The sequence below is a fragment of the Pseudoduganella violaceinigra DSM 15887 genome (genome assembly GCF_000425385.1).
Classification (GTDB): domain Bacteria; phylum Pseudomonadota; class Gammaproteobacteria; order Burkholderiales; family Burkholderiaceae_D; genus Rugamonas; species Rugamonas violaceinigra.
Map to the genome: position 1 here is coordinate 223,074 of NZ_AUDI01000015.1, position 54,370 is coordinate 277,443.

Genomic DNA, 54,370 nt, shown 5'->3' on the forward strand with positions numbered 1-54,370 from the left:
TTCTTCCAGCCCACCGTGCTGGCCGATGTCGATGCCGGCATGCTGGTGGCGCGCGAAGAGACCTTCGGCCCACTGGCACCGCTATTCCGCTTCAAGACCGACGATGAAGTGCTGGCGCTGGCCAACGATACCGAGTTTGGCTTGGCCGCCTATTTCTTCTCGCGCGATATCGGCCGCATCTGGCGCGTCGCGGAAGGGTTGGAAAGCGGCATGGTGGGCGTCAACACCGGCCTGATTTCAACCGAGATTGCACCGTTCGGAGGAGTCAAGCAATCGGGCCTTGGCCGCGAAGGATCAACTCACGGAATGGACGACTACCTGGTCATCAAATACATCTGCATGGGCGGGATTTAGATCGATGCAGGAACCCAAGGGCTCCTGCAATTTTCTCCATAAGTTTTCGCCAGGCCTCAGACCGATTCCACCAGCAGCATCTCGTTCAACAACTTCTTCAATTCGGGCACGCAGGAGCCGCAATTGCCGCCCGCATTCACGCAGGCGGTGACTTGCGCCGGCGTGGTGAGATTCTGTTCGCGGATCGCTTTGCAGATCGTATTGCGGCCGACTCCGAAGCAGGAACAAACGGTGGGTCCAGCATCTGCGCCGGCGGCGAGCGGACGGCCAGCCAGCAACGCGGCGCGATCAGCAATGTCGAGCTGCGGCTTGTCAAACAGGCTTGCCAGCCATTGACGCGCCGGCAGGTCGGGACGAGCCGAGATGAAAATGCATTGCGCGATGCGGTCGTCGATAACGTGCACGGCGCGGAATACACCGGAGCTGCTGTCAGCATATTCCAGCCAATCGGCCTCATCATCCTGGATGCCAAGCAGGCGGCGCGCCCATGTTCCAAAATCGTCGATCGTATTACGGCCTGCCAGCTCGTAGCGCATGAAATCCTTCCCTTGCACCTTGGTCCAATAGGCCAGTTCATCCAACTGCGGCACATCGCGGCTCAGGATGAAACCATGCCATTTGATCGGGAAGCGGTCGACCATCACGGGGGTGTGCTTGAATTCTGGCTCGCCCGATACCGGATCGACAACCGGGTTCACTACGGCGCCGATGCGGGCGTCGGAGGCCGTCTGGTTATTCCAGTGAATCGGTACAAAGACACTGCCTCGTGCAATGCCGCCGCCATGCTGAACGCGTGCAATCATACTGCCCCAGTGGCTGCTGACGCGAGCCAGCTCGCCTTCCTTCACGCCGCACAGCAAGGCATCCTGCGGGTGCATATCGATGAAGGATTCCGGGATATGGCCAGCGAGCTTGGGAGCGCGGCCTGTGCGCGTCATGGTGTGCCAGTGGTCGCGCACACGGCCGGTGTTAAGGGTGATCGGATATTCCCCATCCGGCAGATTGACCGGGGCGCGCGGCACGGTCGCGACGAAACGCGCACGGCCATCGGCGTGCGAGTAGCATCCATCGGCAAAGGGGTGCCCCGTTAAGGGCCATTGCGTAGGCTGCAAAGCGTCGTAGGCGGATTCGCCGAGCATGCCCAGGGCGCCGATATCAAATGCGCGCGGCAGCTCGCCGGGGTTGTTGCGCCAGGCGCTTAAGCGCGCGTGTTCGGTGAAAATTTCGGCTGCGCTGGCATAACAGAAACCATCGTACCCCATGCGTAGTGCGAATTGCGACAGAATCAGCCAGTCCGCCCTCGCCTCTCCCGGCGCAGGCAGAAAGGCGCGCTGGCGCGAGATGCGGCGCTCGGAATTGGTGACGGTTCCATCCTTTTCGCCCCATGCCAACGCGGGCAAAAGGACGTCGGCGTAGGCGTTGGTGTCGGTGTCGCGCACCACGTCAGAAACGACAACCAGGTCGCAGCGTTCCAGCGCGCGGCGTACCTGGTCTGCATTGGGCAGGCTGACGACCGGATTGGTGGCAATCACCCATACCGCCTTCACACGGCCGTCTTCAATGGCCTCGAACAAATCGACCGCCTTCAGGCCTGGGCGAGATGCCATGCGCGGCGATTCCCAGAATGTTTGCACGGCGTCGCGGTGTGCCGCCTTATCGATGTTCAGATGCGCGGCAAGCATGTTTGCCAAGCCGCCCACTTCGCGTCCTCCCATCGCATTGGGTTGGCCGGTGATGGAGAACGGGCCCATGCCCTGCTTGCCGATGCGCCCGCCGATCAGGTGGCAGTTAATGATGCTGTTCACCTTATCGGTGCCGGCGCTAGACTGGTTGACGCCCATCGAAAAGGCGGTGATGACCTTCGCATTGGCGGCGAAGGCTTCGTAGAATTCGATCAGCTCTTGCAGGTTGAGGCGGCAGACGCGCGCTACCTCTTCCGGTCCAAGCGTGGCGGCGGCCAGCGCTTCTTCCAGGCCGCTGGTATGGGCTGCGACGAAGGCCGGGTCGACAGCACCAATGCGGGAGAGATAGCAGAGCAGACCATTGAACAGCCACACGTCGGTGCCGGGCTTGATCGGCAGATGCAGGTCCGCCAGTTCGCAGGTGGCGGTACGGCGCGGATCGATCACCACGATCTTCATTCCTGGCCGCGCTTCCTTGGCGCGCGCCAGGCGCTGGAACAGGATCGGATGGCACCAGGAAAGGTTGGAGCCAACCAGCACCACCATGTCGGCATGGTCGATATCGTCATAATTTACCGGTACCACGTCTTCGCCGAAGGCCCGTTGATGTCCCGCCACGGCGGAAGACATGCACAGGCGCGAGTTGGTGTCGATGTTGGCGCTGCCGATATAGCCTTTCATCAGCTTATTGGCAACGTAATAGTCTTCGGTCAGGAGCTGGCCCGAGACGTAGAAGGCCACCGCGTCCGGGCCGTGTTCGTCGATGATGGATCGCCATCTTCCGGCCACATGGTCCAACGCCTCGCCCCATGCCACGCGCCGCAGCGATCCGTCTTCACGGTCGCGCATCATTGGATGCAGCAAACGCCCTTCCAGCCCGATTGTTTCACCCAGCGCGGAACCTTTCACGCACAAACGCCCCTGGTTGGCTGGATGCGCCGTATCCCCGGCAATATCGAACCCGCCATCCAGGCGCGGCGTCGCGGTCACACCGCAGCCCACACCGCAATATGCGCACGTCGTCTTAATCATGATTCACGCAGCCTGCGCACATAGCGCCTGCCCAAACAAAAGTTGGTTGCGCATCGACGAAATGTCGGTGCGGTTCTGGATCAGGCCGAAGTACCACGGGCCATCCTGCACGTCCCCGTATAGAACGGCGCCGGTGATGCGACCGCCGTCCAGCACCAGGCGTTTATAGACGCCCCGGCGCGGATCGCGCAGGATCAGGTCTTCGCTGCCTTCGCCGCCGACAAAATCGCCCACCGAATACAATTCCACGCCGGTGACTTTCAGGCGGGTAGGCGCCACCTGTTGCACATAGCGGCGATGGCCGGCACCTGCCAGGTGAGCCGCGCATACCCGCGCCTGCTCCCAGATTGGCGCAACCAGGCCGAAAGTGGTTCGGCGATGCTGCACGCATTCGCCAACAGCATAGATACGCGGGTCAAAGCTTTGCAGAGTATCGTCGACCACGATGGCGCGCTCGCAGTGCAGGCCGCAGCGCTTGGCCAGTTCGATATTCGGGCGAACGCCGGCGGTCATGACCACCAGGTCGGCGGGAATTTCGCTGCCATCGGCGAAGCGCACCGCGGTCACGCGATCGGATCCTACGATCTCGCTGGTCTGCGCTTCCATGCGGAAGACCAGGCCCTTCGCTTCCAGCGCTTTCTGCAGCAACTGCCCCGCAGGCTTGTCCAGCTGCTGGTTCATCAGGCTGTCGGTGACGTGCACCACCGTGACCTGCATGCCCTGGCGCTGCAGGCCGTTAGCCGCTTCGAGGCCGAGCAGGCCACCGCCGATGACAACCGCGTGGCGATGGCTGCGCGCAGCCTCCAGCATGGATTCCACGTCCTGGATGTCGCGGAATGCCAGCACGCCCGGCAGCGCGTGGCCCGGCACAGGAATGATGAAAGGACGCGAACCGGTTGCCAGCAGCAGGCGGTCGTAGCGCACCTCCAGGCCGGATCGGGAGCGCACCAGGCGGCGCTTGCGGTCGATATGGTCGACCGGGTCGCACGCATACAGGGTAATGCGGTTCTGCGCATACCACTCGCGGGTATTCAGCATGATGTCGTCTACCGTCTTTTCGCCTGCCAGCACCGGCGACAACAGGATGCGGTTGTAGTTGCCATGCGGCTCGGCGCCAAAGACGGTGATGTCGTACATATTCGGCGCGAGCTTGAGCAGCTCCTCGACCGTGCGCATGCCGGCCATGCCGTTGCCGACGACGACCAGCGAGGGCTTCATGCGCCGACCCAGACCTTTCCACCTTCGATACGCGCGGGCCAGGTCGGCACGGAATGCTCGGGAGCTTCCAGGCATTCGCCGGTCTGCAGGTCGAAGTGGTGTTTGTAGATCGGGGAAGCGACGACGATGCGCTCGCCCAGGTTGCCGACCAGACCGCGCGAGAGCACGGACGCTTCGGAGTTGGGGTCGTAGTTGCCGATGGCGAAGACGCGGCTTTCACTGCCATCGTTCATGCGAAAGACGGCAACCTGCTGGCCTTGCAGCAGCGCGCAGACGCCGGTGTTCGGGACGATTTCGTCAACGCCGCAGACGGCCGTCCAGGCGGAGGCTTGGATATCACGGTGCATGGTCTATCTCCTCAGGCGATGGCTTTAATGGGAATCAGCTTGCGTTCTTCGACCGTCGCGGGGCGGATCTGGCCGCGTTCCTCCATGAAGACCACATTGCTGTCAGCTTCGGAGCTGTTGACGAAGTGGCGGAAGCGCGCGCGCGTTTCCGGGTCGTTCACGGCTTCCTTCCATTCGCAGGCGTAGGTATCGACTACGCGCTGCATGTCTTCTTCCATCTCGGCGTTGATGCCCAGCTTGTCGTTGATGACTACCGCTTTCAAGTAATCCAGGCCACCTTCCAGGTTTTCACGCCAGGTGCTGGTGCGTTGCAAGCGGTCGGCGGTGCGGCTGTAGAACATCAGGAAGCGGTCGATGTAGTCAACCAGGGTCGCCTTGTCCAGGCCGGAAGCCAGCAGCTCAGCGTGACGCGGCTTCATGCCGCCGTTGCCGCATACGTAGAGGTTCCAGCCCTTGTCGGTCGCGATGATGCCGACATCCTTGCCCTGCGCTTCGGCACACTCGCGGGTGCAGCCAGATACGCCGAACTTGATTTTGTGCGGCGTACGCAGCCCCTTGTAGCGGTTTTCCAGCTCGATGGCGAGGCCCACGGAGTCGTCGACGCCGTAGCGGCACCAGGTGGACCCGACGCAGGACTTCACGGTGCGCAGCGATTTTCCGTACGCGTGGCCGGTTTCGAAGCCAGCCGCGATCAGCTCTTCCCAGATCAGCGGCAGCTGCTCGACACGGGCACCGAACAGGTCGACCCGCTGGCCGCCCGTGATCTTGGTGTACAGGCCGTATTTTTTTGCGACCTGGCCAACCGCGATCAAGCCTTCCGGCGTCACTTCGCCGCCCGGCATGCGTGGCACTACCGAGTAGGTGCCGTCTTTCTGGATATTGCCAAGGAAGTAGTCGTTCGAGTCCTGCAGGCTGGCGTGCTCCTTCTTCAGCACAAAGTCGTTCCAGCAAGTGGCGAAGATGCTGGCCGCCAGCGGTTTGCAGATATCGCAGCCCATACCCTTGCCGTGACGCCCCAGCAAGTCCTCGAAGGATTTGATCTCGCCTACCCGGATCAGGTGGAACAACTCCTGGCGCGAATGCGGGAAGTGCTCGCAGACGTGATTGTTCACGTCCATGCCCAGTTTTTTCATTTCCGCCTTCATGATCTGGGTCACCAGCGGCACGCAGCCGCCGCAGGAGGTGCCTGCCCCGCAGCACTTCTTGAGGGCACCGATACTGCTAGCACCGCCGGCGACAGCGTCGCAGATAGCGCCTTTCGACACGTCGTTGCAAGAGCAGATCTGCGCCCCGGCAGGCAGGGCATCCACACCCAGTCCTGGTTTGGCTGCGCCGCCGGATTGCGGCAGGATCAGGAATTCCGGCGCCTCCGGCAATTCGATCTTGTTCAGCATCATTTGCAGCAAGGTGCCGTATTCGCCGGCATCGCCTACCATCACGCCGCCCAGCAGATACTTGCCGCAATCGGACACCACGATCTTCTTGTACACCTGCTTGCGCTCGTCGGTGAATTGGTAGCTGCGCGCGCCCTCTTCCTTGGCATGCGGATCGCCGATGCTGGCCACGTCCACACCCATCAGCTTCAGTTTGGTGCTCATATCCGCACCACCGAATTCCGCGGCTGTGTCGCCGCTGATGTGGCGCGCCGTCACGCGGGCCATGTCGTAGCCCGGCGCCACCAGGCCGAATACCTGGCCGTTCCACAGTGCACATTCGCCTATCGCGTAAATGTCCGGATCGCTGGTCTGGCAATGGTTGTTGATGGCGATGCCGCCGCGCGCACCGACTTCGAGGCCGCACTCACGCGCCAGGGCGTCGCGCGGGCGGATGCCGGCGGAGAACACGATCATGTCGGTATCCAACGAGGTGGCGTCGGAAAACTGCATGCGGTGGGTACCGGTTTCGCCCGCCACGATGGCCGTGGTGTTCTTCCCGGTATGGACGGTCACGCCCAGCTCTTCGATCTTCTTGCGCAGCATGCGGCCGCCGCCCTCATCGACCTGCACGGCCATCAGGCGCGGCGCGAATTCAACGACGTGGGTCTCCAGACCAAGGTCTTTCAGCGCCTTGGCGCATTCCAGTCCGAGCAAGCCGCCGCCGATGACAACGCCGCTCCTGGAACGGGCGCCGCATTCCTGCATCGCTTCCAGGTCTTCGATGGTGCGGTAGACAAAGCAGTCCTTGCGGTCCTTTCCTTCAATCTGCGGCACGAAGGGAAAAGAGCCGGTAGCGATCACCAGTTTGTCGTAAGCCAGCACTTCGCCGCTGTTGGTGGTGACGGTATGCGCGGCGCGGTCGATGGCCACGGCACGTCCGTTTAGCTTGAGCACCATGTCGTCGCGCTCGAAGAAGCCCGGCGCCACCAGCGACAGTTCATCGGCGCTCTTGCCGCTGAAGAATTCAGACAGGTGCACCCGGTCGTACGCGGGGCGCGGCTCCTCGCACAGGACGGTGACCTGGGCGCTGCCAACAGGCAGGGACTTCAGGAACTGGTGGCCCACCATGCCATGGCCGATGACGACGATTTTCATGCTGCCGCTCCTGCAATGGCGTTTTCTTTGACTGTGGACTCGCTGAAGCGCGCAGCCAGCGCACACAGGGCGGAAATGGCGACCAGCACACCGAGTATCCATAAGGTTTGCTGGGTATTGCCGACGCCTTTCAGCAGGAAGCCCGCCGCCACCGCGCCCACATTGCCTCCGGCGCCGATAATTCCAGCAACCCCGCCCAGCGCGCGCTTGTCGATGAAAGGCACGAGCGCATAGGTGGCGCCGCAGGCCATATGGGTGAACAGGCCGAATACCAGCATCGAGATGACAGCCAGGCTCACGCTGTCGGCCCTGGAAAAGAACAACAGCCCGATGCCTTCACCCAGCATCACGACGAAGAGCAGGGTGACGCGGCTATTCAGGCTGCCGCGGTAAGCAGCCTTGTCGGACAACCAGCCTCCTAGCGCACGGGCGAACAGCGCCAGCAGGCCGAAGCTGCCCGCCGCCAGGCCGGCCTGTGCCAGCGACAGCTTGTAGGTGTCAACGTAATAAGTGGCGGCGATGTTGTGGATGAAGATCTCCGCGCCGAAGCAGGCCCCGTAGGTCACAAACAGCATCCAGACGCGATAGTTTTTCGCCGCCAGTTTGAAGCTCTCCCAGCCGCCTTTCCTGCCCCCTTCCAGCGCGATGCCGGCGGCGCGCAAGTCGGCGTAGTTGCCGTCCGGGCAGTCCTGGGTGAAGCGGTAGTAGACAAAGGCCATGACCAGCATCAGCACGCCCGGCACCACCAGGGCGGCGCGCCAGCCCATGGTCTCGCCGACGCCCAGCATGATCATGGCGGCCATGATCATCGGCATGGTGGACTGCACCACGCCGCCGCCCGCATTGCCCCAACCGGCAGCCGCCGCATTGGCGGTACCCACCACGTTTGGCGCGAACATGACGGAGGTGTGGTACTGGGTGATCACGAAACTGGCACCGACCGCGCCAATCAGAAGGCGGAAAAACAGGAAGCTCTCATAGGTTTGCGCTGCGGCGACGCCCAGCACCGGAATGGCGCCCAGGAGGAGCAGGCCAGTGTAAGCCTTGCGCGGGCCGATGCGGTCACACAGCGGGCCGATGACCAGGCGCACGATGATCGTGATCGCCACGGCGGCGATATTGATATTGGCCACTTGCGCCGCGGTCAGGCCGAATTCGCCTTTGATCACGGGCATCAGAGGCGCACAGGCGAACCATGCGAAGAAACAGATGAAGAAGGCCATCCAGGTAAGGTGGAAGGCGCGCATCTGCGGCGTGGAGAACGAAAACAGTTTGATGCTGGTCGCTTTACTGGCCATGATGTAGTCCCTGAAAACAAAAAGGCGTCCGCGCAGCCGCCGCCATCGATGGCAGTGCTGTGCGGACGCCGTTGTCCGGTTAGCCGGTCCTCCGTTAGACCGGCGCTTTAACGATGCTTTGCAAGACCCGTGCCAGCCATCCCAAGGGGGAAGAGCCCCTTGCGCGCGCCCTGGCGCCGCGAATTTCGCCATTTGACGGTGCGTTGCGCCCAAAATTGGTGCACCGCAATAGCGCACGCGCTACATCCTGATGTCGAACGACGCCGCATAGCGTTCAGGATCGCGGCCATCCCAGGTGGCGCCGTCCATGAACACGGAACTGCGCAGGGCGCTGTCGGGAATCTCCGTCCCGGTCATCTCCGCCGCCTCCTTGTACAGGGCGACCTGCTGCACCTTGAGCGCGGTGCCCAGGTAGTCCGGCGCGGCCTGCAGCAGGCCCCAGCGCCGCTGCTGCGTCATGAACCACATGCCGTCCGATAGATAGGGGAAGTTGGCCGCGCCCTCCAGGTGGAAGCGCATGCTGTGCGCATCCACCCAGCTGTGCCCCATGCCGTCTTCATAGTGGCCGAGAATGCGCTGCCAGATCACGTCCTTGCCCGTGTTGACGTATTGGACGGCGGAGATGATCTCGGCCATCGCCATGCGGTTGGCGTCGCTGGCGTCGATCCAGCGCCCCGCTTCCAGCACAGCGGCGATCAGCGCTCGGGCAGTGCTGGGATGGCTCCGGGTGAAATCGGCGGTGGCGGCCAGCACCTTTTCCGGATGGTCGGGCCAGATCTGCTGGCTGGTGGCGATGGTGACGCCGACGCCGTCCATCAGCGCGCGATGATTCCACGGCTCGCCGACGCAAAAGCCATCGATATGGCCGCCCGCCAGGCTGGCCGCCATCTGCGAAGGCGGCACGGTGATCACGCGCGCTTCGCGCAAGGGATGCACGCCATGCGCGGCCAGCCAGTAATACAGCCACATGGCGTGCGTTCCGGTCGGGAAGGTATGCGCCCAGCGCAGCTCGCGCCGGTGCGACAGCGCGGCAACGGCGGGGCCATCGCACGCGCCCTCGTCCGCCAAACGGCGCGCGAGGGTGATGGCCTGTCCATTGCGGTTCAGGTTCATCAGAACAGCCATATCGCGCCGGGCCGACCCCACCCCAAGATGGGTTGCATAAACAAGCCCGTACAGTGCATGGGCAGCATCGAGTTCGCCGGTCAGCAGCTTGTCTCGCACACCGGCCCAGGAAGTCTCCTTGCTCAAGACGATGCGGATGCCATGCTTGCGGTCCAGCCCCAGGACGGACGCCATTACCAGCGAGGCGCAGTCCGTGAGCGGATTGAAGCCCACTCTAACGATGTCTTTTTCAATCTGCATTCTTCACTCCTGCCCGGCTCGCACCACGACGGTGCGTCAGCCGAGCAAATCCTCCGCGTCCAGGATACGCTGGGCCAGCTCCCCCAGCTTCAGGTTCTTGTTCATGGCCATGCTACGCAATTTTTGGAATGCCTGCTCCTCGGTCAGTCCCTGGCGCGCCATGAAAATGCCCTTGGCGCGGTCGATCAGCTTGCGCTCGGCCAGCTTGAGGCGGGCGACTTCCAGTTCGTCCAGAAGCTTCTGTTCGCGCCTGAAGCGCGCCATGGCGACATTCAGCACGGGCTTGATGCGCTCCGGCTGCAAACCGGCCACCACATAGGCGGAAACCCCGGCCGCCATTGCGGCTTCCATGGAATCGGCCTTGTCGTCTTCTGTGAACATGACGATGGGGCGGCGTTCGTCGCGGGTGGCGATGACGATATGTTCGAGCACGTCACGCGCATCCGATTCGGCATCGACAATGATCATGTCGGGTTGCAGGCGAAGGATATGTTCCGCCAGGTGGAAGTCGGCCGCCAGCGAAGCCACCAGATCGTACCCGGCCTCCGCCAAACCGCTGCACAAGGCATGGGCACGCGCCTCACTTTCATGCGGCGGATGGATCAAAACGATGCGTAGATTGCGGCTCATGCCTCCCCTGCAGCAAGAACCGCGCCAGCTTCAGTCCACGGCAACCTGCATGAGGCTGTGCTGGTCCCAGAACAATAGATCATCCGGCAGCCAGGAATGGCGATACAGGTGCTGTGGGCGCGTGGCGTGGGCATGCAGTTCCTGCAGCAGCTCCTTGCTTTCGGCATCGCTTGCCCCCACCACGCGCGTGGCTGCCGGGTCAGGCACCACGAGGGCACGGCGGCCCGTTTCCGGGTACAGGCGCACCAGCGGCAGCGCTCCGGCGGCGCCTTCCTGCAACACCCGCGCGCTATGGACGAGGCGCCGCAAGCCAAGAGTCAGCGTGTCGTACGCCATCTGCAGGTTGGAGAACAAGGCGGCTTCACCGTGCGGCGCCAGCGATTGCGCGGCCAGGCGATGGCCGGCATCGCGCTGCAAGCGCGGCGTGACCTGCTGGCCGCGGAAGACCAGCAAATGGTGATCGAGCAAGGCCGATTGCAGGCGGTCGGTATTGTTGTCGTCCCGGTCGTGCGCCAAGCTGAAGCCGATGACTTCCGCGCCGAGGGGCGCGTCGAGAATGCGGATGTCGAAATGCGGCCAGTTCATCCGAGCAGTCTAGGCGCCGCCACCCGCGTTGGAAACGAATTGTTTTTGATATTAATATGCGCTTTTCGCACAGCATAGGATCGGCATGTACAACATCCCAAAGCTCCATCTCGCCCTGGCAGTCTTCGTCCTTGCCGCCCTGGCATGGTCCGGTATCGCGCCGTATGACCGCACCACCTGGTGGATGGAAGTCGCTCCGGTGCTGATTGCCCTACCACTGATGGCGGCGACCTATCGCAGCTTTCGCCTGACGGACCTGCTGTATGTGCTGATCGCCATGCATTGCGTAATCCTGATGGTAGGCGGCGCGTATACCTATGCGCGCGTTCCACTTGGTTTCGACCTGCAGCACTGGTTCGGTCTATCGCGCAACCCTTACGACAAGATCGGCCATTTTGCACAAGGATTTGTGCCGGCCATGGTGGCGCGCGAAGTCCTGCTGCGCAAGGGCTACCTCCCGCGCGGCAAGATGCTGGCCTTCATTGTGATTTGCATTGTGCTGGCGATCAGCGCGAGCTATGAGCTGATCGAATGGGGCGCCGCTGTGGCGATGGGCCAGGGGGCCGATGAATTCCTGGGGACCCAGGGTGACCCGTGGGATACCCAGTCGGACATGTTCATGGCCTTGATCGGCAGTGTGTGTGCCCTGCTATCGCTGACCGGCCTGCATGACCGGCAGTTGCATGCGCGCGGATAACTAATACTCAAGTGAACAGGGGCCAGCCAACACTGCCCCCTGTGACAACCGTTCCGATGCTTACAAGTGGAATGGATCGGCCGCGCTATAGCGGCATTCCTTCGGCAGGACTGACTGGCGAATCTCGCCATGCAGGCAGCGCCAGGAAATATTTCCATCCTTGTCGGCGCTTGGCGACAGGTAGAAGGCCTTGCCCTGGAGGCCGCCGCGGCCCATCGTGATCTCAAGCTGGGCGGTATCCTGGTTCAAAACGATATTGGCAATCGCTTCCGGAAACTGGTTCGACACGTCGGCAGCCGCCAGGTCGGCAGGCAGCGCGTGGTTTTCCTTGATGTAGTCGCCGACATTTGCCGCAACGCGTTGCGAGTACAGATACGCCTCATTGGTACGTCCACGCCCCACATAGTCCGAATATGCAGGTATGGCGATAGCAGCTACGATACCAAGCCCCCCGAATCCCAGGACCAGACAGGCGGCCCAGATACTCCAGAGCCGCTGCACGCGGTTGAAGTGCTCAATGCTGTCCCAGCGCTTGTTTTGCCACGCCCATTCACGCCCCTTTACGCCGAGCACGATCGCCATGATGAACCCCAGGTAGGGGAACAACGCCAGCAGCCCAATCCAGGTCCGATTGCCGATTGCCCAAATCCAGCTAAAGAAAAATGCTCCCCACGACCAGCCGGCCACCTCGGGCGGAGCTGGATAGAACTTGCCCATTCCCGATGTGTTTTCGCCATCTTCCACCTCATACGCCGCCAATGGCGCTGCGTAAAAGTTACCGGTCTCATTTCCCATGATGTTCCTGCGCAGTTAAAAATAGATCGCCACAATAGCAACCAATTGCCGCAAAAACAATCAATTAGAGGAAACGCTTGGCTTCCAGCAAGGCGTCGACAATGGCCTGGCGAGCCGCAGCTCGTGCTTCGCTGTCGGGTAGGCGCAGGGCGTATGCCGGGTGGTAGGTGGCGACTATCCAGCGGCCATTCCGTTCGACCGGCTGGTCCATGTAATCTTTCAATGCGGCGCTGCTGTTTTGCAGGACGGATTTCAAGGCCGTCGCGCCAAGGGCTACGACTACGACGGGCGCCACGCTCTCCAGCTCGGCCTCGAGCCAGTAATGGCAAGCCGCGACCTCCTTCTGTGCAGGAGTCTTGTGCATGCGCCGCTTGCCGCGCAGCTCCCATTTGAAATGCTTGACGGCGTTGGTGACGTAGACTTCGCGCCGATCGATACCGGCAGCTTCCAAGGCGTCGTCAAGCAGCGCGCCAGCTGGGCCGACGAAGGGTTTTCCGGCCAGATCTTCCTGGTCGCCGGGCTGCTCGCCCACCAGCATCAGCTTCACATGGCGCGCGCCTTGCCCGCCTACCGGCTGGGTGGCATTGCGCCACAAATCGCAGCGGCGGCACTCGTCCAGCGTGGCTGGGTGTTGCGCGTCCGGCTTTTCTTTCATCCGACCATTGTACGAAGCACCGGGCCAGGTGGCGCACGATGTGCAGGATGACTCCCCGCGCCGCCGTGCTACATTGCGGGATTCTGCATTCCTGGAGCATTCATGTTCAGCCTGAAGACGAGCGGAGAACTCCGCACAGCATTCTCGATTCCTTCATGGGTGGAAGAATCGGACACCATGCTTTTGCACGCTGGCGACCTTCATCTCGATGGCGACCTTGCACTGGACTGGAATGCCGGCTGGGACGATGGCGCCATCATCTCCCTACCAGCCGTAACAGCGACGGCAGGCGGTAAAAGTATCCGCGGTTTATGCATTGACGGAAGCTTGCACATCAGCGGCGCGCTGATCAACGCCGATGGCGATTCCGCCCCGCTGCTGCTGGTCTCCGGCGCATTACACGCGCGGCAGGCCAGTTGCGGCGGCGCCTACATCAGGGTGGGCGGCGACCTTGTGGTGGAAGAGGTGGTATATGCCCACTACAACCACGGTGAACTGATCGTCCATGGCGAGATCATTGCCCAGGCCTTGGTCAATGACGACCATGCCGTTGACCAGCGTGGGAAGCAGGGCCGCAGCAAGCATCTCTACATCGACATGTCCCAATGCCGCGATGCCGATGACGACAAGCGCCTGCCCGCCCCGCTCAAGAAACTGCTGAAGAATACGCCCTTGTCCCTGGACGTAGTGCTGGAGGGCTTGCGGCAGGGGCGCAAGCTATCCACCTTGGAGACACCGCAGACAAAGGAAGAATGGCGCGACGTAGTGTGGCGCGATTTCACCCGCGTCGCCAAACTGCCGAAGGAACTACGCAACGAAGACATGTACCTGATGCTGCTCGCACCGGAGTGTCCCCTGCAACGCGCCGAAGTGCATGAACTGCTGGCTAAAATCCCGGCCAGGCAACTGACCGCGCCGGTGCGCCTGGCTGCATTCAAGCTGTCTCCAAAGAGCCTGCTGCAATTGCCGATGCAGTTCGACTTGCAGCGGGAATACGAGGACTGCTTCCTCGCGCTGGACAAGCCGCAGCTTTTGGCTGCGGAGATACCGTCGCAGTTCATGAGCCCGGCCATGAGCCGGCACTTGTCCGCGCGCGACGCCACCACCTGACCGGCGCGGCATCAAGCCAGCTAATTTTCCTTCACCAGATTTTTCCAGACGCCCGGGTCGGCCAGGTCGCCGCCCGGACCGGCTTGCGCAAAGCGCCATCTCCAGCGCTGCAGCCCGGCGAGAACCTGTTGCAAACCATCGGTCGACGCTACCGACAGTCCTTCCAGGTGCACATCAAGCATACGGCTGAAATGCGCATATTTTTCAAGCCCCAGCTGCGACCAGTAGAAGGGCACTTCCTCGGCCTGACGCACGAGCAGCGGAGTATGCTGACAGATTGACCGATCATCTACATCATTCGAAATATGGCGCCACCATTCTTCGCCATGCGCTGCCATCGAAAGCCATGACATATTCGAGGCTTGCAATGGCAAGCAGCCCGTCGTGGGCATCCATATGCCCAGACATCGGCACGCGCTCGCCCTGGTGCGTCACAGGTTCCAGCTCGTTGCCGTTCCAGGTGCAGAATTGGTAGTCGGAGGCCAACCAGAGCCGATCCTGGAACCGTAGCACATCGTTCCACATGATGCTTGAGCCACCCTGATAGATGCGCGTCCAGGTCGATTTCCGCCCCACCCACAGGCTGCCGCCCTCGCCCGAGATGTACACGTTGCCGTCGCCCGCGCAGGTAACGGTGGCCAGCTGTACGTGGCTTGGGAAGCCCATTTGCCTCCACGATACGCCATCGAACTGCCAGACATCGCCATGGCCGCCGACCGCATACATGTCCGACTCGGAAAATGCGTCGATGTCGCAGAAGCCCTGCTTGTTGGTGGACTCCACTTTGGGCAAACCGCTTTGCATCGCCTGCCATTGGCCGACGCCCGTACGCTTGTAGATGGAGCGGCCGGCGCCGACGGCGTAGGTAAAGCCATTGATGCACTTCAGCTTCTCGGGGTGCGGCCATTTGCCGGGGGCGATATGCTCCATCGGCCCGTTGCCGCCGCCAAGCGGCCAGGCATCGCCGTCCATGTTCTTTGCCGCCACCAGGCCGCCCGGGCGAGGAAAGGGCGCGCGCGACACGCCCACCACCGGCAACGCCATGCCCGTCAACAGCTGCTCGCCGACATGCTGGCGAACGCCGTCGACCACGCGCGACGTTTCATCCAGATAGATCGCAACCAGCCTGGTAGGCCATGTCTCGCGGTCGATGAATACGTTTGTGATTAATGCTGCAGGCAACATCCCTCCCGCCCTCATGCCGCGCGCCGCGCGATGTAACTGCCAATATCAAAACGCCTGGTGAGATGGCGGTAATGGAAGGTGAAGCCCGGCCAGATCACCAGGTTGCGGCCGCGTGAGTCGAGGTACCAGCTGTTGCAGCCGGTGTGCCATACCGTACGTTTGAGTTTGCGCTGCAACTCCTGGTTGTAGGCCGCCTGCACCTGCGGCCGCACCTCGAGCGAATGCAGGCCGCCGCGCAGCACGCGACGCACACCGTCCACCGCGTATCGCACGCCGGATTCGATCATATAGATCATGGAATTGTGGCCCAACAGGGTGTTCGGTCCGGTAATCATGAAAAAGTTGGGAAAGCCTGCCACAGTGGCGCCCTTGTAGGCGCCGGCCCCCTCCTCCAGCGCTTGCGCAAAGCTGCAGCCGCCGCGCCCGCGCAGCTCGATCGGGCCGTAGGCATGTTCGACATCGAAACCGGTGGCGTAAATGATCACATCAACAGGACGCTCCTCGCCGCTGCCGGTGACGATACCGTGTTCGCATATTTCGCGGATGCCGTCCTTCAGTACCGCCACATTCGGCTGCGCCAGCGCAGGGTAGTAGTCATTCGTCAGCAGCACGCGCTTGCATCCCAGGGTGTAGTTGGGCGTCAGCTTGTCCCTTAGCTGCGGGTCGGCGACCTGCCGCTTCAAATGGCGCAGCGCCTGCCATTCCATGAACTTCGCGAGCATCGGCAGGAAAATGAACATCACCACGCGCGATTCGAACTGCACATAGTGCTTGGCCCGGAACAGGAGCTGCAAGGGGCGTACGCGTTGCAGCAGCCATTGCTCGATACGCGTCACGGCACGGTCCGGACGCGGCAGCACCCAATGCGCGGTGCGCTGGTAATGATCCAATTGCCGTACCAGCGGCTGGATCTCGGGGACGAACTGCACGGCGCTGGCGCCGCTGCCAACCACCGCCACGCGCTTGCCGCGCAGGTCAATGCTGTGGTCCCATTGCGCGGAGTGGAAGCTCTGGCCACGGAATCGCTCGGCACCTGCAAATTGCGGCGTACTGGGGCGGCCCAGCAGGCCGATGGCGAAGATCACCGTGCGCGCCGTCATTTCCCCCTTGCTGGTGGAGATGCGCCAGCGGCCGGCGGCCTCGTCGAACTGCGCTGAGCGCAGCGCTGTTCCAAGCCGCAGGTGCGGCTCAAGGCCGTAGTCGCGCACCACGCCCAGCGTATATTCAAGCAGCTCGTCCTGGCGTGGGAACAGGCGGCTCCAGCGCGCGTTCTGCGCAAAGGAAAATGAGTACAGGTGGCTGGGGATGTCGCATGCGGCACCGGGATAGGTGTTGACGCGCCAGGTGCCGCCGAACACTTCATCCTTTTCCAGAATGACGAAATTGTCGATACCGGCTTCCTTCAGCTTGATTGCGCTGCATAGGCCGCCGAAGCCGCTGCCCACGATCACCACATCGTATTCCATCGCCGCCCCCTGAATGTTCTGGCAGACTATAATTTTGCATTAATAACAAGTCAATACGGAGGCGGGATGTTCTTCTTGTATGCATTGGGTGGCGCGGTGCTGGCCCTGGCGGCGGCAGACCGGCTACTGCCAGCGCCACTGGCGCGCGCGGCATTGGCACTGGAGCGCAAGCGTTCCGGCCTGGTGGCAAAGCAGGGATCATTACCGTATCTCGAAGGCGGCTGCGGCAGCGAAGTACTGCTGCTGGTGCATGGATTCGCCGGCGACAAGGACAACTTCACCCGCATCGCGCGGTTGCTGGTTCCACACTACCGGGTGATCATTCCTGACTTGCCCGGCTTTGGCGACGCGCGGCGCGATCCCAATGCAAAGCACGACATGGCGACCCAGGTCGAGAACCTGCGTACCTTCATGGCCGAACTGGGCGTGCAGCGCTTCCACATGGGTGGCAATTCGATGGGGGGATTCATTTCCGCGGAATATGCCTCACGCCATCCCGAACAGGTGAAGAGCCTGTGGCTGCTCGCTCCCGCAGGCACAGAGGAAACGCTTGATTCACCGGCCTTCCGGCAATACCTGGCCGGCAATGGCATGCCCCTCCTGGTGCCGGAGCCAGGCGCGTTCGATACGATGATGGCCGCCTGCATGGCAAAAGCGCCCTACTTCCCTTATAGCCTGAAACACGTGCTGGCGCGGCGCGCCGTGGCGGATTACACGCTGCACTGTGCGCTCATGAAAGAGCTGCATGCATCGCCGCACCTGCGCGGCCCGATCGATACGCCGGCCCTGATCGTGTGGGGTACGGAAGACCGCATCCTCAGTCCGAAAGGCGCGCCTGCGACCAAGGCGCTGTTGCCGAATGCGCGCTTGATCATGATGGAAGGTATCGGCCATTTGCCGATGCTGGAGTCGACGCGCCGAGCGGCGCGCGACTTTCTCGAGTTTCAACAGTCCATTGGTTCAGACGTATCCTGACCGGTACGGCGGTGCATATTTTGAATTGCACTGTTGCACGCTCCAAACTACGAGAAAGGGCCTTCCCTTCCGAGGCGGTTTGAGGCTTCGGCAATAGGCTGTGGAGCAGGCCATCTACTCATTCAAGCTTGAACGCGCACGGGCGCGCGTCCGGGCAACTTCTGACCAGCCTGCTTGATCGAGTTCCAGTTCTGGGAAAGCTCGAATTGCCGGAAAGATGATCTTTTCGCAGATCTCGCCCATTGCATCGCCAGTCGCGTGTTTTAGCTCCGCAGCTCGCTCTTGAGGCAAGTCAACGAGTGCCAGCTCCACGGCAGCATTCAACGCAGCCATTGCGTCGATGGCACCATCCCTCATGATTCGAGCGGTTTCAATTGTTTGCGTCTTCATTTCCAAAACAAGCTTCCATGATTAGTGTGAGCGGTAGCTCAAGTCTTTAGTACGCACGACAAGGCTATCCTCTTGTTCGCCGCTTGATGTTTTAGGCCGGGCGGCCGGTCAGTGCAAACGCGCGCGTCCGCTTGAGGAATTCGTTGAACTGCGTGGCATGCTCGGGGAAGCGCTCCTGGCCTTCGATGAAGATTGCCTCCGCCTCGTCAAGGTGCCCGAGCTTCATCAAGCATTCGCCTTTGCAGAAGAATGCCGACATCCCCTCGGGATTGATGTAAAGCGATTCATCCAGGTCGCGCAGCGCTTGCTGATGCAGGCCCAGTTCCATGAAAGCGAAGGCCCGCTGATCCAGCGCATCGGCGTAGGTGGGATAAAGCTCGATGGCCTTGCCATACTCGTTGATTGCCTCGATACGCCGGCCCTCGGCTGCATGTGTGCCGGCGCGCGTGTAATGCTCTTCGGCGCTGTGCATGATGGCGGCGGCATCCTGCCCCGTCAGCCGCACATAGCGTTCGAAATCCATGTATTTCAGGCCTTGCAGCTCGCGCGCCGTGGCGGCCTGATTACCGGCCAGCTCCCAGCCGTCCGCCAGCGAAGCAACGTCACGCTGCGCGTGTGCCATGCGTACGGCTGCCTGCACCAGCGAGTCAAGCGTCGGCTTCTTCGCGCTCGGCTCGTATGTCAGGTAGTGTGCCGTTGCGCCTTCGATTGCAAAGATCTTGAGGGCCGACCATGAGCCGCCATCGGCCATCGGCTGGACAAGCACGTCCCCCACCTTCACGAGAAGCTGCTCGCTGGGCTGGAAGTTTCGCACGGCCTTGGCCCGCGCTGCACCAAAGGAGGAGAAGAAGGAGGATAGCAATTTGAACATGCACGAAAGTGTACATGCAATTCCACCCCATGTGACCTGCCCATACGCGCGTTCCGGCGCGGCGCCAATCTGAATCGGCAAGCGCCAGAATTGAAAAAGCCCGCTTGCGCGGGCCTTGGGAAGCATTTACCGGTTGGCGTAATCCGCCAGTCGCGCGTCAATGCAAGGCTGCAATTCCGCCTGCGAGCTGACATTCATGCCCAGATCGTGCAGCAGGCCGTCCTTCAGGCCGTACACGAAACCGTGCACCGTCAGTTCCTGGCCGCGGTCCCAGGCGTCCTGCACGATGGTCGTCGAGCAGACGTTGGCCACCTGCTCCACCACGTTCAATTCGCACAGGCGCTCGCTCTGCTTGGCCACATCGGCCAGCGCGGAGCCCAGGTAGCGCTCGTGTTTCTGAGCGACGTCCTGCACATGGCGCAGCCAATTGTCCACCAGACCCACACGGCCGCCGGTCAGCGCGGTGTGCACGCCCTTGCAGCCGTAATGGCCGACGATGATCACGTGCTTCACCTTCAGCACTTCGGTGGCGAACTGCAGCACCGAGAGGGAATTCAGGTCCGAGTGCACCACCACATTGGCGATGTTACGGTGCACGAACACTTTGCCAGGCGGCAGGCCAAGCAGTTCGTTCGCCGGTACGCGCGAATCGGAGCAGCCGATCCACAGGTATTCCGGCCCCACCATCGACAGGTTGCGGAAGTAGTCCGGGTCGGCGGCAACTTTCGCCTCGGCCCATTTACGGTTGTTATCCAGCAGGTGCTTCAGTACATCATCGCTCATATCATTCACTCGAAGAAGTCTTTGACCTTGTCCATGAAGGACTTGGTCTGTGGGCTATGCTTCGCACCACCCTCGGTGGTGGAACGCTCGAATTCGCGCAGCAGATCCTTCTGCTTATCGGTCAGTTTGACCGGGGTCTCAACGGCGACATGGCAGAACAGGTCGCCCGGGTAACCGGAACGAACGCCCTTGATGCCCTTGCCCTTGAGGCGGAAGGTCTTGCCGGACTGCGTGCCTTCCGGCACGGTGAACGACACTTTACCATCCAGTGTCGGCACTTCGATTTCGCCGCCCAGCGCCGCCTTGGCGAAGCTGATCGGCATTTCGCAATGCAGGTCGTCGCCTTCGCGCTGGAACACCGGGTGCTGCTTGATGTGGATTTCCACATACAGATCGCCCGGCGGGCCGCCATTGGTGCCCGGCTCGCCGTTGCCGGTCGAGCGGATGCGCATGCCGTTGTCGATACCGACCGGGATCTTCACTTCCAGCGTCTTGTTGCGCTTGATGCGGCCCGCGCCGGAGCACGAGGTGCACGGCTCGGGAATGATCTTGCCGGTGCCGTGGCACTTGGGGCAGGTCTGCTGGATGCTGAAGAAGCCCTGCTGCATGCGAACCTGGCCGTGGCCGCCGCAAGTGCCGCAGGTGACCGGTGAGGTGCCCGGCTTGGCGCCCGAACCGTGGCAGGTGTCGCACTTGTCCCAGCTCGGCACGCGAATCGTGGTGTCGAAGCCGTGGGCGGCCTGCTCCAGGGTGATTTCCAGGTTGTAGCGCAGGTCGGCGCCGCGGTAAACCTGCGGGCCGGAAGAGCGGCCGCGACCGCCGCCGCCGAAAATGTCGCCGAAGATGTCGCCGAAGGCGTCGCCAAAGCCGCCGAAGCCGCCACCGCCGCCCGCCCCCATATTCGGGTCGACGCCGGCGTGACCATAACGGTCGTACGCTTCGCGCTTCTCCGGGTTGGTCAGCATCTCGTAGGCCTCTTTGACCTCCTTGAACTTTTCCTCAGCCTCTTTGTTATCCGGATTGCGGTCCGGATGATATTTCATCGCGAGTTTGCGATAGGCCTTCTTGATTTCGTCATCGGACGAGTTCTTAGCGACCCCGAGGATCTCGTAAAAATCACGCTTTGCCATGGTGTACCAATTTATGCGAAAAAGCCGAGCGAGCCCCTTTTGGATGCTCGGCTCGGCAGGTCAGTCGTTGACCGGGTGTGAAGCTTACTTGCTGTCTTTGACTTCCTTGAAGTCGGCGTCGACCACGTCGTCCTGGGCAGGCTTGGACTCGGCGTGGGCACCGGCGCCGGCGGCGCCTTCAGCACCGGCCGCGCCTTGCTGCGCCTGCATGTCAGCGTACATCTTTTCGCCCAGCTTCTGCGAAGCTTCGGACAGTGCTGCCACTTTGGCGTCGATCGCTGCCTTGTCGCCGTCCTTGATGGTGGCTTCCAGCGCGCTGATCGCAGCTTCGATCTTCTCTTTTTCGCCGCCTTCCAGCTTGTCGCCGTACTCGCCGAGGGATTTCTTGGTCGAGTGCACCAGCGCGTCGGCCTGGTTGCGGGATTCGGCCAGTTCCTTCAGCTTCTTGTCTTCTTCGGCGTTCAGCTCGGCGTCCTTCACCATCTTCTGGATTTCCTCTTCGGACAGGCCGGAGTTCGCCTTGATGGTGATCTTGTTTTCCTTGCCGGTGGCCTTGTCTTTCGCGCCCACGTGCAGGATGCCGTTGGCGTCGATGTCGAAGGTCACTTCGATCTGCGGGGTGCCGCGTGCTGCCGGCGGGATGCCTTCCAGGTTGAATTCGCCCAGGCCCTTGTTGCCCGCTGCGATTTCACGCTCGCCCTGGTATACCTTGATGGTCACGGCCGGCTGGTTGTCGTCGGCGGTGGAGAACACTTGCGAGAACTTGGTAGGAATCGTGGTGTTCTTGTGGATCATCTTGGTCATCACGCCGCCCAGGGTTTCGATACCCAGGGACAGCGGGGTCACGTCCAGCAGCAGCAGGTCTTTGCGGTCGCCCGACAGGACTGCGCCCTGGATCGCGGCGCCGACGGCCACGGCTTCGTCAGGGTTCACGTCCTTGCGTGGATCCTTGCCGAAGAACTCTTTCACTTTTTCCTGCACCTTAGGCATACGGGTCATGCCGCCGACCAGGATGATGTCGTCGATGTCGGACACTTTCACGCCAGCGTCCTTGATCGCGGTGCGGCAAGGCTCGATGGTGGCGGTGATCAGTTCCTCAACCAGGGACTCCAGCTTGGCGCGGGTCATCTTCAGGTTCAAGTGGACTGGCGCGCCGTTCGCCATGGCGATGTAAGGCTCGTTGATTTCGGTCTGCTGCGAGGAGGACAGTTCGATCTTCGCGCGCTCGGCCGAGGCCTTGATACGCTGCAGGGCGATTGGATCCTTCTTCAGATCCAGGCCGTTGATCTTCTTGAACTCTTCGATGATGTGGTCAATCACGCGCTGGTCGAAGTCTTCGCCGCCCAGGAAGGTGTCGCCGTTGGTCGACAGCACTTCGAACTGCTTCTCGCCGTCCACGTCGGCGATTTCGATGATCGACACGTCGAAGGTGCCGCCGCCCAGGTCATACACGGCGATCTTGCGGTCGCCCTTGTCGGTCTTGTCCAGGCCGAATGCCAGTGCGGCTGCGGTCGGTTCATTGATGATGCGCTTGACTTCCAGGCCGGCGATACGGCCGGCGTCCTTGGTTGCCTGGCGCTGCGAGTCGTTGAAGTAGGCTGGCACGGTGATGACCGCTTCGGTCACTTCTTCGCCCAGATAGTCTTCCGCGGTCTTCTTCATCTTGCGCAGCACTTCCGCCGAGATTTGCGGAGGCGCCAGCTTCTTGTCGCGCACACCAATCCAGGCGTCGCCGTTGTCGGCCTTCATGATTTCGTAAGGCATCAGGGAGATGTCCTTCTGGACTTCCTTCTCCTGGAACTTACGGCCGATCAGGCGCTTCACTGCGAACAGGGTGTTCTTCGGGTTAGTCACCGCCTGGCGCTTGGCAGGTGCGCCAACCAGGATTTCGCCGTCTTCTTGGTAGGCGATGATGGAAGGGGTGGTACGCGCGCCTTCCGCATTCTCGATGACCTTCGGCGCGCCATTTTCCATGATGGCAACGCAGGAGTTGGTGGTGCCCAGGTCAATACCGATAATTTTGCCCATGATTTGTTCTTCCTTGTGTACTAAGTTTAATTACTTCTTATATGTGGAATTTGTGTTTCTTTTCAAGTGCTTACTTTGGCTGGGCAGCCGTCACGATGGCGGGGCGCAGCAGGCGGTCCGCAATCATGTAACCCTTTTGCAGCACGGTGACCACAGTGTTCGCTTCCTGCTCGGCAGGCACCATGGCCACGGCCTGGTGTTTGTTCGGGTCCAGCTTTTCGCCGGCCGCCGGCATCACTTCCACCAGACGGTTGCGCTCGAAGGCGGAATTCAGCTGCTTCAGGGTCATTTCGACGCCTTCCTTCAGCGATTCCAAGGTCGGGTTTTCGACTTTCAGCGCCATTTCCAGGCTGTCTTTGACCGGCACCATGGCTTCGGCAAAGCTTTCAACGGCAAACTTGTGCGCCTTGGAGACGTCTTCCTGCGCCCGGCGGCGGATGTTCTCGCTCTCGGCCTTGGCACGCATGAAAGCGTCGTGCATTTCGGCCAGTTTCGCTTCGGTCGCGGACAGTTGCGCTTCCAGGTCGGTCATTGCGGGCGTTTCGGCTGGAGTCGATTGCTCTTCTGCCTGTTCCACTTCCGGGTTCTGGCTTGGCTGGTTTTCCTGGTCTTGCATCTAAAGACTCCTACAAATTCGTGTTTATTTAACATCAGTTGCTGAATGCACGAGCAAGAAATGGGGTTTAACCCTATCTTTTCAAGGGGCATTCTGCCCCTCTGTGCAAAGGCCCGGCGCACGCCGGCGGGACGCATGATGTAACGGCAGAGTTACAAATTTTACAAAGCTCGCAGATACGCACACCGGGGGTTTTGACTAAGATGAATCTATGCGGCGCCTGGACGCCGCGTCCCTCGGAGCGCATCATGAAGTTGCCCTTTATAACAGCATCGATCATCGCCTGGAGCTTTCTTGCCACCGCGGTGATCGTCTTCAGCGAACTCTTTCCCTAACCAGTTATTTTAGCAGGTTAGCACTCACCACCCGCAAGTGCTAACAACGCGCGCTGGCATTTAACTGCGCACTTTGCGCATGGACTTCCTGGTCGGCCAACCGATCATGTGTTGTTCGGCAACCTCAGTCAGGGCGGCGATCCACGCCGGGTGACTGTTCAGGCAGGGGATGTAATTGAACTCCTTGCCGCCGTTGGACAGGAAGTCGTGCTTCACTTCCATGGCGATTTCTTCCAGGGTTTCCAGACAATCGCTGGTGAAGCCGGGGCAGATCACGTCCAGCTTGCGCAGGCCGTCTTTCGCCAGTTGCGCCACAGTCGGGGCGGTGTAGGGTTGTAGCCACTCAGCCTTGCCGAAGCGCGACTGGAAAGTCACCAAGTACTCGTTTTCGTCGAGGCGCAGCCGCTCCGCCAGCAGGCGCGCGGTCCGCATGCACTCGCGCTGGTAGCTGTCGTCCAGGTCGATGGTGCGCTTGGGTACGCCATGGAAGCTCATCACCAGCTTGTCGCCGCGGCCATGCGTCTGCCAATGGGCCAGGACGGTTTTCCTCAGCGCGTCTACATACCCTTCATGATCATGGTAATCGCGCACGAAACGCAGTTCGGGCTGGTTGCGCACGGTCTTGTAATGGTCGAAGACGGCGTCGTTGACCGAGGCCGTGGTGGTGCCGGAGTATTGCGGGTAGGCGGGCAGGATCAGGATGCGGTCGTGGCCCTGGGCTTTCAGCTTGCCCAGCACTTCCGGCAGGGACGGGGAGCCGTAGCGCATGGCCATGGCCACCGTGACATCGTCGTGGCCGCGCTCGCCGAGCAGACCGCGCAGCAGCTTGGCTTGCGCCTGGGTGTTGCTCTTCAGGGGCGAGCCGTCGCTGGTCCAGATCGACGCGTATTTCGCCGCCGACTGCTTGGAGCGGAACGGCAGGATGATGCCATTCAGGATGAACCACCAGACCGCCTTCGGGATTTCGACCACGCGCGGGTCGGACAGGAATTCCTTCAGGTAGCGGCGGACGGCGCTGGGCGTCGGTTCGTCAGGGGTGCCGAGATTGACCAGGACCACCGCGGTTCTGGAAGGGGAGCCTGGCTGGTACGGAGGTTCTTTGGCGAACGGCATCTTGGATTCTGTTGTTTTTGTGGGCGCGTCATTATAAACCCGGTAGGACAGGGTCTGCCCCCTGGGTCGGAGCCCGGTTGAGCGGCTTCCTCACGAAGCCAGCAACTCGCGCGCATGCTTGCGCGTGGTGGCGGTGATTTCCAGCCCGCCCAGCATGCGCGCCACTTCTTCGATACGCGCTTTCTGGTCCAGCACTTCAATACGCGACGCGGTGCGGCCGTGTTCCGCCGGCCCCTTCGCCACCTGGAAATGCTGGTTGCCCTGGCTGGCGACCTGCGGCAAGTGCGTCACGCACAGCACCTGTCGCTCCTGTCCCAGGCGCTTCAGCAGGCGGCCCACCACTTCCGCTACGCCGCCGCCGATGCCGCTGTCGACCTCATCGAAGATCAGCGTCGGCACCGTCGTCGCATTCGACGTGATCACCGAAATCGCCAGCGAAATACGCGCGAGTTCGCCCCCGGAAGCCACTTTGGCAAGCGGACGAGGCGCCACCCCGGCATGGCCGGCCACCAGGAATTCCACCTGTTCGACGCCGTAAGCGGTCGGCTCGCACGGGCGCAGTGCAATCTCGAAGCGCCCGCCGGACATGCTCAACTCCTGCATCCCCTGCGTGACAGCAGCCGACAGCGCCTTGGATGCCGAAGCGCGCGTTTCAGACAGCTCGGACGCCAGCACCAGGTAAGCGGCCTTCAGCTTTTCCTCCTGCTTGCGCAAGCCTTCCAGGTCGGCGGCATCGGCCAACTGCGCCAGTTTCTCCGACAAGCGTTCGTGCTCGTCCGGCAATTCATCGGCCGGCACGCGGAACTTGCGCGAAGCGGAATGCAGCGCTTCCATGCGCGCATCCACTTGCCGCAGGCGCTCGGGATCAAGTTCCACGCGGTCCATGTAGTTATTCAGCGCGTACACCGATTCCTGCAGCTGGATACGCGCCGATTCGAGCATTTCGACAACCGGCTGCAGTTCCGCGTCGACCGACACGAGTTTGCCAAGCCGCGAACCGATGGTCGTGACTTGCGACAGCACCGGATGCTCTTCCGCCTCCGACAGCACACCCAGCGCTTCCTGCGCGCCTTCCAGCAGGCTGGCCGCATGCGACAGGCGCGAATGCTCATTGCCGATCTCCGCCCACTCGCCCTTTTTCGGCGCCAGCTTGTCAAGTTCAGCCACCTGCCATTCCAGCCGTTCGCGTTCGAACTGCAGATTGGCAGCATTGGCCTCGTATTCCTCCAGCTGCTTCGACAGCGCGCGCCAGGATCGGTAGGCGGCCGTCACTTCACGCACATTCGAACCGCACTGGCTGTCCAGCAGTTCGCGCTGGGATTCGGTTTTCAACAGCGACTGGTGCGCATGCTGGCCATGGATATCCACCAGCATATCGCCCAGCTCCCGCAGCTGCCCCGCCGTCGCGGCCACGCCGTTGATGTAGGCTTTTGAACGGCCGGCATTGTCGATCACACGGCGCAGCAAGGCGCCGCCCTCTTCCACCGCAAACTCGTTCGCCGCCAGCCAGGCCTGCGCTTGCGCAGTCGGCGCAAAGTCGGCGGTGATGTCGGCCTTGGCCGCGCCTTCGCGCACCATGCTGCCATCGCCCCGGCCACCCAGCGCCAGCGTCAGTGCATCAATCAGGATGGATTTACCGGCACCGGTTTCGCCGGTGAAGACTGTGAAGCCAGGGGAAAATTCCAGTTCAATCGAATCGACAATAACGAAATCGCGGATGGACAGGGTTCGAAGCATCAGATTTTGCCGTCAGTAGAGGGGTATTCGTTCCAGTGCAGCTTTTCGCGCAGGGTGTTGTAGTAGCTCCAGCCTTCCGGATGCAGGAAGGTGATGGTGTGCGGCGACAGACGGATATGGATCTGGTCGCCGTTCGCCAGACTGGCGAACGTCTGCATGTCAAAGTTGACCGTGGTGTCCTTGCCGCGCTTGATCTCGATCACGATCTCGCTGGAATCGGGCAGTACGATCGGGCGGTTGGACAGCGCGTGCGGTGCAATCGGCACCATGACGATGCCGCCCAGCGTCGGGTGCAGCAGCGGGCCGCCGGCCGACAGCGCATAGGCCGTGGAGCCGGTCGGGGTGGAGATGATCAGGCCGTCCGAACGCTGGTTGTACATGAACTGGTGATCGACGTCGACACTCAGCTCCACCATGCCGGCGCCGGCGCCGCGCGACACCACCACGTCGTTGACGGCGGTGCCGTAGAAGATCGCCTTTCCCTCGCGCATGACGCGCCCTTCCAGCAGGGTGCGGCGCTCGGCCTTGTGGGTGCCGCCCAGGATGCGGCCCAGCACGGGCAGCATGTCTTCCTGGCGGATGTCGGTCATGAAGCCGAGGCGGCCCTGGTTGATGCCGATCAGCGGCGTATCGTAGGAAGCCAGTTGGCGCGCAATGCCCAGCATGGTGCCGTCGCCGCCCATCACCACCACCGCGTCAGCGCGCTCGCCGATGCCCTGCACGCTCATGGAAGGGATGTCGGTGATACCAAGATGCTCGGCCGTATCCGTCTCCAGCACCACGCTGTAGCCGCCCTGCTTCAGGAATTCGATGACATCGCGCACCGGCTCCTCGATGCCGGTGGTATTGGCGCGAACAACCAGGGCTATCGTGTTGTACAACGGAGGCGTAACGGACATATCAATCTCGGTCAAAATATGGGGGTGGCAACACGCAGCAGAGTAACCCATAATGCTTGCTCATGCCATGCATTGCAACAATGGCCGATACGCTGAAAATACTGTACGTTTGCACAGTATATATCAAGGGAGACTGGAATGGCAAAAGCATTGGGCATTGGCGGGATCTTCTTCAAATCGAAGGATCCACAAGCGCTGATGGCCTGGTACCAGGCATGCCTGGGCTTGCCGGACGAATCCAAGGAGTACGCCTCGTTCGCGCCCGCCACGATGCCGAACAATGGCGCCACGTTATTCAGCCCGTTCAAGAGCACGACTTCCTATTTCGCCCCCTCCAAGCGCGAATTCATGATCAACCTTATCGTCGACGACCTGGACGGCGCGCTCAAGCAGATTGTCGACGGTGGCGGCACCCTGGTGGGTGATGTCCAATCCTTCGACTATGGCCGCTTCGGCTGGTTTATCGATCCGGACGGGAATAAGATCGAGTTGTGGCAGCCGATTGCTGCGGAGTAAGGAACTGGCCCAGCTGCAGGCGGACCACTTTTCGGCCGGATTCGGTCACCAGCTTGACGATTCCGAACTTCCTGAGCCGGGCAAAATCGCTTTCCACCACGCCTATGCAAGTTAGGATCACGTTACTGATCCGCCTCAACCCCAGGCCAGAAGCCACTTTCCTCATGGCAAGCATGTTGTACAATCCAAAGTCTTGGGAGATTGTCCGGCGGCACCATGGATTCCGTATCAGAAGAACAATTCGAGCTCAGCCAGTTGCGTCAGGCGGCCAAACGCCAGCTGCTTGGCACGGTGGCGCTGGGTGTCATGGCGGGCTTGCTGGCCTTTGTCGGCCAGAGTGCGCTGGCACAGTCGCGCCCCTTGCTGGAAACCTCGTTCGGCACCTGGCAATCCCTCTACACCCTGGTGCTGTGGGCGTTGGCGATTGCCTGGCTGGTCGCACTCGCCCAGCAAGCCATTCACTTCCAGAACATCAGCGAGCGCTTTGAATCGCAGCGCCGCCTCGACTCCGTGTATGCTGAACGCGCCGCCAAGGCGCAAGCGGCGGAAGATGCGCGCCAGCGCCAGCGCGCCGAATCCGAGGCCCGCCAGGCCGCGGAACGCACTCGGCGCCAAACCAGGAATACCCGCAGCACCAAGTTCGACTATTAACGTGCCCGAAAACAACTACGCTCCGCCGCGTACCGAATTCACCGCTGAACGCCCCAAACGCCCGGTTCCGGTTTATCTGGTGACCGCCTGGTGCACGCTGCAGGCCGTGCTCGTCCTCGTTCTCGTATGCAGCAGCTGGGACCGGTATTATTACCTCGTCGCCACAGGAAACCAGTCTCCCGCCGCCTTCATTGCCGGCCTGCTCTTCCCCCTGGTGCTGCTCCTCGCCGGACTGCTGCTCTTCTTCATGCGGAAAGCCGCAACATACGCGTTCGGCATTTACCTGGCCTCAGCCTGCTGGAAGCTTGTCGTCCTCACCAGCAATGCGCCGGAACTCCCGGTATTGGCGGTAACAGTGGCAATGACGCTCTATTGCATATGGCTGCACCGCCACGGCAAACTCACTTGAAACCGGTGCTCCTGCTCTTGCCCGGAATGGACGGGACGGGCGAGCTGTTTGCTCCCTTCGTCGCCGCGCTTGACGGCGAATTCGATGTGCGGATCGTGACCTATCCAGGCGAGCATTGCGGCGGATACACAGAGCTGGAGGCGATTGCCCGCGCAGCGGTCCCACTGGACCGGCCTTATGTTCTGCTGGGCGAGTCGTTCTCTGGACCGATCGCGATTGCAATCGCGGCAGCGGCGCCGGGCCAGTTGCGAGGGCTGATCTTGTGCAGCACCTTTGCCCGCAATCCAAGGCCTGCGCTGGCGGCCCTGAAGCCGCTGATTTCCTTCGCCCCCGTCAAAGCGCTTCCGGCGGGCATGCTGGTAGGGCCGGCAATGCGCGCCGCATTCAAACGCTCCCTACGCCAGGTGACAGCATCGGCCTTGCGCGCCAGGCTGCGTAACGTGTTGGCGGTCGATGCCTGCGACCTGCTCAAGGCCTGCGAGGCGCCGATCCTTTACCTGCAGGCGAAGCGCGACTGGCTGGTGCCGCGCGCCGCCGGGAACCTGATCGCACAAATCAAGCCCGCAACGAAGGTGGAAGTATTCGACACTTCACACTTCCTGCTGCAAATGGCGCCGCATCAGGCCGCCCGGGAAGTCGCGGCCTTTGTTCGGCTTAATGCGCTGAGATAATCCCCAGCGCCATGACGCCCAGGATTGCCACGCCGAGCGAAATGCCGTGCAGTACGCCCAGCAGGATCCAGCGCCAGAGCGTACCCCATTTGCCTTTCTGGTAGACCCTTTGCATGGCCCACGGCAGGTAGCCCGTCACCCAGCAGAAGGCGACGAATTTCACGAAGCCCTCCGGCAGGAACATGAAAATGCCCAGCATGATGAAGGCGAACGCATTGGTATGCAGAGCAAACAGCAGGTGCTCACCGTACTTCTTGCCGGTTCCCAGATAGAGCAGCTTGAGCCATAAGGCAAACAGCGGCATCAGCAGGAAGATCGCGTACGGCGCATATTTGTAGAAACCGGTTTGCAGCACAGCGCTCTTCTCGCGGTCCCCCATCTTGCTGAAGCGGTCGAAGGAATGGAAAACGCCGGGCGCTTCATGCTGCATCACTTCTTCCAGCTTGCTGTCGGCGGATGGCGGCGCTGCTTTTGCGGGCGCAGCCTGGTGCACGGCTGCCGGCGGCTCATGCGCCGAATCCAGCGTGACCACCTCCGCATCGCTGAACTTCAGCACGGCGAAGAAGATGATGCTGAGCGACAGGTACAGCCGCAGGGGCTCCACATAGCGCTTGCGGCGGCCCGCCAGGTATTCCGTGGTCAGCAGACCGGGACGGAACAGCAGCCGCGTGATGCTGCCCCACAAACGCCCTTCCAGCGCGACATAGTGGCCGATGAATTCGTGCAGGAACTCGCCCAAGCTGGGCGCATGCAGGCGGGTCTCCTGGCCGCACATATGGCAGAAATTGCCGGTCGTGGTGGCGCCGCAGTTGCGGCAGGTATGGTCGAGGGCATTAATCATTCTGCAATGCTACCGGTGGAATTGCTTCTATTCAAGCTGGCGACCGCTGGCGCGTGGCTTCGCTACCATGGATTCAGGAGGACGACACCATGGAACCGAACAGCAAGGACCGCAAGGTCAATACGCAAGCGCCCGTGGACCGCAGCGGCGGCAAGCGCCTGCCGCATGAGCGCGACGAGTCGCCGCAGGGTCAGTCGCAGCAGACGGCGCGCAGCGTGATCCGCCAGGCGGCCGAAGATATCGAGCAGGGGCTGGTCGACACCGACCTGCACGGCAAACCCGGCTTGCAAAAGCCGCATGCCGACGGCGAGTCGAAAGCCAATCCCCTGCCCGGCACCAAACGCGATTGAGGGCGTCATGCGCACCGCCCTTGTTTTCCTCGCGGCCGGCTTGTGCGCGGCCGCCGCGCTGGCGCAAAGCTACCCGCCCGGCTGGGGTCCCAATCCCGGCCTGCCGGAGCCAAACAAGAATTTGATTCCCACCATGAACGTGGCGCCGGTCGACCGCTGGAAAGGAGACGACAAGCCGGTCGCGGCATCCGGCTTCAGCGTCACAGCCTACGAGCGCAATCTGGACCACCCGCGCTGGCTGTACGTACTGCCGAACGGCGACGTGCTGGTCGCCGAAACCGCCGCGCCGCCCAAGCCGGAAGACGCCAAAGGCATCAAGGGCGCCATCATGAAACACGAAATGAAGAAGGCCGGTTCGGCCACCCCGTCTGCCAACCGCATCACACTGCTGCGCGATATCGATGAACACGGCGTGGCGCAAAAGCGCAGCACCTTCCTCAAGGATCTCAATTCCCCGTTCGGCATGGTGCTGGTGGATAAGGACCTCTACATTGCCAACACCGACGCCGTGGTGCGCTATCCCTACACCGAAGGCGCCACGTCGATCACGGCAGCCGGCATGAAGGTGCTGGACCTGCCGGGCGGCCCGATCAACCACCACTGGACCAAGAACATCACGGCCAGCCCCGATGGCCGCTTCCTGTACGTCACCGTGGGTTCGAACAGCAACGCGGCGGAAAACGGCATGGACAAGGAAGACGGCCGCGCCGCGATCTGGGAATACGAACGCACCACCGGCAAGTCGCGCCTGTACGCGACCGGCTTGCGCAACGCAAACGGAATGGCCTGGGAACCCAGGACCAAGGCGCTGTGGACCGTGGTGAATGAACGCGACGAGCTGGGCGACGACCTGGTGCCCGACTACCTGACCGCGGTCAAGGACGGCGCCTTCTATGGCTGGCCCTACAGCTACTACGGCCAGCGCGTCGACGCGCGCGTCAAGCCGCAGCGGCCCGACATGGTGGCGAAAGCCGTCATGCCCGATTACGGCCTGGGGGCGCATACGGCATCGTTGGGACTGGCCTTTTACGACGCCAAAGCCTTCCCGGCCAACTGGCAGGGCGGCGCCTTCATCGGCCAGCACGGGTCGTGGAACCGCAAGGAACTGAGCGGCTACAAAGTGGTCTTCGTGCCCTTCGCGGACGGGCGCCCGGCCGGCCCGCCGGTGGACTTCCTGTCCGGCTTCATCACGCGCGACGGCAAGGCCAAAGGGCGGCCGGTCGGCGTGGCGGTGGACAAGACCGGCGCCTTGCTCGTGGCCGACGACGTGGGCAATGTGGTGTGGCGTGTGGCGCCGGCGGCGCGCTGATACAATAAACCCATGCGTATCCTACACACGATGCTGCGGGTTGGTGACCTGCAGCGATCCATCGACTTCTACACCAAGGTGCTGGGCATGCAACTTTTGCGCACCAGCGACAATCCCGAATACAAATACACGCTGGCCTTCCTCGGCTACGGGCACAACCCGGAGCATGCGGAGCTGGAGCTGACGTACAACTACGGCGTCGACAAATACGAGATGGGCAATGCCTACGGCCATATCGCGATTTCGGCCGACGATATCGTCGCCGCCTGCACGGCGGTGCGCGCCAACGGCGGCAGCGTGACCCGCGAGCCGGGCCCGGTCAAGGGCGGCAGCACGGTCATCGCTTTTGTCACCGACCCGGACGGGTATAAGATTGAGCTGATCGAGCGCAGCTTCGACGGCCAGGGGGCTGGTCTGCGCTAAGGGAAGCCGGGAACGAACCGCCTCAATGAGTTCCCAGCTATCTGACGAGGATTTCCGGCCAGGCGCCATCGGCGCCTCGGCCGTGATCAGTGCTGCAGCAGGGCGTTGATCGGCTCCAGGTCCTCTTCCTTCAGCGAACCGGCCGCCGACTTCAGGCGCAGGCCATTCATGATGGTGTCGTAGCGCGCCTTCGACAGGTCCTTCTGGGTCGAGTACAGCTGGCGCTGCGCGTTCAGCACGTCGATATTGATACGTACGCCCACCTGGTAGCCCAGCTTGTTCGATTCCAGCGCGGACTTGGACGACACTTCCGCCGCTTCCAGCGCCTTGACCTGGGCCAGGCCGCTGTTCACGCCGAGGAAGGCCTGGCGCGCGGTTTGCGCGGCCTGGCGGCGCGAGGCCTCCAGGTCGGTGCGCGCCTTGTCTTCCAGCGCGATCGATTCGCGCACCTTGCTGGTGATGGCGAAGCCGTTGAAGATCGGAACGCTCCAGCTCAGGCCGATAGCATTGTTCTTGTTAATGCCGCCGTTGTTGGCGCCGGTGGCGGTAGCACGCGTCGAGTTGGCGACCAGGTCCAGCGTCGGCATATGGCCGGCGCGCTGGCGGCTGATTTCGCGCTTGGCGACTTCCACGTTCAGCTTCGCCCCGGTCACACCGTAGTTCTGTTCCTCGGCAGCCGACACCCACGGTTCCAGGGTCCCCGGTTGCGGGCTGGCGATGGTGACACCGGTGCGCAGCGGCGCCAGCGTGCCCGGCACATCGCCGATGATCTGTCGCAGCGCGGTGCGCTTCACTTCCAGGTCGTTCAGCGCGGCGAACTCCTGCGCCACCACCAGGTCGTATGCCGCTTGCGCTTCGTGCGTGTCGGTGATGGTCTGGGTGCCCACTTCAAAGTTGCGCTTGGCCGACGCCAGCTGTTCGGTGGTTGCGACTTTCTGCGCCTGGGTCGTGGTCAGGTTGTCCTGTGCCGTCAACACGTCGAAATAGGCTTGCGCTACGCGCAGGATCACGTCCTGCTGCGCCTGCGCAAACACGGCCTCCGAAGCGGCGGCGGACAGCTTGGCCTGCTGGTAGCCTTCCCAGTTGGCCCAACGGAACAGCGGCTGGGTCAATTGAACCTGCACCACGCCGTTGTAATAGTCCTTGTCCTTGTAGTTGACCTTGTCCAGCGCGCCTTCGCCATTGTTCTTCATCTGCTGGCCGCTGGCGGAGATGGTTGGCAGCAACCCTGCACGTCCCTGTACTGCTTTTTCCTGTCCGGCCACCAGTGCCGCACGGGCGCTGGAGTAGGTGGCGTCGTTGGCGAGCGCCTGTTTGTACACCTGGACCAGGTCAGCCGCCTGTGTATTCAGCGAGAACAGGGCGCTGGAAACCAGCACGGCGAGAAGGGGTTTCTGCATTTGCATCTCCGTTGGAGTCGTCAAAAAGGGTTAGTTTTCGGCCTAATATTTAGGCATCGAGCTGTCCACCTGCACAGCCCAGGCGTGAATCCCGCCTGTCAGATTGCTTACCTTGCTGAAACCGTGATGCTCAAGGAAGGCTGCCACATTGAGGCTGCGCGCCCCGTGGTGGCAGATGCAGACAATCTCCGCATCCTCGTCGAGATCGTCGATGCGGGCCGGAATGGTCTGCATCGGCATCAGGGTCGAGCCTGCGATATGGCAGGTCTCGAACTCCCAGTTCTCGCGCACGTCCAGCAGGAACGGCTTGGCGCGGCCTTCATCATTCAGCCAGCCAGCCAGTTCCGGTGCAGTAATGTGCTGCATGGCGTTCCCTTAGAAAGTGAACGCCGAAGGTTTCACCGCCAGGTCCAGCGGCTTGACATCGGTTTCAAACAGTTTGACGGTGTCGTAGCCGTGGTCGCCGGTGCGGGTAATGCGGTGCGCGGACATCACCGGCGATGCGCCGATGATGGCCATGATGCGGCCGCCTACCTTCACTTGCTGCAGCACCGCTTCTGGCAGTACCGGCAGCGAGCCGGAGAACACGATCACGTCGAACGGCGCGCCGTTGGACCAGCCCTGGGCGCCATTGCCCAGTTCCACGGTCGCATTGGCGATGCCGTTGTCCGCCAGGTTCTTGGCCGCCAGCGCTTTCAGTGCGGGCGCGATTTCGACGGCGGTCACGTGGCGTGCACGGTGGGCCAGCAGCGCGGCCAGGTAGCCGGTGCCCGCGCCGACCAGCAGCACGTTTTCATGTTTCTTGATCTGCGCATCCTGTACGATGCGCGCTTCCAGCTTCGGGGTCAGCATTTGCTCGCCACCCTCCAGCGGAATGAAAGTGTCGACAAAAGCCAGGTTCTTGTAGGCTTCTGGCACGAAATTCTCGCGTTTAACGACCAGCAACAGATCGAGGATGTCCGTATCCAGCACATCCCAAGGACGGATTTGCTGTTCGATCATATTGAAACGGGCTTGTTCGATATTCATCTTTGTTGACTCGGTGAGGGATAAATAATCCGTCATTTTATCGTTTGTCTGGTCAGGTGGGCATATTAACGATTAAGACAACGGATCGCGGGAAATTGCGACAGTCTGCAGATTTGGGGGGGTGAACGACAGAATTGAGCAATTCAAGCTTCACTTCTGCGGCGCCAGCCCCTGCTGCACCAGGCTGAGGAAGGTGTCCATGAAGGCGTCGGCATCGACGCCCTCGTGCGTCTCGCAGGGGAAGAAGCTGTGCTTCCACATCATCAGCGTCAGCACCGGGGCAATCAGGACATTGGTCATCATCACGGGATCAACCGGGCGGAACTCGCCGCGCGCCACGCCGCGTTCGAGGATGCGGGTCAGCAGCGCGCTGCCGCGTTCGATGACTTCTTCATTGTAGAACTGGGCCAGCTCGGGGAAATTGCCGGATTCGGCCATCATCAATTTGGTCAGGCCGGCGGCCTTGGTGGCGCCGACCTGGGTCCACCAGCGGCGCAGCATCTGGCGCAGCAGTTCGTCGCTGGGCATATCGCGCGCGGCGGCCGCGTCGTTTTCCGCCTGGCCGATGGTTTGCACGATGGTCTCGCGCACGACGGCTTTGAACAGTTCCTGCTTGTTTTCGAAATACAGGTAGAGCGTGCCCTTGGAGACGCCGGCGGCGCGCGCCACGTCTTCCAGGCGGGTGGCGGCAAATCCGCGATCGACAAACAGCTCCAGCGCGGAAGCCAGCAGTTCCTGCGGTCGCGCATCCTTGCGCCGTTCCCAGCGGGGCTTGGTATCAGTCGGGGCTTGCATGATCAAAATTGCGATTGGGTAACTTACTCACGAGTCAGTTATATTAGTTCTACGCCCCCCGCACGTCAAGCTGTAAGGCGGGCAACCTCAGGGTTCTGCTGCTCTTTTCGCCACGGCGTAGACCGCCTGCACCACCATCGCCATGCGCTTGTAATCGAGCTTGTCGAACGTATCGCCAGCCCCGTGATAGTTCGGATTGCGCATAAAGGCCGTATCGGTCACCATCAGGGCCGGATAACCCTGCGCCCAATAACTGCGATGGTCGGAAAAATCGACCCCTTGCACAGCGCCGGGCGCATTCAGGGAATAGACCGGCAAGTCCGATGCCCCGGACATTGCCGCCTTCACCGAACGGCTGACGCCAAAGTCGCCGAATTGCCCCACCAGCGCGATGAAATTGCCGCGATCCGGATAGCCCAGTTTCATCGGGGCCAGCGGGTAGGCCTGGCTCCCTGGGCGGTCGCTGAAGTAGCCGATCATCTCCAGCGACAGCATCAATTCCACATCGCGCCCCTCCGCTTTCAGCGCGCGGGCATGCCATACGCTGCCCATGTGGCGCGAGCGGAAATGCGGAGGCTCTTCCAGCGTATAGGCCACCAGTTCAACCGGGCGGGCGGGTGCGGACCGGCCCAGCAAGTGCGCCAGTTCCAGCACGCCGGCAATGCCGCTGGCATTGTCGTCGGCCCCCGGCGTGCCGCCGTAGCTGTCGTAATGCGCACCAATCACCAGCAGGCGGCCGCTTGCAGGACCGAAGCGGGCGACGACGTTCTTGAAGTGCGCTTCATCGACGACCACATCCTGGAAAGACACCAGCGCACCGGCCTCTTTGAATTGCTCGGCGATGTATGCCGCCGTACGCTTCAGATTTCCGGCTCGGTCGAATGAGCGCGGATACAAGTCGACACTCAGCTTCTTCACATGCGCTTCGAGCCTGGCCGGGGCGACTGGCGGCGGTGTCGAGGGAACGGGCGTCACCAGGGGTTGGCCGACCAAGGCAATCAATGTCAGCAGTCCGGTACCGATGACAGCCAGGGGGGCAAACAAGCGGCGATAGCTGATTTGGGGCGACTGCGTAAAGTCCATTCCTGCTCCTGTCACATTGAGGCGCCATTCTAGCAGTCGGCACTTGCACAACAATGTAGCCAGAAACACAACGACTGTTGTTATATGGATCCAACCGTTCGAAATAATTGGTAAATCGAAGAGATAAGGTATTTACTGGTAAGTACGCGTCAAAGAACGTGTCTGGGAGAGTAAAAATGCATAACAAGACAACTTTGCAAGTGCTTGCCGCCGCCTCCGGACTGGGGGATGAACGCATCCAGGAATTATGGGAAGGCGCCGATATGTATGCCCGCGCACAGGCGGGCAATCCGGACTCGCCGCGCTATGAGCAAGTCCTGCACGAGCGCATGGCTGCCATGGTCGAGCGCGAAGTCGCCAAGCGGCAGCCGGTGGCGGGCGAACCCTGGATGCTGGCCGACGCCCACCTGGGCCACATCGAGGTGTCCTTATCGGACGCCCTGAAAGCCTTCGGCAGCCGCTCCCGGCACGTCATGCATTAGCGTGGCAGCGCCGCCAGCACGGCCTGCCGCACGGCGGCGTTATCGCGGATATTGACCTGCAAGGGCACGTCCGGTTGCAGCACTTCGTTATTGCCGCGCAGGTCGTTACGCCAGACTTTCATCGGCAGCATCAGGTGGTTGCCGCTCGGCAGGCTAACGAAGGTGACATCGATATATGCGGTGTCGGCGCTGGTCGCCTGGCCCATGTGAATAGCGCCGGGCACGCTGCGCACAAGGTCGGCAAAGTTCAGGCAGGAACTGACGCAGTCCTCGTCCGTCACCAGGACCACGTTGCCGTTAAAGCGGCGCAGCTTGCCGTTGCGGGCGGCAATGTCGGCGCGCGACAAGCGAGGGCGGCCCGGCTGCTCGACCCATGGCTGGCCTGCCGCACGGGCCTGCAATAGCTTGTCGCGCACGGTTGCCGCGCGTTTGGCGTCGTCGCTGTCCGGGCCATAGGATGCCTTGAATTTTTCCAGCCGCTCTTCCATTCCCTTGATGGAAAGCTCGGACACGCGCCACTGGGCAAATGTGCGCGGAACCTGGTCCAGCTTGTCCTGCTCGAATTCCAGGCCGCCCGTGGCGGCATCGAATATGCGGACGCCGACGGCGCTGTTGCCGCCGCCGTTGCCGCGCGAATCGAACACAATGGTACGCACGCCTTCGAGTTGAGGGAGTTCCCGTACCATCCTGTCGAGCTGTTGACTCGCTTCATGGTCGGGATCGAAATTTCCGGCGCGGATCCATAGCACGCCATCCTGCAGCGAGTAGGTATTAAAGTGCTGCGGGCGCGGGCGCGATTTCATCATGGCGCGGAAGTCGGCCGCCTTCACTTCTTTATAGTGCTGTGCAAACTGGACCTCCCGGCCGTTCGCCGTGCGGAAGGTGCATCGCTTCATTTCCTCGCCCGGCATATCGAGTTGCGTGAAGATGGTCGCCAGGGCGTGATGTATACCGGGCAGGTCGCGGCCATCGTAATACTTGGCGACCTGGCGCAGGCGCTGCTCCGGCCGCAAACCGTCGCAGGCGAGCAGCTCGGCGCCGACCGGCGGCAATGGCTTGCCCCAATCGGGCATGACAGCGCCAACCCGGTAGGCGCTGTTCACATAATCCAGGCGCCAGCCCCCCATGGTCAAGGTGTCGTTGCCGATGTCGTCGGAGTAGGACAGGTGTCCGTCCTGGAAGCCGGCGGTATAGGTGCGCACTGCGGCCAGCATGCTCTCGTAACTGTTCACGCGCGGCAGCAGGGCGCGCGCCGCAGCGTATCCCTTGGCTTCCCATTCGAGGAAAGCGGGATTCTGCTCATCGATATAGCCCGGATGTCCGGCGCGGATGGCGGTACGGGCCGCTTCAAGGTCGGTGGCCGCCTTGGCGCTCCAGTCAGTGCCGGTGGCAGCGTGCGCCGCGTCTGCGGCAAACAGGGAAATAAGCAAGGCGATGGTTGTCTTTTTCATGAGGAGCATTATGCAAGTCAAGAGCCCGCCGAAGTTTATCTAAAAGCCACAGCGTTGTAGAATCGACTCATCATGAACCGCGCCCCGATCCCGTGCCGCCCGCAATGCGGCGCCTGCTGCACGGCGCCCTCGATTGCCAGCCCCATTCCCGGCATGCCGGACGGGAAGCCGGCTGGCGTGCCATGCGTTCAGCTCGACGAGCAGCGGCGTTGCAAGCTGTATGGTTTGCCGGAACGCCCGCAAGTATGCGTCGATTACAAGGCCGACGAATCGGTGTGCGGCGCGTCGCGCGAACAGGCAATGCGCTGGCTCGGTTGGGCCAAAGGGTAAAATACTGCCCCATCATGAGTTTCCAATGCCGCCCCGCCTGCGGCGCCTGCTGCACGGCGCCCTCCATCACCTCCCCGATTCCCGGTATGCCGAACGGCAAGCCGGCCGGCGTGCGCTGCGTGCAGCTGGGCGAAGATAATCTTTGCATGATCTTTGGCCGTCCGGAGCGGCCCGCTTTCTGCGGCGGCCTGCAGCCCTCGGCCGAAATGTGCGGCGAAACGCGGGAACAGGCCATGCACTGGCTCACCACGCTCGAGCTGGCCACCGCCCCCTGACATCACACTGGCGGCGCTGGAAACGATTCCCGGCTAGAATTTTCAGTTATGAACAATAGCATTTCCCAGCGTCACCGCCTTTCCACCCGGCTTGCCTTCCTGACAGTGGGATTCTCCACATCCGCCTGGGCGCCCCTGGTGCCGTATGCCAAAGAACGGCTGGCGCTGGGCGATGGACCGCTTGGCTTGCTACTCCTTTGCCTCGGCGCCGGTTCCCTGATGGCGATGCCGCTGACCGGCGCGCTGACGGCCCGCTACGGCTGCCGCGCGGTGATTCTGTGGTCCGCCCTGGTGGTCTGCCTGGCCCTGCCTGGACTGGCGCTCGCGCCGAAGCCCCTGCTGCTTGGCCTGGCGCTGTTCTGCTTCGGCGCCGCGCTGGGAACAATGGACGTGGCCATGAACGTGCAAGCCGTGCTGGTCGAAAAAGCCGGCGGCGGCGCCCTGATGTCCGGCTTCCATGGCATGTACAGCCTGGGCGGCTTCGCCGGCGCGGGCAGCATGGCCCTCCTGCTTTGGCTGGGCAGCGAACCAGCCGGCGCCTGCCTGGCCATTGTGGCGGTGGCGGCATTGCTGCTGTGGCGCGCTGCGCCCGACCTGTTGCACGAACCGGAAGCGCGCAGCGGCGACAGTCCAGCTTTCGCCCTGCCGCACGGCGCGGTGATCTTTATTGGCGCGCTGTGCTTCATCGTTTTCCTGGCCGAAGGCGCCATGCTGGACTGGAGCGCCGTGTTCCTGACCGCCGAACGCGGGCTGGAAGAGGGCCGCGCCGGACTCGGTTACGCCGCGTTCGCCGTCGCCATGACCGTCGGCCGCCTGACCGGCGACCGGGTGGTAAGCCGCTTCGGCGGGCGCTGGGTCCTGCTGGCGGGCGGCCTGTGCGCCGCCGCCGGCTTCTTCGCCGCGGTTGCATCGCCAACCCCGGGCGCGGCGCTGTGCGGCTTTGTACTGGTCGGCCTGGGCGCCTCGAATATCGTGCCAGTCTTGTTTACCGCCGCCGGCAACCAGCAGGCCATGCCGGCCAGCCTGGCGATCGCCGCCATCACCACCATCGGCTACGCCGGCATCCTGGCCGGACCGGCCCTGATCGGCGTCATGGCCCACCTGTCCAGCCTGGAGCTCGCCTTTGCCGCCCTCGGCGCCGGCCTGTTGCTGGTCGCCGCCAGCAGCCGCCTGGTGCGCGTGCACTCCTGACGCAGCGCAAACCAGCGGCCAGGCAACGGGTCTACCCTTGGATTTAGTGCATTGGAGGGGGGCGCTCATGGTAAGCTTCGTGCCCGCGAAGCATCCCGCCCGCGTTCCTCCTACCGACTTTTTTAACAAAACCACAATGGATATCGTACTTGCGCTGAAGGCCCTGATCCTGGGTCTGGTCGAAGGTTTCACCGAATTCCTGCCGATTTCCTCCACCGGCCACTTGGTGCTGGCGGGTAGCCTGCTGAACTTCACCGGCGACAAGGCAAAAGTGTTTGAGATCGCCATCCAGGGGGGCGCCATGGTCGCTGTGATCTGGGAATACCATCAGAAGATCTGCGAAGTACTGTCCGGCATGTTCCGCGACGCGAGCGCGCGCCGCTTTGCATTCAATGTGGCGGTGGCCTTCGTGCCGGCCGCCGGCCTGGGCTTCCTGTTCAATAAGAAGATCAAGGCCGTCCTGTTTGCACCGGTGCCGGTGGCGCTGGCCTTCATCGTCGGCGGCCTGATCATCCTCTGGGTGGAACGCAATGCCAGGAACAATCCGGTGGCGGTGCGCGTGCAATCCGTCGACGATATGACCGCCATGGACGCCTTGAAAGTCGGCATCGCCCAGGTCTTCGCCCTGATTCCCGGCACCAGCCGCTCCGGCGCCACCATCATCGGTGGCATGATGTTCGGCCTGTCGCGCAAGGTTGCCACCGAGTTCTCTTTCTACCTGGCGATTCCAACCCTGCTGGCGGCAACGTTCTACTCGCTGTGGAAGGAGCGCGCCCTGCTGTCGGCCGCCGACCTGCCGCTGTTCGGCATCGGCAGCCTGGTGGCCTTCATCTCCGCCTTCGCCTGCATCCGCTGGCTGCTGCGCTACATCAGCACCCACACCTTCACCGTCTTCGCCTGGTACCGCATTGCGTTCGGCATCGTGGTGATCGCCACCTACTACACCGGCATGGTCACCTGGGCTGAATAAAAACATGCAAGACCAGGACACCAGCCAGCGCGCCCTGCACGTACTCCAGACCGTATTCGGCTACCCAGCCTTCCGCGGCAAGCAGGCGCAGATTGTCGAGCATGTCGGCAATGGCGGCGACGCACTGGTGCTGATGCCGACCGGCGGCGGTAAATCGCTGTGCTACCAGATCCCGGCCATGATCCGCGAAGGCGTGGGCGTGGTGGTGTCGCCGCTGATCGCGCTGATGCAGGACCAGGTCGACGCCCTGGCCGAAGTCGGCGTGCGCGCGGCCTTCCTGAATTCGACCCAGAACTATGAAGAAGCGGCGCGCATCGAACGCCTGGTGCGCAGCAACCAGATCGACCTGCTGTACGTGGCGCCCGAGCGCTTGCTGACACAGCGATGCATGGATCTGCTGCAGGATTCCCAGATCGCCCTGTTCGCCATCGACGAGGCGCACTGCGTCTCGCAATGGGGCCACGACTTCCGTCCCGAGTACATCCGCCTGTCGGTACTGCACGAGCATTTCCCGAATGTGCCGCGCATCGCGCTGACCGCGACCGCCGACCAGTTGACGCGCGACGAAATCGTCCACCGCCTGGCGCTGGACCAGGCCGCGCAATTCGTCTCGTCCTTCGACCGGCCGAACATCCGCTACCAGATCGTCGAAAAGACCACCGGCCGCAAGCAGCTGCTGGACTTCATCACCGCCGAACACGCGGGCGATTCCGGCATCGTCTACTGCCTGTCGCGCAAGAAGGTGGAAGAGACGGCTGAATTCCTGAACGAGCACGGCGTGCGCGCCCTGGCCTATCACGCCGGCATGGAGCATGCGGTGCGCGCCAACAACCAGTCGCGCTTCCTGCGCGAGGACAGTATCGTGATGGTGGCAACCATCGCCTTCGGCATGGGCATCGACAAGCCGGACGTGCGCTTCGTCTGCCACTTGGATCTGCCGAAATCGATCGAAGGCTACTACCAGGAAACCGGCCGCGCTGGCCGCGACGGCATGCCCGCCAGCGCCTGGATGTCCTACGGCCTGCAGGACGTGGTGCTGCAGCGGCGCATGATCGACGAGTCGGAAGCCGACGAGAACTTCAAGCGCGTGCTGTCGACCAAGCTCGATTCCATGCTGGGCCTGTGCGAGACCCTGAGCTGCCGCCGCATGCGCCTGCTGGAGTACTTCGGCGAGCCGGCCACGCCTTGCGGCAACTGCGATACCTGCCTGCTCCCGCCGGTCTCCTTCGACGGCACGGTACCGGTGCAGAAGCTGCTGTCGGCCATCTACCGCTGCGATCAGCGCTTTGCCGCCGGCCATGTGATCGACGTGCTGCGCGGCGTGGAATCCGAACGCATCCAGACCTGGCACCACGACAAGCTGTCCGTGTTCGGCATCGGCGCCGACCGCAGCGAACAGGAATGGCGCGCCATCCTGCGCCAGGTGATCGCGCTGGGCCTGGTCACCGTCGACCATGAGCAATTCAGCTCCCTCAAGCTGACCGACGCGGCACGCCCTGTGCTGAAAGGCGGCCAGAAAGTACAGCTGCGCCAGTACCAGAAGCCGGTCAAGCAGAAACGCAGCTCGGCGCCGAAAGGCTATGTCGAGACCGACCTCGATGGCGACGAACAGCGCATCTTCGACCGCCTGCGTTCCTGGCGCATGGGCGCCGCACGCGAACACAATGTGCCGGCCTACGTCATTTTCAACGACGCCACCCTGCGCGAAATCGCCAAGGTACGGCCTTCCACACTGGGCGAACTGCGCGTGGTTTCCGGCGTGGGCGAGAAGAAGCTGGTGTCTTACGGCGACGAGATTGTCAAGCTGATCACCGAACTGACCTGACGCGCACGCAGCCTAGCAGCGCGATCCCGGCCAACAGCAGCAAGCCCTGCGCAGGTTCCGGCACTGGCGACAGCAGGAACGTCGCACCGTGTTCCCATTCGCTGGTTCCGCTGGCGAGAATCTGGCCGCCGGCGTTGATCTGCCAGGCGTGCCGCAGGAACCAGCCGGCGTACTGCGCTTCGTTCCACAGATGGTCCAGCACGTAGGGGCGATCCTGGTACCACAGCATGGCGCGCAAGTATTCGCTTTCCCCCACAACGCTGCCGGCATCGTTGATATCGTAGGCATAAGCCGACCACAAGTCCTGCCGCTGCCATCGGCCTTCCTGCCGCAACAGCTTGAATGCGTTGCCGGTGTCTTGGTAGCCTGCCGCCTGCCCCTGAATATTCAGCGCCCGCACCTCGAAGTCGTAAGGCAGCCGGTCATCGGCAAAGACACCGTCACGCCAACTCCTGAAGCCAAATTCATCGCGACGTCCACCGAGAACCATGCCCACGTCGTTGATCATATGTGGCCGGTAATCATCGAACAGTTGGGGCGCGCTGCCATCTCCCCACAGGATGAAGCCGGCCGGACCAGACCCGTTGTGGTTGAAGCCGACGATGTCGCCGCGGTTGTTGAGGCCTGCGGCAATTCCGCCTGTTCCGGCGGAGGTCAGCAACTCCATCGCGCCGCCGTTGCGCCAGACGACCGCCTGCGATTGCGCGTAGCCGGGAATCGTGGCGTTACCGATGACCGTGCCCTGGTTATTGAAACCGGTGAGTGTCACTTGGCCGGCGGCGCCAGCCAAGTGCACGATCGAGCCGTCGCGGTTCCAGATCGCCGGTTTGCCATCCTGGCCGATACCGGCGACCTGCCCGGCGTCGTTCAAGAACTGCGGCGTGAACTGGCCGTCGAAGCGGGTGGCACGATAAGCGGGCGTCGCTAGCGCAGTCGCACTGCAGGCTAGCAGCACCAGCAACCACCACAATATGCGGACAAATTTGCACATGGCGGCCTCCCTTAGTTGGCGTGAAGTTTTTGTTGCACGCGCCCCAAGGCCAGCAACAGCAAGAGGCCGGCCAGCAATAGCGTGGACGCGCGAGGCTCGGGCACCGGCGACAGCAGGAATTGCGCATATTCTTCAAAGGGCCCGGTCGCGCTCGCGAGAATTTCCCCGCGGTCATTGATCCCCCGTGCTGAGAGCAAAGACCAGCCCGAAAATTGCGGGTCCGCCCACAGATGGTCCAGGGCATAGGCGCGGCCCTGGTACCACAACATGGCCAGCGAGAATTCTGTTTCACCGACAACGCTGCCTGCATTGTTCATGCCGGAGACAAATCCGAACCATAGCTCCTGCATGTCGCGCACGCCGTCCCGTTCCACCAGCGAAAACGCGTGGTAATCGCTTTGCGTGCCGGCCACGCGGCCCTCGTTGTTGAGCGCGCGGATGAAGAGGTCATTGCTGAACAGCGACTGGCCGAACGCGCCGTCCTGCCAGCTCCTGACGCCCGGCTCTCCGCTGCGCTGCCCAATCACAAAGCCCAGGTCATTGATTAACTGTGGCGTGTAGTCGTCGAATTGTTGCGGCGTGCGGCCATCGCCCCATTGGATAAAGCCGACCTGTTCGGAGCGCGTATCCGGCGCGCCGGCCATATAACCTATGATGTCGCCGCGGTTGTTGATGCCCTGCGCAAAACCGGCCAAGCCTTGGAACGGCAGGCGCTCCATCGCGCCGCCATGACGCCAGGCTACCGCTTGCGGCAAGCTGTAGCCCGGAATTACCGCATTGCCGACCAGCGTTCCCTGGTTGTTGAATCCGGTGATCGTGAGCTGGCTGACGGCGCCGGACAGCTGAAGCAGCGAACCATCCGGGTTCCAGATGGCCGGTTTGCCATCCTGCCCGATGCCGGCGATCTGGCCCAGGTCATTCAGGATACGCGGCGAGAACTGGCCGTCGAGCCGCGTCGCCCGGTAAAGCGGCGCCTGCTGCGCGGAGGCGGTGCAAGCGGCCAGCGCCAGCACCGCAACCAGTAGTTGAACAAACTTGGGCATGGCAATCTCCCGTTAATTGAACAGGAGCTTATGCTGCGCCCAGCGCGACGGCGATGCGCGCCGCAGCTCAAATCGTGCGCACCTGCGCGATAGGATTGCCAGCTATCGCGCGATGCAAGCCGCCAAACAGCAACAGTCCCGCCAGCAACAACCAGGCATTGGCAGGCTCGGGCACCGGCGATAGCAGCAGCATTTGTTCACCCCCGCCTCCCGGCCGGCCCGCCACCACCACAATGTCGCCGGCATTGTTGACGTCCTCTGCGGAAATCAGGCTCCACCCTTCCCAACCGGTGCTGTCCCACAGATCATTCAAGTCATAGGTCTGTCCACCGTAAAACAACATCGCGTGCTGCGCGTCATACGAGAAGCCCACTGCGAGTCCCGCGTTGTTGATGCCGTAGGCATAACCGGGCCCGTAAACTTCCGGCTGCCCGCCTTTCCATATCGCGCCGTGGATCGGCAAGCTGCCATCGCTGGTACCGCCCGCCACCCAGCCTTGATCATTGATGGTGGCAGACCATGAGTAGCCGTCATCCGGCAGTGCGTGCAGCGTGCCATCCTGCCAGATCGCGCCGTGGCCGCCGGGGCCGCGCAGATTGCCCACGATTTGTTCACGGTCGTTGATCTCCGAAGGGAAGAAGCCGTACAGCGAGGTCCTTTGTCCATCCTTGTAGATGAAGTAGTCGTCTTCCCGCCCTTCTTCCCCAAGGAGCCCGCGAGCCATGGCGACCATCGTGCCATTGTTATTGATCGCGATCGCGCTGCCGCCATACACGCCGGCGTCAAAGCTGACGGGCTGCCGGCCCAGTTGCCAGATCGTCGGCCTGTCGCCGGACGCGCCCACCAGCTGCCCCAGATCGTTCATGTCCGCAAACGTGGCATATTCACCGCTGGCCGTGAGATAGGACAGGCCGCTTCCGCGCTGCCACAATGCCACTCTCCCATCGACCATTCCGGCTACATCACCGGCGTTGTTGATGACCAGCGTCCCACTGTCGAAGGGAAGTGCCGTGGTCCGGTAAGCGGCAGGTACCTGGGCAACAGCGAGCATGGGCATGACGACTGCGATGCCGCACAGTTTGGCGATCAAATTCATGGCGTCCTCCGGTAACGAGCGAAAACGCCAATGGTGGGCTTGCCCCGGCAACGGTGCGCACCGTACTTCCAATCGTGCGAAGTGTGACGATAGCGTCAGAACTTGAGGCTGCTGGTCAGCTGGCGGTAGCGGCCGGGCGGCGCCCCGACGGCTTCGGTGAAGCGGTGCGTAAAGTGGCTAAGGTCGGCATAGCCGCATGCCTGGGCGACCTGCTGCAGCGGCAAACGGCCCGCGCGCAATAGGCTGCGCGCACGCTCGATGCGGCGCGCAGCGATCCACGCCGATGCCGGCATACCGAAACTAATGCGGAACATGCGCGCGAAATGGAATTCCGACATGCAGGCCAATTGCGCCAGCATGCCCAGCGTGATGCTCTGATCGAGATGGGCTTCGATGTATTCGTGCAGCCGCCGCCGCACCAATGGCGCCAAGCCTCCGCGCAATCGCAGGCCCGGCTTGCTCATTGACTGCGAGTGCAGCAGTTCACTCAGCACAGCATGCGTGATTTCATTGGCGCGCAGCAGCTGGTCGGCATCCTCCCACGGTTGCTGCAGCAGGTCGCCGCACAGCTGCACCAGCTTTTCGTTTTCGAAATAGGTACGGTCCTGCAGCGTGAGCCCGCGCGGTTCGCGGTCCAGTTCCGCCACCGCGCGCCGCGTGAAATGCTCAGGCATGAAGTAGAGATGGAGCATGCGCAGTTGGCCGCGCACGACCCATTCCGACTCGTGCCAGTCGGGTAGCGAGCATAGGCGCTGCGGCGCGCCGTACTGACCCGGCAAGCCCCCGCGTTCGACGCTGTAGCCGCCGCCCAGATAGCAGGACAAGGTGTGGTGGCCAGGTTGCCGATATTCCGTCAGCGCTTCTTTCGTACTGCGCCACCAGACCGCAGCCGCCAGGCCGTCGCCCAGCCAGGCAAAGCGCTCCAGCGTCGCGTCGGTGCCGGACATGGTGCGGAACACCGCATGCGACATTGCGTCGCCCGGTATCGCATCGAGCGCTTCACACGCCGCAGCACCCGCACGCTTGCGGGGAACGGCATGGTCAAGTTGTCCAGTCAGTGGCTTCACGCCGAAAAGTCTAACATGGGCGCTGCAGCCTTACCGGGGCAACCAAACAATTGCGCAAGACCAGACAATACTGGCCGCCTCCGGTTAACGGCCGCTTCACAGGTGTCGGAAAAATTTACAGTTCTGTCAGTGCGAAGACTTTTTATCCATTGAAATCAGTCGCTTGCAATCACGGCCCAGAAATTGCTTCTTGCCAGCTCAATAATGCTGTCAATTAGACTATTGTTCTGAAAGGAAATGGACATGAAGAAGCTTGCCTGCCTTGCGGCCCTCGCACTCTGCGTCTCCGCAGCCCAAGCCACTCCAGTTACCCTGGACATGACCAGCGGCACGAATGCCAATAACAATGGCTCGGTCGTATTCGACACTTATACGGAAGATGGCTTCCGCCTTCGCATGGTTCGCGCCGGCGATCACTACGATCCGAACTTTATCGGCGACATCGGCATCCATAACGGTTTCCAGAATCCCGACGATGTCAGCTGGGTCCTCGACTTCTTCGGCGCCAGCTTCAACCTGGTCAACCTGAATATTGCCGGCTTCAACGATGGCGCCACTTCGATTACCCTGACCGGATCCAACGGCGCAACGCAAACCCTGTCCGGAACTGGCCCTCTGGCAATATTCGGCATGGCCGGCGTGACTTCGGTCACCTTCAATATTGACCAGGATGGCGGCACGCAGGGCGTCGGCATCTCGGAAATCAATGTCGACACCGCTCCGTCGCAGCAGTTGCCGCTGCCAGGCACGCTGGGATTGATCGGCCTGGGCCTGTCTGCGCTGGGCATCGCACGCCGCCGCACAGCAATCTAAGTATTCCGCAAGATCAGACAACCGCCGGTGCGCTGCAAGCCGCACACTGGCGGCACTATGAATCTTGCCCTCTACCTCACCACGGTGCTCATCTGGGGCACCACCTGGATTGCGATCAAATTTCAGCTTGGCGTGGTACCCGCGCCGGTATCGATCGCTTATCGTTTCTGGATCGCCGCGCTGGTACTGATGCTGGTCCTGCTCGTACGCAGGCATCAAATCCTGCCGCCGCGTTCCGCTTGGCGCTACCTGCTGGCGCAAGGGTTTGCACTGTTCTGCTGTAACTTCCTGTGCTTCTACTACGCCACCAACTGGGTGCCGAGCGGACTGGTGGCCGTGGTGTTCTCCACCGCGCCGATCTGGAACGCGATCAATGGCCGCATCTTCATGAAACGCGCGATACGTAAGCAAGTGCTGGGCGGTGCGATGCTGGGACTGGCGGGCATCGTCATGCTGTTCCTGCCCTCGATGCGGGGACACTGGAACGACAGCGGCATGCTGGCCGGCCTGGGGCTGGCCCTGCTTGGCACACTGTGCTTCTCGACCGGCAACCTGCTCTCCAGCCGCATGCAGGCGCTGGGCATGCAGCCATGGCTCACCAACACCTGGGCCATGCTGTGCGGCGCCAGCATCCTCACGATCGGCGCGCTGGTGCTTGGCATGCCGTTCACTTTCGACGCCAGCCCGCGCTATATGGGTGCCTTGCTTTACCTGGCCGTGCCAGGATCGGTGATCGCCTTTACGGCTTATCTGCTTCTAGTGGGGAGAATGGGGCCGGACCGCGCGGCCTACTGCACGGTGCTGTTCCCGGTGGTGGCGCTAACGGTGTCCACCTTCTTCGAGGGCTACCAGTGGAGCGGCATGGCGCTGGCCGGGCTGCTGCTGGTGATTGGCGGGAATTTGCTGGCATTCATGCCGGCGCGGGCAAAGGCCCGGGCGCCGGCCGGAGTCAAACTTACTTCTTAGTGAAAACCAGATCCCACACGCCGTGACCCAGTTTCAGGCCGCGGTTTTCGAATTTGGTCAGCGGGCGATACGAGGGCTGCGGCGCGTAGCCTTCGGCCGTGTTCTGCAATGCAGGTTCGGCGCTCAGCACTTCCAGCATCTGCACCGCATAGTCTTCCCAGTCGGTGGCCAGGTGGATGTAGCCGCCGGGAGCCAGGTGCTCGCACAGGGTCTTCACGAACGGGCCCTGGATCAGGCGGCGCTTATTGTGGCGCGCCTTGTGCCATGGATCCGGGAAGTAGATATGCACGCCCGCCAGCGAACCGGCCGGGATCATATCGCGCAGCACTTCCACCGCGTCGTGCTGAATCACGCGCAGGTTGGTCAAGCCTTCCTCGCCGATCAGCTTGAGCAGGCTACCCACGCCCGGAGTGTGTACTTCCACACCGATGAAGTCCTTCTCCGGCATCAGCTTGGCGATGTGGGCGGTGGTGCCGCCCATGCCGAAGCCGATCTCCAGGATCACCGGGGCCTTGCGGCCGAAAGCCTGCTCGTAATCCAGTGCTTCCTTCTTGTGCTCGACCAGGAATTGCGGGCCGAACTCTTTCAGGCCACGCTCCTGGCCCGTGGACAGGCGGCCAGCACGCGTGACGAAGCTACGGATGCGGTGTTCGGTCGGGTCGTAGAGCATTTTGCCCTTTGGCGTGGATTCGGAAGACATGGCTGATCGTGCTGGGAAAAGGGGCGATTATAGCATTCCGGCTTTGGCCTCCGGCCTGCGATAATAGCGGGTCTCGATCCTTAGGAAGTCCACTTTTATGGCCCTCGCACTGAATATCGCCATCATCCTCCTGGCGCTGGTAACGCTGTATTTCCTGCTGAAGGGCGGCCCGAAAATGGCGGATGCGCCGGTTGGCAAGCCGGCGGGCGGCTCCTATACCCCGCTGCCGCAGGGCGAGCCGGTGCACCATTGGACCGACGAAGGCCGCTTCCAGCTGGAAGTGCTGGGCGAATCGCGCTATTCCGACACCATCCGCGAACTGGCAGGCGAGCATGGCGATGGTGCCGCCGACACCCGGCTTAAAGCCTTGCTGCTGGCGGACGATAACAATCCTTACGAAGACAAGGCGGTCGCCGTCTTCCTGAACAGCGAGATGGTCGGCTACCTGGCACCCAAGGATGCCATGGCTTTCCGCACCATGCTGGCGCGCCAGGCAATCCCGGGCCAGCTCACCTCCACCGACGCCGTGATCCGCGGCGGCCAGCTGTACCAAGGCAAACGCCTGTCCTACACCGTGCTGCTCGACGTGAATGTTGCGTAAATAGCACTTTGTAACTTACCCAAGCTTCCGCACAATTGAACGCGGGGCGTCTTTGTGACATCATCGGCCGCTTGTTGTTTTGATAATCAAGAGGGAGCCGTGATGAAGACCAAGTACGCCATGCTGTTACCTGCCCTGCTGCTCGCAGCCTGCTCCAAGAAACAGCCGCCGCAGCCGCCAGCCGCCGAAACCGCCACGCCAGCGCCAGCCGCCGCGCCCGCACCGGCGGCCCCGGTACCTGCCGCGCCTCCCTCAGCCGCCAACGGCCCGCTGCCGACGCCGCATATCGACACCGAAAACATGAGCGACGAGCAGAAGGAAATGGCCAAGCGCCAGGCCAAGCTCGACTATTCCAATATGGAAGACGGCTATATCAACGACGCCAATGCGCAGTGGGCCAGCAAGGCGACCGCGACGTCCGAATATGGCGGCAGCAGCTATGAACCGGCCAACGCGACCGGCAAGGTCGACGGCAAGAGTTTTGCCACCAAGGGCAGCGACGTCGGCTTCGATGCGCTGGAAGTGACTTTCGACAAGCCGGTCAACGCCACCCAGCTGCGCGTGGCAATCAGCGACGGCTACGGCCTGGAAGGCATCACCAAGCTGGAACTGCAGGATACCGACGGCATTTGGAACACCATCTGGAGCGGCATTCAGACTGTGAAGACCGACAAGCGCGGCGCCCGTACCTGGTATGTGCAGCCGATCGAAAAGACCGCCTACAAGGCCAAAGCGGCCCGCATCACCAAGTCCAACAACGTGACCACGGAACGCCTGTATGTTGACGCGGTGCAGCTAGTAGGCAGCTGATTGTAGATTGCGCCTTGCATTTCCCGGCGGGCGTATGATGGTCGCAGCAGCTTTCAGGAGGCGACCATGGAACGCGAACGGGCAAAGGCAGGTGACGCGGTGCGGCCACTCGGCTGGCACCATAAGATGCTGGTGATCCGCACCACCCCGGGCCGCTCAGGCCTGGGCGATGACGAGGATGTCCTGTGCCGTTGGCACGACAGCGATGGCGATCACCAGCAAACCTTCAAATCCGGGCAGCTGGAAATACTGAACTCAGCCGCACAGGCACGCAACCCGCGCGGCCGCACCCTGATCTAGAACTCAACCGCCGCCGCAGGCGACCGACGTTCCATCGCCCGAAGGCTGGCAATAACTCGCCTGGCCGCCACAAGCCACATGGCGGCCGTTGGCGGACTGCTCGCAGAAGCCTGCTTTGCCGCCACAAGCCACCGATTGGCCATCCGACGATTTCTCGCAATATGGTGCGGCGAGGCCGCAGGCGACCATCTTGCCATCGGTCGATTTGGCACAGAACGAAGCGCCGCCACCACAGGCAACCTGCTTGCCATCGGCAGACGTTTCGCAGAATGTGGCACGCCCGCCGCAGGCGACCGCGCTGCCGTCCGTCGACTTTTGGCAGTAAGTGGCCTGGCTACCGCAAGCGACCGACTTTCCGTCGGAGGCGCTTTGGCAGAAGGTGGCACCTTTTCCTGAAGTTGTCGCCGCAGGCTGCGAAGAATGGGAATCTGGCGGCGGCACGATGGCCACGCAACCGGCGCACAGCAAAGCGGCAATCAGGGAAATCGTGCCACGCATGAAGGAGAATTTAGACATGAATAATGTTAGTCAAAAAATAATCGTTTCATAGTAGCACGATGGCCGTGTTATTTCAGCAAGCCGAAGACCTTCGCAATAGCTTTGCTGCCATACGAAATCGGGTTCTCGCGGATTTTCTTTTCTTCTTCCCCGATCATCAGGTACAGGCCGTCCAGCGCACGCTGCGTGACATAGCCTTCGACCGTGGCCTGGTCTTCGCTGGCCAGCCCGAATTTGGTGGCTTGCGCCATCGCGTTGTTGAACTTGCCGGACAGCTTGGACCTGTCGGTCACGCCCTTCACGATCGGCTTGAACTTATCCGTCAGCGGCGCGGCGGTTTTCTCCTTGAAGAAATCGGTGACCGAGGTTTCGCCGCCGGTCAGGATGGCTTTGGCGTCGCTCAGCGTCATCGACTTGACCGCGTTCACCAGCAATGGCTTGGCCAGCGGGACGGCCTGCTCGGCGGCACGGTTCATGGCCGTTTCCAGCTCTTCCAACTGCTCGCCGCGGCCGGTCATTTCCAGGATGGGACGGGCTTTTTCCAGAATACGCGGCAATTTGATATGCACCGCGTCGTTGTTCAGGAAACCGCCTTCGACGCCCAGCTTACCGACAGCGGCCACGGAGCCCGCTTCCAGTGCGGCTTTCAAGCCCCCGCCCGCTTCCTTTTCGGTCAATGCGTCCAGCGGACCCGCAAATGCGCTGGCGGCGAGCGCCAGGCCGGCCAGCAGGATGGATGTTTTTTTGTTGACGCTCATGGCGCACCTCCTAAGTTACAAAGCATCTACCCTACCATATGAGGGGGGCTGCCAGGCAAGGCTCCCCACTGCGGCGAGCACGCAGGCCATGCCGGCCAACTGCCTTGGTGTAATCGCTTCGTGCAGGATGGTATTAGCCAGCAGCGTGGCCGATACCGGCGCCAGCGCCGTGAACAGCGCCGCCTCCATTCCGCTCACGCGCGCCGCGCCGGCGTACCACAGCACAAAGCCAAGCACGGTCGGCACCAGCGCGTAATACAGCACCGCCTCCAATGCGCGGACGTCCATGCTGATCTGCCATGGATGTTCAAGGAACAAGGACGCGGCGGAGGCGAACACGAAACCCAGCGCGCACATCAGCGTCGACAACGGCAGCGCTTCCATCGGCGCGCGCAGACGCTTGTTGAGCAAGATGAACAGCGCCTCGCAAGCGACTGCCGCCAGCACCAAGGCCGCCCCGAGCAGGTGCTTCGTCGCTGGCGCCTGCAGCTCCACCGTGGAGAAGCCGCTGGCGGCCAGCACGCCGAGCGCCGCGAGGGCGACAGCAGCCAGCAAGCGTACGGTCGGCCGCTCGCCCAATGCGAGCACCGCAAATCCCGCCGACACGATCGGCAGCGTGCCCACCAGGACACCCGCCGTTGCGGCGCTCGTGAACGACATTCCGGAAATCAGCAGCACCGTATAGCCGACGCTTCCCGCGCAAGCCTGCAACACCAGCAGGACAAGGTCACGCCGCCCGAAGCGGGGAAAGCGTGCCTGCAGCAGCCAGCACAACACCAGGAACACCGGCAGCGCGACCGCAAAACGCAGCGCAGTCGCCGTGAACGGCGGCAGCCCGGCAGCAATCACCTTGCTGGCCACCACGGTGCTGCCGACGGTCACCATCGCCAGCGCGCAGT

General features: G+C 62.2%; 59 protein-coding genes (2 of these 59 only partly in view). 22 read left to right on the top strand and 37 right to left on the bottom strand.

Annotation, left to right across the window (positions count from 1 at the left end; genetic code table 11):
• Window positions 1-354 carry the 3' portion of an NADP-dependent succinate-semialdehyde dehydrogenase gene (gabD, locus tag H597_RS0110490; protein ID WP_028102103.1) on the top strand. The gene continues 1,101 nt to the left of window position 1, outside the view, so the window shows 354 of its 1,455 coding nt (coding positions 1,102-1,455); the start codon falls outside the window, past its left edge; it ends in the stop codon at window positions 352-354.
• 56 nt (window positions 355-410) lie between these two features.
• Here the strand turns inward: gabD and H597_RS0110495 are convergent, their stop codons facing one another.
• The 8 genes from H597_RS0110495 to H597_RS0110530 form a co-directional block, all read right to left on the bottom strand.
• On the bottom strand, window positions 411-3,068 hold the full coding sequence (locus tag H597_RS0110495) for a nitrate reductase (RefSeq protein ID WP_028102104.1): 2,658 nt from the start codon (window positions 3,066-3,068) through the stop codon (window positions 411-413).
• Between the two features lie 3 nt (window positions 3,069-3,071).
• On the bottom strand, window positions 3,072-4,286 hold the full coding sequence (locus H597_RS30440; RefSeq protein WP_051293677.1) for an NAD(P)/FAD-dependent oxidoreductase: 1,215 nt from the start codon (window positions 4,284-4,286) through the stop codon (window positions 3,072-3,074).
• On the bottom strand, window positions 4,283-4,633 hold the full coding sequence (gene nirD, locus H597_RS0110505) for a nitrite reductase small subunit NirD (protein WP_028102105.1): 351 nt from the start codon (window positions 4,631-4,633) through the stop codon (window positions 4,283-4,285). Before nirD ends, H597_RS30440 begins: the two co-directional genes overlap by 4 nt.
• A gap of 11 nt (window positions 4,634-4,644) precedes the next feature.
• On the bottom strand, window positions 4,645-7,164 hold the full coding sequence (gene nirB / locus H597_RS0110510; protein WP_028102106.1) for a nitrite reductase large subunit NirB: 2,520 nt from the start codon (window positions 7,162-7,164) through the stop codon (window positions 4,645-4,647).
• Window positions 7,161-8,462, bottom strand: coding sequence for an MFS transporter (locus H597_RS0110515; RefSeq protein WP_028102107.1), 1,302 nt, complete (start codon window positions 8,460-8,462; stop codon window positions 7,161-7,163). Before H597_RS0110515 ends, nirB begins: the two co-directional genes overlap by 4 nt.
• A gap of 240 nt (window positions 8,463-8,702) precedes the next feature.
• Window positions 8,703-9,827: a CmpA/NrtA family ABC transporter substrate-binding protein gene (locus H597_RS30445; protein ID WP_051293678.1), complete on the bottom strand. Its 1,125-nt coding sequence runs from the start codon at window positions 9,825-9,827 to the stop codon at window positions 8,703-8,705.
• Window positions 9,828-9,863: 36 nt separating this feature from the next.
• Window positions 9,864-10,457 (bottom strand): ANTAR domain-containing response regulator, encoded by a 594-nt coding sequence (locus H597_RS0110525; RefSeq protein ID WP_028102108.1) that lies wholly within the window; start codon window positions 10,455-10,457, stop codon window positions 9,864-9,866.
• Window positions 10,458-10,487: 30 nt separating this feature from the next.
• A complete protein-coding gene (locus H597_RS0110530; protein WP_028102109.1) occupies window positions 10,488-11,042 on the bottom strand; it encodes a TauD/TfdA dioxygenase family protein in 555 nt (184 codons plus the stop codon).
• An 85-nt stretch (window positions 11,043-11,127) separates the two neighbouring features.
• Here H597_RS0110530 and H597_RS0110535 point away from each other — a divergent pair, with 85 nt between their 5' ends.
• Entirely contained in the window at window positions 11,128-11,739 is a 612-nt protein-coding gene (locus H597_RS0110535) for a DUF2238 domain-containing protein (protein WP_035373764.1), read from the top strand.
• A 60-nt stretch (window positions 11,740-11,799) separates the two neighbouring features.
• On the opposite strand, the gene H597_RS35685 is transcribed toward H597_RS0110535, so the two are convergent.
• On the bottom strand, window positions 11,800-12,534 hold the full coding sequence (locus tag H597_RS35685) for a pilin (RefSeq protein WP_211232031.1): 735 nt from the start codon (window positions 12,532-12,534) through the stop codon (window positions 11,800-11,802).
• A 64-nt stretch (window positions 12,535-12,598) separates the two neighbouring features.
• Window positions 12,599-13,189: a UdgX family uracil-DNA binding protein gene (locus tag H597_RS0110545; protein WP_028102111.1), complete on the bottom strand. Its 591-nt coding sequence runs from the start codon at window positions 13,187-13,189 to the stop codon at window positions 12,599-12,601.
• Window positions 13,190-13,291: 102 nt separating this feature from the next.
• On the opposite strand from H597_RS0110545, the gene H597_RS0110550 reads away from it, so the two are divergent.
• Window positions 13,292-14,299, top strand: coding sequence for a hypothetical protein (locus H597_RS0110550; RefSeq protein ID WP_028102112.1), 1,008 nt, complete (start codon window positions 13,292-13,294; stop codon window positions 14,297-14,299).
• Between the two features lie 20 nt (window positions 14,300-14,319).
• Here H597_RS0110550 and H597_RS0110555 read toward each other — a convergent pair whose 3' ends face one another.
• From H597_RS0110555 to H597_RS30460, 3 genes are read right to left on the bottom strand one after another with little or no spacing between them, the layout of a single operon-like run.
• Window positions 14,320-14,637, bottom strand: a complete 318-nt coding sequence (locus tag H597_RS0110555) for a hypothetical protein (protein ID WP_154668043.1) — start codon at window positions 14,635-14,637, stop codon at window positions 14,320-14,322.
• Window positions 14,594-15,484 (bottom strand): beta propeller repeat protein, encoded by an 891-nt coding sequence (locus tag H597_RS30455; protein WP_051293679.1) that lies wholly within the window; start codon window positions 15,482-15,484, stop codon window positions 14,594-14,596. Before H597_RS30455 ends, H597_RS0110555 begins: the two co-directional genes overlap by 44 nt.
• Before the next feature lie 11 nt (window positions 15,485-15,495).
• Window positions 15,496-16,950 (bottom strand): flavin-containing monooxygenase, encoded by a 1,455-nt coding sequence (locus H597_RS30460; protein ID WP_051293680.1) that lies wholly within the window; start codon window positions 16,948-16,950, stop codon window positions 15,496-15,498.
• Between the two features lie 66 nt (window positions 16,951-17,016).
• Here H597_RS30460 and H597_RS0110570 point away from each other — a divergent pair, with 66 nt between their 5' ends.
• Entirely contained in the window at window positions 17,017-17,925 is a 909-nt protein-coding gene (locus H597_RS0110570; RefSeq protein ID WP_028102114.1) for an alpha/beta fold hydrolase, read from the top strand.
• Between the two features lie 114 nt (window positions 17,926-18,039).
• Here the strand turns inward: H597_RS0110570 and H597_RS0110575 are convergent, their stop codons facing one another.
• From H597_RS0110575 to H597_RS0110620, 9 genes are all read right to left on the bottom strand, one after another.
• Window positions 18,040-18,315: a hypothetical protein gene (locus tag H597_RS0110575; protein WP_028102115.1), complete on the bottom strand. Its 276-nt coding sequence runs from the start codon at window positions 18,313-18,315 to the stop codon at window positions 18,040-18,042.
• Between the two features lie 91 nt (window positions 18,316-18,406).
• Window positions 18,407-19,312: a tetratricopeptide repeat protein gene (locus tag H597_RS30465; protein ID WP_154668044.1), complete on the bottom strand. Its 906-nt coding sequence runs from the start codon at window positions 19,310-19,312 to the stop codon at window positions 18,407-18,409.
• On the bottom strand, window positions 19,313-19,969 hold the full coding sequence (locus tag H597_RS0110585; RefSeq protein ID WP_028102116.1) for a carbonic anhydrase: 657 nt from the start codon (window positions 19,967-19,969) through the stop codon (window positions 19,313-19,315).
• 5 nt (window positions 19,970-19,974) lie between these two features.
• Window positions 19,975-21,099 carry a molecular chaperone DnaJ gene (dnaJ, locus tag H597_RS0110590; RefSeq protein WP_028102117.1) on the bottom strand — a complete coding sequence of 375 codons (1,125 nt, stop codon included), beginning with the start codon at window positions 21,097-21,099 and terminating at the stop codon, window positions 19,975-19,977.
• Between the two features lie 84 nt (window positions 21,100-21,183).
• On the bottom strand, window positions 21,184-23,127 hold the full coding sequence (gene dnaK, locus H597_RS0110595; RefSeq protein WP_028102118.1) for a molecular chaperone DnaK: 1,944 nt from the start codon (window positions 23,125-23,127) through the stop codon (window positions 21,184-21,186).
• Window positions 23,128-23,197: 70 nt separating this feature from the next.
• Window positions 23,198-23,743 carry a nucleotide exchange factor GrpE gene (gene grpE, locus H597_RS0110600; protein ID WP_028102119.1) on the bottom strand — a complete coding sequence of 182 codons (546 nt, stop codon included), beginning with the start codon at window positions 23,741-23,743 and terminating at the stop codon, window positions 23,198-23,200.
• Between the two features lie 395 nt (window positions 23,744-24,138).
• Entirely contained in the window at window positions 24,139-25,191 is a 1,053-nt protein-coding gene (gene hemH / locus H597_RS30470) for a ferrochelatase (protein ID WP_051293682.1), read from the bottom strand.
• 90 nt (window positions 25,192-25,281) lie between these two features.
• Complete coding sequence (gene recN, locus H597_RS0110615) at window positions 25,282-26,928, bottom strand: DNA repair protein RecN (RefSeq protein WP_028102120.1); 1,647 nt, start codon at window positions 26,926-26,928, stop codon at window positions 25,282-25,284.
• Window positions 26,928-27,827 carry an NAD kinase gene (locus tag H597_RS0110620; RefSeq protein ID WP_028102121.1) on the bottom strand — a complete coding sequence of 300 codons (900 nt, stop codon included), beginning with the start codon at window positions 27,825-27,827 and terminating at the stop codon, window positions 26,928-26,930. The genes recN and H597_RS0110620 overlap by 1 nt, the downstream gene beginning before the upstream one ends.
• Window positions 27,828-27,965: 138 nt before the next feature.
• Between H597_RS0110620 and H597_RS0110625 the strand changes: the two genes are divergently transcribed.
• The 4 genes from H597_RS0110625 (at window position 27,966) to H597_RS0110645 (ending at window position 30,074) form a co-directional block, all read left to right on the top strand.
• Window positions 27,966-28,343, top strand: a complete 378-nt coding sequence (locus H597_RS0110625; protein ID WP_028102122.1) for a VOC family protein — start codon at window positions 27,966-27,968, stop codon at window positions 28,341-28,343.
• Window positions 28,344-28,559: 216 nt separating this feature from the next.
• Window positions 28,560-28,994 (top strand): hypothetical protein, encoded by a 435-nt coding sequence (locus H597_RS0110635; RefSeq protein WP_154668045.1) that lies wholly within the window; start codon window positions 28,560-28,562, stop codon window positions 28,992-28,994.
• A gap of 1 nt (window position 28,995) precedes the next feature.
• Window positions 28,996-29,403, top strand: a complete 408-nt coding sequence (locus H597_RS0110640) for an LPXTG cell wall anchor domain-containing protein (protein WP_035373769.1) — start codon at window positions 28,996-28,998, stop codon at window positions 29,401-29,403.
• Window positions 29,404-29,408: 5 nt separating this feature from the next.
• On the top strand, window positions 29,409-30,074 hold the full coding sequence (locus H597_RS0110645) for an alpha/beta fold hydrolase (protein WP_229632144.1): 666 nt from the start codon (window positions 29,409-29,411) through the stop codon (window positions 30,072-30,074).
• Here the strand turns inward: H597_RS0110645 and H597_RS0110650 are convergent.
• Window positions 30,058-30,915 (bottom strand): DUF3667 domain-containing protein, encoded by an 858-nt coding sequence (locus tag H597_RS0110650; protein ID WP_028102126.1) that lies wholly within the window; start codon window positions 30,913-30,915, stop codon window positions 30,058-30,060. The two genes, H597_RS0110645 and H597_RS0110650, sit on opposite strands and share 17 nt — an antisense overlap.
• Window positions 30,916-31,004: 89 nt before the next feature.
• Here H597_RS0110650 and H597_RS30475 point away from each other — a divergent pair, with 89 nt between their 5' ends.
• Genes H597_RS30475 through gloA form a run of 3 tightly spaced genes read left to right on the top strand, consistent with a single transcriptional unit; the run spans window position 31,005 to window position 32,997 of the window.
• A complete protein-coding gene (locus H597_RS30475) occupies window positions 31,005-31,265 on the top strand; it encodes a hypothetical protein (RefSeq protein ID WP_035373771.1) in 261 nt (86 codons plus the stop codon).
• A 7-nt stretch (window positions 31,266-31,272) separates the two neighbouring features.
• On the top strand, window positions 31,273-32,574 hold the full coding sequence (locus H597_RS0110660) for a PQQ-dependent sugar dehydrogenase (RefSeq protein ID WP_028102127.1): 1,302 nt from the start codon (window positions 31,273-31,275) through the stop codon (window positions 32,572-32,574).
• A 12-nt stretch (window positions 32,575-32,586) separates the two neighbouring features.
• Window positions 32,587-32,997: a lactoylglutathione lyase gene (gloA, locus tag H597_RS0110665; RefSeq protein ID WP_028102128.1), complete on the top strand. Its 411-nt coding sequence runs from the start codon at window positions 32,587-32,589 to the stop codon at window positions 32,995-32,997.
• An 86-nt stretch (window positions 32,998-33,083) separates the two neighbouring features.
• On the opposite strand, the gene H597_RS0110670 is transcribed toward gloA, so the two are convergent.
• From H597_RS0110670 to H597_RS30480, 5 genes are all read right to left on the bottom strand, one after another.
• The gene (locus tag H597_RS0110670; protein ID WP_028102129.1) at window positions 33,084-34,397 is read right to left on the bottom strand and encodes a TolC family outer membrane protein; all 1,314 of its coding nucleotides are present in this window, start codon (window positions 34,395-34,397) and stop codon (window positions 33,084-33,086) included.
• A gap of 42 nt (window positions 34,398-34,439) precedes the next feature.
• The gene (locus H597_RS0110675; protein WP_028102130.1) at window positions 34,440-34,763 is read right to left on the bottom strand and encodes a rhodanese-like domain-containing protein; all 324 of its coding nucleotides are present in this window, start codon (window positions 34,761-34,763) and stop codon (window positions 34,440-34,442) included.
• 9 nt (window positions 34,764-34,772) lie between these two features.
• The gene (locus H597_RS0110680) at window positions 34,773-35,426 is read right to left on the bottom strand and encodes a protein-L-isoaspartate O-methyltransferase family protein (protein ID WP_028102131.1); all 654 of its coding nucleotides are present in this window, start codon (window positions 35,424-35,426) and stop codon (window positions 34,773-34,775) included.
• Between the two features lie 150 nt (window positions 35,427-35,576).
• Window positions 35,577-36,221: a TetR/AcrR family transcriptional regulator gene (locus tag H597_RS0110685; RefSeq protein ID WP_028102132.1), complete on the bottom strand. Its 645-nt coding sequence runs from the start codon at window positions 36,219-36,221 to the stop codon at window positions 35,577-35,579.
• 87 nt (window positions 36,222-36,308) lie between these two features.
• Window positions 36,309-37,304: a M28 family peptidase gene (locus tag H597_RS30480; RefSeq protein WP_051293684.1), complete on the bottom strand. Its 996-nt coding sequence runs from the start codon at window positions 37,302-37,304 to the stop codon at window positions 36,309-36,311.
• A gap of 176 nt (window positions 37,305-37,480) precedes the next feature.
• Between H597_RS30480 and H597_RS0110695 the strand changes: the two genes are divergently transcribed.
• Window positions 37,481-37,786 (top strand): hypothetical protein, encoded by a 306-nt coding sequence (locus H597_RS0110695; RefSeq protein WP_028102133.1) that lies wholly within the window; start codon window positions 37,481-37,483, stop codon window positions 37,784-37,786.
• Here the strand turns inward: H597_RS0110695 and H597_RS0110700 are convergent.
• Window positions 37,783-39,237 carry a S41 family peptidase gene (locus H597_RS0110700; protein WP_028102134.1) on the bottom strand — a complete coding sequence of 485 codons (1,455 nt, stop codon included), beginning with the start codon at window positions 39,235-39,237 and terminating at the stop codon, window positions 37,783-37,785. The two genes, H597_RS0110695 and H597_RS0110700, sit on opposite strands and share 4 nt — an antisense overlap.
• A gap of 72 nt (window positions 39,238-39,309) precedes the next feature.
• On the opposite strand from H597_RS0110700, the gene H597_RS0110705 reads away from it, so the two are divergent.
• The 5 genes from H597_RS0110705 (at window position 39,310) to recQ (ending at window position 43,828) form a co-directional block, all read left to right on the top strand.
• The gene (locus tag H597_RS0110705; protein WP_028102135.1) at window positions 39,310-39,567 is read left to right on the top strand and encodes a YkgJ family cysteine cluster protein; all 258 of its coding nucleotides are present in this window, start codon (window positions 39,310-39,312) and stop codon (window positions 39,565-39,567) included.
• Between the two features lie 14 nt (window positions 39,568-39,581).
• Window positions 39,582-39,842: a YkgJ family cysteine cluster protein gene (locus tag H597_RS0110710; protein ID WP_035373777.1), complete on the top strand. Its 261-nt coding sequence runs from the start codon at window positions 39,582-39,584 to the stop codon at window positions 39,840-39,842.
• 48 nt (window positions 39,843-39,890) lie between these two features.
• Window positions 39,891-41,033 carry an MFS transporter gene (locus H597_RS0110715; protein ID WP_028102137.1) on the top strand — a complete coding sequence of 381 codons (1,143 nt, stop codon included), beginning with the start codon at window positions 39,891-39,893 and terminating at the stop codon, window positions 41,031-41,033.
• Between the two features lie 136 nt (window positions 41,034-41,169).
• Window positions 41,170-42,003 carry an undecaprenyl-diphosphate phosphatase gene (locus tag H597_RS0110720; RefSeq protein ID WP_028102138.1) on the top strand — a complete coding sequence of 278 codons (834 nt, stop codon included), beginning with the start codon at window positions 41,170-41,172 and terminating at the stop codon, window positions 42,001-42,003.
• A 4-nt stretch (window positions 42,004-42,007) separates the two neighbouring features.
• The gene (gene recQ, locus H597_RS0110725) at window positions 42,008-43,828 is read left to right on the top strand and encodes a DNA helicase RecQ (protein WP_028102139.1); all 1,821 of its coding nucleotides are present in this window, start codon (window positions 42,008-42,010) and stop codon (window positions 43,826-43,828) included.
• On the opposite strand, the gene H597_RS0110730 is transcribed toward recQ, so the two are convergent.
• From H597_RS0110730 to H597_RS30485, 4 genes are all read right to left on the bottom strand, one after another.
• Window positions 43,812-44,819, bottom strand: coding sequence for a hypothetical protein (locus H597_RS0110730; RefSeq protein WP_154668046.1), 1,008 nt, complete (start codon window positions 44,817-44,819; stop codon window positions 43,812-43,814). The genes recQ and H597_RS0110730 overlap by 17 nt on opposite strands.
• An 11-nt stretch (window positions 44,820-44,830) precedes the next feature.
• Complete coding sequence (locus tag H597_RS0110735; protein WP_028102141.1) at window positions 44,831-45,862, bottom strand: hypothetical protein; 1,032 nt, start codon at window positions 45,860-45,862, stop codon at window positions 44,831-44,833.
• A 67-nt stretch (window positions 45,863-45,929) separates the two neighbouring features.
• Window positions 45,930-46,958, bottom strand: a complete 1,029-nt coding sequence (locus tag H597_RS0110740; RefSeq protein ID WP_028102142.1) for a PEP-CTERM domain protein — start codon at window positions 46,956-46,958, stop codon at window positions 45,930-45,932.
• 95 nt (window positions 46,959-47,053) lie between these two features.
• The gene (locus H597_RS30485; protein WP_035373780.1) at window positions 47,054-47,929 is read right to left on the bottom strand and encodes an AraC family transcriptional regulator; all 876 of its coding nucleotides are present in this window, start codon (window positions 47,927-47,929) and stop codon (window positions 47,054-47,056) included.
• Window positions 47,930-48,268: 339 nt separating this feature from the next.
• Here H597_RS30485 and H597_RS0110750 point away from each other — a divergent pair, with 339 nt between their 5' ends.
• The gene (locus tag H597_RS0110750; RefSeq protein ID WP_028102143.1) at window positions 48,269-48,838 is read left to right on the top strand and encodes a hypothetical protein; all 570 of its coding nucleotides are present in this window, start codon (window positions 48,269-48,271) and stop codon (window positions 48,836-48,838) included.
• Window positions 48,839-48,895: 57 nt separating this feature from the next.
• Window positions 48,896-49,804: a DMT family transporter gene (locus H597_RS0110755; protein ID WP_028102144.1), complete on the top strand. Its 909-nt coding sequence runs from the start codon at window positions 48,896-48,898 to the stop codon at window positions 49,802-49,804.
• On the opposite strand, the gene trmB is transcribed toward H597_RS0110755, so the two are convergent.
• Complete coding sequence (gene trmB, locus H597_RS0110760; protein WP_028102145.1) at window positions 49,794-50,474, bottom strand: tRNA (guanosine(46)-N7)-methyltransferase TrmB; 681 nt, start codon at window positions 50,472-50,474, stop codon at window positions 49,794-49,796. The two genes, H597_RS0110755 and trmB, sit on opposite strands and share 11 nt — an antisense overlap.
• A gap of 127 nt (window positions 50,475-50,601) precedes the next feature.
• On the opposite strand from trmB, the gene H597_RS0110765 reads away from it, so the two are divergent.
• The 3 genes from H597_RS0110765 to H597_RS0110775 all read left to right on the top strand — a co-directional run bounded on the left by H597_RS0110765 (window position 50,602) and on the right by H597_RS0110775 (window position 52,215).
• The gene (locus H597_RS0110765; RefSeq protein WP_028102146.1) at window positions 50,602-51,105 is read left to right on the top strand and encodes a hypothetical protein; all 504 of its coding nucleotides are present in this window, start codon (window positions 50,602-50,604) and stop codon (window positions 51,103-51,105) included.
• Window positions 51,106-51,207: 102 nt separating this feature from the next.
• Window positions 51,208-51,915, top strand: a complete 708-nt coding sequence (locus H597_RS33215; RefSeq protein ID WP_028102147.1) for a hypothetical protein — start codon at window positions 51,208-51,210, stop codon at window positions 51,913-51,915.
• Between the two features lie 66 nt (window positions 51,916-51,981).
• Window positions 51,982-52,215, top strand: coding sequence for a hypothetical protein (locus H597_RS0110775; RefSeq protein ID WP_028102148.1), 234 nt, complete (start codon window positions 51,982-51,984; stop codon window positions 52,213-52,215).
• 3 nt (window positions 52,216-52,218) lie between these two features.
• Here H597_RS0110775 and H597_RS0110780 read toward each other — a convergent pair whose 3' ends face one another.
• The 3 genes in view from H597_RS0110780 to H597_RS0110790 are tightly spaced (at most 50 nt apart) and all read right to left on the bottom strand, a layout consistent with a single transcriptional unit that may run on beyond the window.
• Complete coding sequence (locus H597_RS0110780) at window positions 52,219-52,731, bottom strand: hypothetical protein (RefSeq protein ID WP_028102149.1); 513 nt, start codon at window positions 52,729-52,731, stop codon at window positions 52,219-52,221.
• 50 nt (window positions 52,732-52,781) lie between these two features.
• A complete protein-coding gene (locus tag H597_RS0110785; protein ID WP_028102150.1) occupies window positions 52,782-53,471 on the bottom strand; it encodes a DUF4197 domain-containing protein in 690 nt (229 codons plus the stop codon).
• 15 nt (window positions 53,472-53,486) lie between these two features.
• On the bottom strand, window positions 53,487-54,370 hold the 3' portion of the coding sequence (locus tag H597_RS0110790; protein WP_035373784.1) for a DMT family transporter. The gene runs 16 nt beyond the window's last position; the window shows 884 of its 900 coding nt (coding positions 17-900); its start codon lies beyond the right edge, outside the window; its stop codon occupies window positions 53,487-53,489.

Excerpts from the sequence above, each read along its gene's own strand:
- H597_RS30445 (WP_051293678.1), bottom strand. The coding sequence starts at position 9,827 with ATGCAGATTGAAAAAGACATCGTTAGAGTGGGCTTCAATCCGCTCACG.
- grpE (WP_028102119.1), bottom strand. The coding sequence starts at position 23,743 with ATGCAAGACCAGGAAAACCAGCCAAGCCAGAACCCGGAAGTGGAACAG.
- H597_RS35685 (WP_211232031.1), bottom strand. The coding sequence starts at position 12,534 with ATGGGAAATGAGACCGGTAACTTTTACGCAGCGCCATTGGCGGCGTAT.
- H597_RS0110750 (WP_028102143.1), top strand. The coding sequence starts at position 48,269 with ATGAAGAAGCTTGCCTGCCTTGCGGCCCTCGCACTCTGCGTCTCCGCA.
- H597_RS0110575 (WP_028102115.1), bottom strand. The coding sequence starts at position 18,315 with ATGAAGACGCAAACAATTGAAACCGCTCGAATCATGAGGGATGGTGCC.
- H597_RS0110765 (WP_028102146.1), top strand. The coding sequence starts at position 50,602 with ATGGCCCTCGCACTGAATATCGCCATCATCCTCCTGGCGCTGGTAACG.
- dnaK (WP_028102118.1), bottom strand. The coding sequence starts at position 23,127 with ATGGGCAAAATTATCGGTATTGACCTGGGCACCACCAACTCCTGCGTT.
- H597_RS0110555 (WP_154668043.1), bottom strand. The coding sequence starts at position 14,637 with ATGGCAGCGCATGGCGAAGAATGGTGGCGCCATATTTCGAATGATGTA.
- H597_RS30485 (WP_035373780.1), bottom strand. The coding sequence starts at position 47,929 with ATGTCGCATGCGGTGTTCCGCACCATGTCCGGCACCGACGCGACGCTG.
- H597_RS30455 (WP_051293679.1), bottom strand. The coding sequence starts at position 15,484 with ATGTTGCCTGCAGCATTAATCACAAACGTATTCATCGACCGCGAGACA.
- H597_RS0110695 (WP_028102133.1), top strand. The coding sequence starts at position 37,481 with ATGCATAACAAGACAACTTTGCAAGTGCTTGCCGCCGCCTCCGGACTG.
- recQ (WP_028102139.1), top strand. The coding sequence starts at position 42,008 with ATGCAAGACCAGGACACCAGCCAGCGCGCCCTGCACGTACTCCAGACC.
- H597_RS0110700 (WP_028102134.1), bottom strand. The coding sequence starts at position 39,237 with ATGAAAAAGACAACCATCGCCTTGCTTATTTCCCTGTTTGCCGCAGAC.
- H597_RS33215 (WP_028102147.1), top strand. The coding sequence starts at position 51,208 with ATGAAGACCAAGTACGCCATGCTGTTACCTGCCCTGCTGCTCGCAGCC.
- H597_RS0110775 (WP_028102148.1), top strand. The coding sequence starts at position 51,982 with ATGGAACGCGAACGGGCAAAGGCAGGTGACGCGGTGCGGCCACTCGGC.
- dnaJ (WP_028102117.1), bottom strand. The coding sequence starts at position 21,099 with ATGGCAAAGCGTGATTTTTACGAGATCCTCGGGGTCGCTAAGAACTCG.
- H597_RS0110780 (WP_028102149.1), bottom strand. The coding sequence starts at position 52,731 with ATGTCTAAATTCTCCTTCATGCGTGGCACGATTTCCCTGATTGCCGCT.
- H597_RS0110650 (WP_028102126.1), bottom strand. The coding sequence starts at position 30,915 with ATGATTAATGCCCTCGACCATACCTGCCGCAACTGCGGCGCCACCACG.
- trmB (WP_028102145.1), bottom strand. The coding sequence starts at position 50,474 with ATGCTCTACGACCCGACCGAACACCGCATCCGTAGCTTCGTCACGCGT.
- H597_RS0110675 (WP_028102130.1), bottom strand. The coding sequence starts at position 34,763 with ATGCAGCACATTACTGCACCGGAACTGGCTGGCTGGCTGAATGATGAA.
- H597_RS30460 (WP_051293680.1), bottom strand. The coding sequence starts at position 16,950 with ATGGAATACGATGTGGTGATCGTGGGCAGCGGCTTCGGCGGCCTATGC.
- H597_RS0110620 (WP_028102121.1), bottom strand. The coding sequence starts at position 27,827 with ATGTCCGTTACGCCTCCGTTGTACAACACGATAGCCCTGGTTGTTCGC.
- H597_RS0110535 (WP_035373764.1), top strand. The coding sequence starts at position 11,128 with ATGTACAACATCCCAAAGCTCCATCTCGCCCTGGCAGTCTTCGTCCTT.
- H597_RS0110515 (WP_028102107.1), bottom strand. The coding sequence starts at position 8,462 with ATGGCCAGTAAAGCGACCAGCATCAAACTGTTTTCGTTCTCCACGCCG.
- H597_RS0110785 (WP_028102150.1), bottom strand. The coding sequence starts at position 53,471 with ATGAGCGTCAACAAAAAAACATCCATCCTGCTGGCCGGCCTGGCGCTC.
- H597_RS0110705 (WP_028102135.1), top strand. The coding sequence starts at position 39,310 with ATGAACCGCGCCCCGATCCCGTGCCGCCCGCAATGCGGCGCCTGCTGC.
- nirD (WP_028102105.1), bottom strand. The coding sequence starts at position 4,633 with ATGCACCGTGATATCCAAGCCTCCGCCTGGACGGCCGTCTGCGGCGTT.
- H597_RS0110670 (WP_028102129.1), bottom strand. The coding sequence starts at position 34,397 with ATGCAGAAACCCCTTCTCGCCGTGCTGGTTTCCAGCGCCCTGTTCTCG.
- H597_RS30465 (WP_154668044.1), bottom strand. The coding sequence starts at position 19,312 with ATGCTTCCCAAGGCCCGCGCAAGCGGGCTTTTTCAATTCTGGCGCTTG.
- H597_RS0110710 (WP_035373777.1), top strand. The coding sequence starts at position 39,582 with ATGAGTTTCCAATGCCGCCCCGCCTGCGGCGCCTGCTGCACGGCGCCC.
- H597_RS0110545 (WP_028102111.1), bottom strand. The coding sequence starts at position 13,189 with ATGAAAGAAAAGCCGGACGCGCAACACCCAGCCACGCTGGACGAGTGC.
- H597_RS0110735 (WP_028102141.1), bottom strand. The coding sequence starts at position 45,862 with ATGCCCAAGTTTGTTCAACTACTGGTTGCGGTGCTGGCGCTGGCCGCT.
- H597_RS0110530 (WP_028102109.1), bottom strand. The coding sequence starts at position 11,042 with ATGAACTGGCCGCATTTCGACATCCGCATTCTCGACGCGCCCCTCGGC.
- H597_RS0110585 (WP_028102116.1), bottom strand. The coding sequence starts at position 19,969 with ATGAGCGATGATGTACTGAAGCACCTGCTGGATAACAACCGTAAATGG.
- H597_RS0110755 (WP_028102144.1), top strand. The coding sequence starts at position 48,896 with ATGAATCTTGCCCTCTACCTCACCACGGTGCTCATCTGGGGCACCACC.
- H597_RS0110730 (WP_154668046.1), bottom strand. The coding sequence starts at position 44,819 with ATGTGCAAATTTGTCCGCATATTGTGGTGGTTGCTGGTGCTGCTAGCC.
- H597_RS0110740 (WP_028102142.1), bottom strand. The coding sequence starts at position 46,958 with ATGAATTTGATCGCCAAACTGTGCGGCATCGCAGTCGTCATGCCCATG.
- H597_RS0110720 (WP_028102138.1), top strand. The coding sequence starts at position 41,170 with ATGGATATCGTACTTGCGCTGAAGGCCCTGATCCTGGGTCTGGTCGAA.
- H597_RS0110715 (WP_028102137.1), top strand. The coding sequence starts at position 39,891 with ATGAACAATAGCATTTCCCAGCGTCACCGCCTTTCCACCCGGCTTGCC.
- H597_RS0110660 (WP_028102127.1), top strand. The coding sequence starts at position 31,273 with ATGCGCACCGCCCTTGTTTTCCTCGCGGCCGGCTTGTGCGCGGCCGCC.
- H597_RS0110525 (WP_028102108.1), bottom strand. The coding sequence starts at position 10,457 with ATGAGCCGCAATCTACGCATCGTTTTGATCCATCCGCCGCATGAAAGT.
- nirB (WP_028102106.1), bottom strand. The coding sequence starts at position 7,164 with ATGAAAATCGTCGTCATCGGCCATGGCATGGTGGGCCACCAGTTCCTG.
- hemH (WP_051293682.1), bottom strand. The coding sequence starts at position 25,191 with ATGCCGTTCGCCAAAGAACCTCCGTACCAGCCAGGCTCCCCTTCCAGA.
- H597_RS0110680 (WP_028102131.1), bottom strand. The coding sequence starts at position 35,426 with ATGAATATCGAACAAGCCCGTTTCAATATGATCGAACAGCAAATCCGT.
- recN (WP_028102120.1), bottom strand. The coding sequence starts at position 26,928 with ATGCTTCGAACCCTGTCCATCCGCGATTTCGTTATTGTCGATTCGATT.
- H597_RS0110635 (WP_154668045.1), top strand. The coding sequence starts at position 28,560 with ATGGATTCCGTATCAGAAGAACAATTCGAGCTCAGCCAGTTGCGTCAG.
- H597_RS0110495 (WP_028102104.1), bottom strand. The coding sequence starts at position 3,068 with ATGATTAAGACGACGTGCGCATATTGCGGTGTGGGCTGCGGTGTGACC.
- H597_RS0110685 (WP_028102132.1), bottom strand. The coding sequence starts at position 36,221 with ATGCAAGCCCCGACTGATACCAAGCCCCGCTGGGAACGGCGCAAGGAT.
- H597_RS30440 (WP_051293677.1), bottom strand. The coding sequence starts at position 4,286 with ATGAAGCCCTCGCTGGTCGTCGTCGGCAACGGCATGGCCGGCATGCGC.
- H597_RS0110550 (WP_028102112.1), top strand. The coding sequence starts at position 13,292 with ATGTTCAGCCTGAAGACGAGCGGAGAACTCCGCACAGCATTCTCGATT.
- H597_RS0110625 (WP_028102122.1), top strand. The coding sequence starts at position 27,966 with ATGGCAAAAGCATTGGGCATTGGCGGGATCTTCTTCAAATCGAAGGAT.
- gloA (WP_028102128.1), top strand. The coding sequence starts at position 32,587 with ATGCGTATCCTACACACGATGCTGCGGGTTGGTGACCTGCAGCGATCC.
- H597_RS30475 (WP_035373771.1), top strand. The coding sequence starts at position 31,005 with ATGGAACCGAACAGCAAGGACCGCAAGGTCAATACGCAAGCGCCCGTG.
- H597_RS0110570 (WP_028102114.1), top strand. The coding sequence starts at position 17,017 with ATGTTCTTCTTGTATGCATTGGGTGGCGCGGTGCTGGCCCTGGCGGCG.
- H597_RS30480 (WP_051293684.1), bottom strand. The coding sequence starts at position 37,304 with ATGGACTTTACGCAGTCGCCCCAAATCAGCTATCGCCGCTTGTTTGCC.